Origin of the sequence: Pseudomonas sp. BE134 (genome assembly GCF_031456105.1) — a bacterium.
Classification (GTDB): domain Bacteria; phylum Pseudomonadota; class Gammaproteobacteria; order Pseudomonadales; family Pseudomonadaceae; genus Aquipseudomonas.
This window is the reverse complement of sequence record NZ_JAVDUA010000015.1, coordinates 113,957-155,627: the sequence shown is the minus strand read 5'-3', so window position 1 is coordinate 155,627 and position 41,671 is coordinate 113,957. Positions and strand designations below refer to the sequence as shown.

The 41,671-nt window shown below is 55.6% G+C and carries 44 protein-coding genes and 1 pseudogene (1 of these 45 only partly in view); 11 read left to right on the top strand and 34 right to left on the bottom strand.

Translation table 11 applies throughout. The annotated features are described in order from the left end of the window. Positions 1-42 precede the first annotated feature (42 nt). From J2Y56_RS14745 to J2Y56_RS14735, 3 genes are all read right to left on the bottom strand, one after another. Positions 43-816, bottom strand: coding sequence for a reverse transcriptase domain-containing protein (locus J2Y56_RS14745; protein ID WP_405046859.1), 774 nt, complete (start codon positions 814-816; stop codon positions 43-45). 239 nt (positions 817-1,055) lie between these two features. Then, the gene (ltrA, locus tag J2Y56_RS14740; RefSeq protein WP_191624804.1) at positions 1,056-2,324 is read right to left on the bottom strand and encodes a group II intron reverse transcriptase/maturase; all 1,269 of its coding nucleotides are present in this window, start codon (positions 2,322-2,324) and stop codon (positions 1,056-1,058) included. 839 nt (positions 2,325-3,163) lie between these two features. Then, positions 3,164-4,681, bottom strand: coding sequence for a nucleobase:cation symporter-2 family protein (locus J2Y56_RS14735; RefSeq protein WP_007943701.1), 1,518 nt, complete (start codon positions 4,679-4,681; stop codon positions 3,164-3,166). 254 nt (positions 4,682-4,935) lie between these two features. Here J2Y56_RS14735 and J2Y56_RS14730 point away from each other — a divergent pair, with 254 nt between their 5' ends. Next, positions 4,936-5,217: a BrnT family toxin gene (locus J2Y56_RS14730; protein ID WP_007943700.1), complete on the top strand. Its 282-nt coding sequence runs from the start codon at positions 4,936-4,938 to the stop codon at positions 5,215-5,217. A 3-nt stretch (positions 5,218-5,220) separates the two neighbouring features. Next, positions 5,221-5,553, top strand: coding sequence for a BrnA antitoxin family protein (locus tag J2Y56_RS14725; protein ID WP_310350959.1), 333 nt, complete (start codon positions 5,221-5,223; stop codon positions 5,551-5,553). 33 nt (positions 5,554-5,586) lie between these two features. Here J2Y56_RS14725 and J2Y56_RS14720 read toward each other — a convergent pair whose 3' ends face one another. Together J2Y56_RS14720 and xth are read right to left on the bottom strand one after the other, a co-directional pair. Continuing rightward, positions 5,587-6,414 (bottom strand): arylamine N-acetyltransferase, encoded by an 828-nt coding sequence (locus J2Y56_RS14720; protein ID WP_310350956.1) that lies wholly within the window; start codon positions 6,412-6,414, stop codon positions 5,587-5,589. Between the two features lie 112 nt (positions 6,415-6,526). Beyond that, on the bottom strand, positions 6,527-7,321 hold the full coding sequence (gene xth / locus J2Y56_RS14715; protein WP_007943697.1) for an exodeoxyribonuclease III: 795 nt from the start codon (positions 7,319-7,321) through the stop codon (positions 6,527-6,529). A 221-nt stretch (positions 7,322-7,542) separates the two neighbouring features. On the opposite strand from xth, the gene J2Y56_RS14710 reads away from it, so the two are divergent. Beyond that, positions 7,543-7,842, top strand: coding sequence for a hypothetical protein (locus J2Y56_RS14710; RefSeq protein ID WP_310350952.1), 300 nt, complete (start codon positions 7,543-7,545; stop codon positions 7,840-7,842). A gap of 54 nt (positions 7,843-7,896) precedes the next feature. Here J2Y56_RS14710 and J2Y56_RS14705 read toward each other — a convergent pair whose 3' ends face one another. Then, positions 7,897-9,300 (bottom strand): DUF1254 domain-containing protein, encoded by a 1,404-nt coding sequence (locus J2Y56_RS14705; protein ID WP_310350950.1) that lies wholly within the window; start codon positions 9,298-9,300, stop codon positions 7,897-7,899. A gap of 195 nt (positions 9,301-9,495) precedes the next feature. Here J2Y56_RS14705 and J2Y56_RS14700 point away from each other — a divergent pair, with 195 nt between their 5' ends. Further along, on the top strand, positions 9,496-9,969 hold the full coding sequence (locus J2Y56_RS14700) for a hypothetical protein (protein WP_007943693.1): 474 nt from the start codon (positions 9,496-9,498) through the stop codon (positions 9,967-9,969). Positions 9,970-10,020: 51 nt separating this feature from the next. Continuing rightward, a complete protein-coding gene (locus tag J2Y56_RS14695) occupies positions 10,021-10,995 on the top strand; it encodes an alpha/beta hydrolase (RefSeq protein ID WP_310335690.1) in 975 nt (324 codons plus the stop codon). Here the strand turns inward: J2Y56_RS14695 and J2Y56_RS14690 are convergent, their stop codons facing one another. Continuing rightward, the gene (locus J2Y56_RS14690) at positions 10,996-12,726 is read right to left on the bottom strand and encodes a L,D-transpeptidase family protein (RefSeq protein WP_310350946.1); all 1,731 of its coding nucleotides are present in this window, start codon (positions 12,724-12,726) and stop codon (positions 10,996-10,998) included. It lies immediately after the preceding gene. Between the two features lie 81 nt (positions 12,727-12,807). Between J2Y56_RS14690 and J2Y56_RS14685 the strand changes: the two genes are divergently transcribed. Together J2Y56_RS14685 and J2Y56_RS14680 are read left to right on the top strand one after the other, a co-directional pair. Next, the gene (locus J2Y56_RS14685; RefSeq protein ID WP_007943688.1) at positions 12,808-13,512 is read left to right on the top strand and encodes a murein L,D-transpeptidase catalytic domain family protein; all 705 of its coding nucleotides are present in this window, start codon (positions 12,808-12,810) and stop codon (positions 13,510-13,512) included. A 204-nt stretch (positions 13,513-13,716) separates the two neighbouring features. After that, positions 13,717-14,502 (top strand): transporter substrate-binding domain-containing protein, encoded by a 786-nt coding sequence (locus tag J2Y56_RS14680; protein WP_007943687.1) that lies wholly within the window; start codon positions 13,717-13,719, stop codon positions 14,500-14,502. Positions 14,503-14,607: 105 nt separating this feature from the next. Here the strand turns inward: J2Y56_RS14680 and J2Y56_RS14675 are convergent, their stop codons facing one another. Beyond that, positions 14,608-14,826: a hypothetical protein gene (locus J2Y56_RS14675; RefSeq protein WP_310335687.1), complete on the bottom strand. Its 219-nt coding sequence runs from the start codon at positions 14,824-14,826 to the stop codon at positions 14,608-14,610. Between the two features lie 1,646 nt (positions 14,827-16,472). Here J2Y56_RS14675 and J2Y56_RS14670 point away from each other — a divergent pair. The 4 genes from J2Y56_RS14670 to J2Y56_RS14655 all read left to right on the top strand — a co-directional run bounded on the left by J2Y56_RS14670 (position 16,473) and on the right by J2Y56_RS14655 (position 21,011). After that, on the top strand, positions 16,473-17,483 hold the full coding sequence (locus J2Y56_RS14670) for a glycosyltransferase family 2 protein (RefSeq protein ID WP_310350944.1): 1,011 nt from the start codon (positions 16,473-16,475) through the stop codon (positions 17,481-17,483). A 108-nt stretch (positions 17,484-17,591) separates the two neighbouring features. Beyond that, positions 17,592-17,933 carry a 4-amino-4-deoxy-L-arabinose-phospho-UDP flippase gene (locus J2Y56_RS14665; RefSeq protein WP_310350942.1) on the top strand — a complete coding sequence of 114 codons (342 nt, stop codon included), beginning with the start codon at positions 17,592-17,594 and terminating at the stop codon, positions 17,931-17,933. Between the two features lie 141 nt (positions 17,934-18,074). Then, the gene (locus tag J2Y56_RS14660) at positions 18,075-20,126 is read left to right on the top strand and encodes a DUF6077 domain-containing protein (protein WP_310350939.1); all 2,052 of its coding nucleotides are present in this window, start codon (positions 18,075-18,077) and stop codon (positions 20,124-20,126) included. A 30-nt stretch (positions 20,127-20,156) separates the two neighbouring features. Beyond that, on the top strand, positions 20,157-21,011 hold the full coding sequence (locus tag J2Y56_RS14655) for a class I SAM-dependent methyltransferase (RefSeq protein WP_310350936.1): 855 nt from the start codon (positions 20,157-20,159) through the stop codon (positions 21,009-21,011). Positions 21,012-21,369: 358 nt separating this feature from the next. Here the strand turns inward: J2Y56_RS14655 and J2Y56_RS14650 are convergent, their stop codons facing one another. From J2Y56_RS14650 to J2Y56_RS14525, 26 genes and pseudogenes are all read right to left on the bottom strand, one after another. Next, entirely contained in the window at positions 21,370-22,851 is a 1,482-nt protein-coding gene (locus J2Y56_RS14650) for a hypothetical protein (RefSeq protein ID WP_310350933.1), read from the bottom strand. Between the two features lie 82 nt (positions 22,852-22,933). Next, a complete protein-coding gene (locus tag J2Y56_RS28470) occupies positions 22,934-23,377 on the bottom strand; it encodes a hypothetical protein (RefSeq protein ID WP_405046858.1) in 444 nt (147 codons plus the stop codon). Positions 23,378-23,396: 19 nt separating this feature from the next. Continuing rightward, on the bottom strand, positions 23,397-23,939 hold the full coding sequence (locus J2Y56_RS14640) for a lysis protein (protein ID WP_310350931.1): 543 nt from the start codon (positions 23,937-23,939) through the stop codon (positions 23,397-23,399). Then, positions 23,921-24,484: a glycoside hydrolase family 19 protein gene (locus J2Y56_RS14635; RefSeq protein ID WP_310350928.1), complete on the bottom strand. Its 564-nt coding sequence runs from the start codon at positions 24,482-24,484 to the stop codon at positions 23,921-23,923. The genes J2Y56_RS14640 and J2Y56_RS14635 overlap by 19 nt, the downstream gene beginning before the upstream one ends. A 51-nt stretch (positions 24,485-24,535) precedes the next feature. Then, a complete protein-coding gene (locus tag J2Y56_RS14630) occupies positions 24,536-25,585 on the bottom strand; it encodes a contractile injection system protein, VgrG/Pvc8 family (RefSeq protein ID WP_310350927.1) in 1,050 nt (349 codons plus the stop codon). A gap of 57 nt (positions 25,586-25,642) precedes the next feature. Next, positions 25,643-25,849, bottom strand: a complete 207-nt coding sequence (locus J2Y56_RS14625) for a tail protein X (RefSeq protein ID WP_310350925.1) — start codon at positions 25,847-25,849, stop codon at positions 25,643-25,645. Continuing rightward, the gene (locus tag J2Y56_RS14620; protein ID WP_310350923.1) at positions 25,824-26,669 is read right to left on the bottom strand and encodes a phage tail protein; all 846 of its coding nucleotides are present in this window, start codon (positions 26,667-26,669) and stop codon (positions 25,824-25,826) included. The genes J2Y56_RS14625 and J2Y56_RS14620 overlap by 26 nt, the downstream gene beginning before the upstream one ends. Positions 26,670-26,681: 12 nt before the next feature. Beyond that, on the bottom strand, positions 26,682-29,546 hold the full coding sequence (locus tag J2Y56_RS14615; protein WP_310350921.1) for a phage tail tape measure protein: 2,865 nt from the start codon (positions 29,544-29,546) through the stop codon (positions 26,682-26,684). 151 nt (positions 29,547-29,697) lie between these two features. Beyond that, complete coding sequence (locus J2Y56_RS14610; RefSeq protein ID WP_310350966.1) at positions 29,698-30,009, bottom strand: phage tail assembly protein; 312 nt, start codon at positions 30,007-30,009, stop codon at positions 29,698-29,700. Next, positions 30,007-30,297: pseudogene (locus J2Y56_RS14605) on the bottom strand (phage tail assembly protein); the annotation flags it as partial. The gene J2Y56_RS14610 and the pseudogene J2Y56_RS14605, both read right to left, overlap by 3 nt. Positions 30,298-30,311: 14 nt before the next feature. Beyond that, positions 30,312-30,815 carry a phage major tail tube protein gene (locus J2Y56_RS14600; RefSeq protein WP_310350918.1) on the bottom strand — a complete coding sequence of 168 codons (504 nt, stop codon included), beginning with the start codon at positions 30,813-30,815 and terminating at the stop codon, positions 30,312-30,314. A gap of 10 nt (positions 30,816-30,825) precedes the next feature. Beyond that, entirely contained in the window at positions 30,826-31,986 is a 1,161-nt protein-coding gene (locus tag J2Y56_RS14595) for a phage tail sheath family protein (protein ID WP_310350917.1), read from the bottom strand. 103 nt (positions 31,987-32,089) lie between these two features. Further along, positions 32,090-32,515 (bottom strand): tail fiber assembly protein, encoded by a 426-nt coding sequence (locus J2Y56_RS14590; RefSeq protein ID WP_310350916.1) that lies wholly within the window; start codon positions 32,513-32,515, stop codon positions 32,090-32,092. An 18-nt stretch (positions 32,516-32,533) separates the two neighbouring features. After that, the gene (locus J2Y56_RS14585) at positions 32,534-34,474 is read right to left on the bottom strand and encodes a phage tail protein (RefSeq protein ID WP_310350913.1); all 1,941 of its coding nucleotides are present in this window, start codon (positions 34,472-34,474) and stop codon (positions 32,534-32,536) included. After that, positions 34,467-35,075 (bottom strand): phage tail protein I, encoded by a 609-nt coding sequence (locus tag J2Y56_RS14580; protein WP_310350911.1) that lies wholly within the window; start codon positions 35,073-35,075, stop codon positions 34,467-34,469. The genes J2Y56_RS14585 and J2Y56_RS14580 overlap by 8 nt, the downstream gene beginning before the upstream one ends. Before the next feature lies 1 nt (position 35,076). After that, on the bottom strand, positions 35,077-35,958 hold the full coding sequence (locus J2Y56_RS14575; protein ID WP_310350909.1) for a baseplate J/gp47 family protein: 882 nt from the start codon (positions 35,956-35,958) through the stop codon (positions 35,077-35,079). Further along, complete coding sequence (locus J2Y56_RS14570; RefSeq protein ID WP_310350908.1) at positions 35,955-36,281, bottom strand: GPW/gp25 family protein; 327 nt, start codon at positions 36,279-36,281, stop codon at positions 35,955-35,957. Before J2Y56_RS14570 ends, J2Y56_RS14575 begins: the two co-directional genes overlap by 4 nt. Before the next feature lie 5 nt (positions 36,282-36,286). After that, complete coding sequence (locus J2Y56_RS14565; RefSeq protein ID WP_310350906.1) at positions 36,287-36,535, bottom strand: hypothetical protein; 249 nt, start codon at positions 36,533-36,535, stop codon at positions 36,287-36,289. Positions 36,536-36,590: 55 nt separating this feature from the next. Then, the gene (locus J2Y56_RS14560) at positions 36,591-37,148 is read right to left on the bottom strand and encodes a phage baseplate assembly protein V (protein ID WP_310350905.1); all 558 of its coding nucleotides are present in this window, start codon (positions 37,146-37,148) and stop codon (positions 36,591-36,593) included. Further along, a complete protein-coding gene (locus J2Y56_RS14555; protein ID WP_310350903.1) occupies positions 37,145-37,663 on the bottom strand; it encodes a hypothetical protein in 519 nt (172 codons plus the stop codon). Before J2Y56_RS14555 ends, J2Y56_RS14560 begins: the two co-directional genes overlap by 4 nt. Before the next feature lies 1 nt (position 37,664). Continuing rightward, entirely contained in the window at positions 37,665-38,321 is a 657-nt protein-coding gene (locus J2Y56_RS14550; protein ID WP_310350901.1) for a hypothetical protein, read from the bottom strand. Beyond that, positions 38,318-38,638, bottom strand: coding sequence for a hypothetical protein (locus J2Y56_RS14545; RefSeq protein WP_310350898.1), 321 nt, complete (start codon positions 38,636-38,638; stop codon positions 38,318-38,320). Before J2Y56_RS14545 ends, J2Y56_RS14550 begins: the two co-directional genes overlap by 4 nt. A gap of 2 nt (positions 38,639-38,640) precedes the next feature. Next, complete coding sequence (locus tag J2Y56_RS14540; protein ID WP_310350897.1) at positions 38,641-39,636, bottom strand: major capsid protein; 996 nt, start codon at positions 39,634-39,636, stop codon at positions 38,641-38,643. Positions 39,637-39,697: 61 nt separating this feature from the next. Next, positions 39,698-40,042: a head decoration protein gene (locus J2Y56_RS14535; protein WP_310350894.1), complete on the bottom strand. Its 345-nt coding sequence runs from the start codon at positions 40,040-40,042 to the stop codon at positions 39,698-39,700. Further along, positions 40,039-41,193, bottom strand: coding sequence for a head maturation protease, ClpP-related (locus tag J2Y56_RS14530; RefSeq protein ID WP_310350890.1), 1,155 nt, complete (start codon positions 41,191-41,193; stop codon positions 40,039-40,041). Before J2Y56_RS14530 ends, J2Y56_RS14535 begins: the two co-directional genes overlap by 4 nt. After that, positions 41,190-41,671, bottom strand: partial view of a phage portal protein gene (locus J2Y56_RS14525; protein ID WP_310350887.1) — the end only. It continues 1,000 nt past the right edge of the window; 482 of the gene's 1,482 nt are visible here — the last part of the coding sequence; its start codon lies off the right edge, out of view; its stop codon occupies positions 41,190-41,192. The genes J2Y56_RS14530 and J2Y56_RS14525 overlap by 4 nt, the downstream gene beginning before the upstream one ends.

Sequence of the window (41,671 nt, the reverse complement as noted above, 5' to 3'; positions counted from 1 at the left end):
ACCTCGGAGCAAAACTCTCCCTGGCGATGCGCAGCCCCCATTTTATCTGAGAGTTTGCTCTGTTGTTGCCGGCGCTAGCGGGCCGCCTTGCGGCGTCCCCTCCTGCCGTCGACTGGCGATCCCGCCCGACATCACACCGGCCTCGAGATAACGGCGGATCAGTCTGAGCGCACGTTTGTTCTCGATTTGACGCGCTACGTACGCCATCAGTACATCGTGGTTGACCCGATCAAAGAACTTCTCCAAATCGAGTTCCACACACCAGCGGTGTCCCGCCGCCACATGGGCGCGGGCTGTTTCGATGGCTTGGTGAGCGCTTCTGCCCGGGCGGAAGCCGTAGCTGTAGTCCGAGAACAGAGGATCGAAGATCGGCGTGAGCTGTTGCAGCAGCGCTTGCTGGATCAAACGGTCCACGACGCTGGGGATACCCAGCTGTCTTGTCCCGCCTTTGGGCTTGGGAATGTCGACGGCGCGTACACCTTGCGGGTGATACTCGCCGGCCAGTAACCGAGTCTTGAGAATCGGCCAATACTGTTTCACGTAGCCCGCCAATTCGTCGACCGTCATGCCATCGGCACCTGGCGCGCCCTTGTTGCTGACTACGCGGTGATACGCACGCTTGAGGTTGGCGGGTGCAAGCACCCGCTCCATCAGCGTGTCCGGCTCCGCGTTCGTCCACGTCACAGACGCCGTCGATACCTGTGCGCTGTCAGCCGTCATCCTCGGATTCAGTCCGGGACTCGGAGTAACAGTCTTCTCTGGGAGAAATTTCTGCATTTCGGTATTCGACGAGACTCTGACGCCTACTGGCGGCATAACCTGTTCGGCCCTTGGTGGCAGAGTTACTTGCCACTTACTACGGCCTCGGCTGACTTCTGCACGCTCATCCCGTCGCCTCGCGGCGCTCGGTAGCACACTGGCAAACGTGCAGATCTCCCAGGGTAATTCGCGCGACCTTCCTGCTTATGCCTGTCGGATATACGTCGTAGCGTTCCGTGGTAAGTAGGCCGTAGGAGTTTCACCTTCAGCCTCTCGCAGAACCGTACGTGAGCCTCTCAACTCATACGGCTCCCGTTGCCCAGTCGAGACTCATCTCCATAGACATGCCAGTGCACGAACAACGATGGACATGCTTCCTTCATTCGGTTGAGCCAGTCAGCACTGCGGCGCTTGCGTCCCGCCAATGGCTTGTATTTCCGACGGGCCCAGCGTTGCAGCTTCAAATCAAAGTGATTGAAGACCTTGTGCATCACCGTTTTGTAGAAAGCTCCATAGTAATTCCACCATCCACGAAGAATGGCGTTGTACTGCGTTGACAGTTCAAAAAGGCTGGCTGGTGTTTGCCGCTGGATATTCCAGCTGCGAGTTCGTTGACGCATTCGTTTTAACGCCTCATTACTGGCTCCGGGCAGAAAGCTGGTAAACCGGCGTCCATTATTGCCCCATGCCTCCCGTGGCCGGAAGGTGAACCCCAGGAACGTAAACTGCGTCGTTGGGTACGCTGCCTTGCGGTTACTGTCCTTGCAATAAACGATCTTCGACTTTTCCGGGTGCATGGTCAGTAGGCACTCTTCCAGACGGGCCTTGATTGCCGCCATGACCTCACACGCCTGCTTTTCGCTACGGCAATGAACCACCGCGTCGTCGGCGTAGCGTGCAAATGGACAACTTGGAAAAGTCCGTTGTATCCAAGCATCGAACGCATAGTGCATGAACAGATTCATCAATAAGGGACTTACAATCCCACCTTGGGGCGTACCGCTTTCACGTGGTACCTGAACGCCGTCAGCAGTCTCAAACGGCGCTTTAAGCCACCGCTCGATATACAACAGAATCCAGACATCCTTCACATGATGCCTCACAGCTTTGAGCAGCAGCTCATGATCGATATGATCAAAAGCCCCCTTGATATCAAACTCCACCACCCAATTCATATTCCAGCAGCGCCTGCGAGTGATCTCGACCGCCTGTTTGGCTGATTTTCCCGGCCGGTATCCATAGGAATCCGAATGAAAAAGACAGTCCAGACGCGGCTCTATAAGCAGCTTGACGGCGGTCTGAGCCACCCGATCGGCTACTGTCGGAATACCCAGCTTGCGTTTGCCTCCTGATTGCTTCGGAATTTCCACCTGCCGAACCGGTGGCGGAAAATAGGAACCCGACGACATGCGGTTCCAAACCTTGTACAGGTTCCGTTGCAGCTTCTGCTCGAACTGGGCAATAGATTGTTCATCTATCCCAGCGGCTCCTCGATTGGCTTTCACTCGCTGGAAGGCCTCCCAAACTATCAGTTTGGAAATGCTGTACGACTTTGCTGCGCTCATGCCGCTCTTCCCCGCCGAAGCCGGTTGACGACATAAGCGAGCTGGGCAACGCCATCCCTTCGCTCCATTCTCATTACAAGAACTTCATCACTACTACGAATGGCTCCGCCCCTCGGCCTTTGCATCGGTATTCTTTCTTGCGGTGATAGCCGCTTGTCATTTCCCTTGGCATCAAAGGCGAGGTTCTCACGTTCCATATCAAAGCCTGTATTGAGCTCATGCCGCCTATACACCGGCTGCCATCTGGACGGTAAGCAGGTGTCCTCCAGACTTGCTCCCAAGGCTACTTGCCAGCCTCGGTTCTGACAGCGCTTGAGCCCTTAACGATGCGTCTTCGGACGGTTTGCTTTCGCTCATCTGCTCAATACGTACCTGACGCCTTTATTGACGCCTTTTCCACGGTCGCTCACCACCACGCCTTTTGAACGCAGCAGCACCGGGCGGTTTGAAGCCAGCTCCGGCAAGCGGACTTCGGGAGGCCTACTCCCATCTTCGATACAGCATCGCTGGCTTACGCCAGCGTTCGTGACACACGCAAGTATTGGGCTTTGATGATTATGGCCATCTCACCCCGCTACGCCGCCTCATCCGCTTCCTGTTCGTCAGGCCAGCATTTTGCCTAAGGCTTCCTTCAGATTCGCAGTCGCCCGCGACACCCTTGCCTTCGGCTAACACTTCCCCTTGCCGGGTGTGTAGAGGACTTCCACCTCCAAGTCATCCAACTCATCACCATAATGAGCTGAACAGCGCCAGTCACGGCGCTACGCGCCATGCCTGGCGCACCATAAAAAAGGCGTCCCGAAGGACGCCTTGTTTATATTTCCATGCCTTGAATGTGGTCAGACATGCTCACTGCTTTTCGCATGCGCCGCACGCGGCTCTCCATGCCCGTGGTCCACCTCAACCACCGGGATTTCTTTCCCGTCGCAGTCATGCAGCTTGCCTTCGCTGAAGTAATCCCCTTCACGCAACGCTGCCAGATCCTGATAACGCAACACACGCTCAGTACCGGCCGCGAACACCGACTGCTGATCCGAGTTACCGGCCGTGAGGTGGTTGAAGGTCAGGTTGAGCACGATGGCCATGATCGCCGACGAGCTGATACCCGAGTGGAAGATGGTCGCGAACCAGCTTGGGAAGTGGTCGTAGAAGTTCGGTGCAGCGATAGGGATCATGCCGAAACCGATGGAGGTGGCGACGATGATCAGGTTGACGTTGTTGCGGTAGTCAACCTTGGACAGCGTACGAATACCACTGGCCGCCACGGTGCCGAACAGCACGATCCCGGCACCACCAAGGACCGACGTCGGCACCGCCGCGATGACCCGGCCCATGAAGGGCAGCAAGCCGAGAATCACCAGAAACAAACCACCCGTGGCGACCACAAAGCGACTCTTGATCCCGGTCACCGCCACCAGCCCGACGTTCTGGGCGAAGGCGCTTTGGGTAAACGAGCCGAAGATTGGCGCAATCATGCTCGACAGCATATCGGCGCGCAGGCCGTTGCCCAAGCGTTTGGAGTCGACTTTGGTGTCGATGATTTCACCGACGGCGAGGATGTCCGCCGAGGTTTCCACCAGCGTCACCATGACCACGATGCACATCGACAGGATGGCGGCGAAGTGGAAGGTCGGCATGCCGAAATGGAACGGCGTCGGGAAGCCGAACATCGGGCCCTCGGTAACAGACGAAAAGTCCGCCATGCCAAGGAACACTGCGATGACCGTACCGATGACCATCGCCAGCAGAATCGACAACCGGGAAATGGTCGCGCTGCCTATCTTGCTCAGCAGCAGCACCAACACCAACGTCACTGCCGCCAGACCAATGTTCGCCATGCTGCCGAAGTCCGGAGCATGGCTATTACCGCCCATGGCCCAGCGCGCAGCCACCGGCATCAGCGTCAGGCCGATGGTGGTGATCACAATGCCCGTGACCAGCGGCGGGAAGAACTTGGTGATGCGCGAGAATACCGGCGTGATCAACAAGCCAATCAACGATGCGGCAATCACCGCCCCGAGAATCGACTGAAACCCGCCCTCCCCGCCACTGCTGACAATCGCCACCATGGTCGCGACGCCCGAGAACGATACGCCCTGTACCAGCGGCAACTGACAACCGAAAAACGGTAAACCAAGGGTCTGGAGTAACGTCGCCAGCCCCCCTGCAAACAATGAAGCAGCAATCAACAAACCGATGTCCGCCGGCGAGAGTCCGGCGGCCTGACCGATGATCAAAGGCACCGCGACGATGCCGCCGTACATGGTCAGAACATGTTGCAGGCCGTAAGCCATATTCGCGCCGATCCCAAGGTTTTCATCCTCAGGCCGTTGGTGTGAAACATGGGGCGTTTTCATGTTAGGGGGTTCCCTGGTTTTTGTTATGCGCACACTGTATTCAAGATCACGGACAAATGTCTATAGAGTTGTATACAACTTATCGTCCGGATTATGACCACCCGTTCATTTCCTCCCTGTTTGTGCGGCTTGCCGCCCTTCAAAACTTTTGAAATACATCATGACGCGGCCCTTGCGCATTCCCCACTAGCCTTTGGTAGTCCAAGTGACCGCCGGTACGGTCGCCTCTCGCTTATACATATAAAGTATGCATAATGAAGCCATTCGAAATTCAGTTTCACAAGGCAAAAAACGCAGCCAACAAATTAAAGCACCAGGGCATCAGCCTTTCAGAAACAGAGCCGGTTTTCTACGACGAGCGAGCGCTTACGCTTCAAGACCACCGCCATGATGAACAACGGTGGATCATCATGGGGATGGACGCCAAAGGTCGCTTGCTGGTCGTTGCGTACACCTATAGAGATCCGAACTTCGTTCGAATAATTTCCGCGCGGATCGCTACCAAAAACGAGCGCCGCCGGTACATGGAGGATTGACCGATGAAAGACGAATACGACTTCAGCAACGCCAAGCGTGGGGCTGTTGCCTCCAGCAGAGGCAAAACCAGAATCACCATCATGCTCGATGATGCCGTCATAGAGGCGGCTCGCGCACTCGCCGAGAGCGAGGGATTTGGCTATCAGACAGTGATCAATAACACCTTGCGTCAGGCGCTGCTCAACCTCAGGGAAACAACCGCCGAGTTCGATCAGCGCACGGCTATTGCGAATGCCGGACATTTCAAGGAAGGGATAACCGCACGCGAATTGAAGAACCTCGAGAAAAAATTAACCGAGGTTCTCAGTGAAATTCATCGGGTAATGACGCCTTGAGCCCACTCCTATGAAGCCTCAAAAAACACTGGCTCAGCCAGGGCGGACCAACCGCTCAAGCACTCGCCTCAACCCCTCGTGTTCCGGCACCCGGATCCCGAACTCATCCTTCAGCAACCCGATCAACTCATCCACATCCACCACCTGGCGCCGCTCACTTTCGCGGTCGACCCGGTGTACTGCAAAACTGCCGTTGTTCAGCGTACGGCGCCAGCCCTCCCCGGTCCGGGCAACCATCAGTTGCCGGGCAAACGACGACTCGGGATGGGTCGACACATACCAGTTGCCGACGGCGTAATCGATGTCTTCCTGGCGTTGCAGATCGAAGATGTACATCGCCCGCCACTCGCCGCCGACGTTGGCGCGTAGGGTGTAGCCGTCTTCATGCCGTTCAATGCGATACGGTTCATGGGGTGTGAGTTGTTCGGCTGCGGTATCGAGCAGCAGCGGTGCGGTGGGGACCATGCCGCCGAAGCCGACGTCGGTGATGTAACGCACGCCGTTCAGCTTAACAAGGCTCAAACGGTGAGTGCGAGCGGTCCACGCGCCTTCGGGCTGCCCCATCACGACGCGGCCGGTGATGCCGCGGGCATCGAAGCCTAATGCCTGGAGCAATGCCAGGAACAGGTTGTTGAGCTCATAGCAGTAACCACCTCGACCGTCGTACAGGACTTTTTGCTCGATGGACGGCAAGTCGACCAGCACCGGTTCGCCCGACAACGTGGTGAGGTTTTCGAACGGGAAAGCGCTGGTGTGGCGCAATTGAAGCTGACGCAGGGTTTCCAGGGTCGGCGCAGGGGGTGCGTCGAAACCCATACGCTGCAGATACAACGCAAGATGGGTCAGGCGTGGCTCGCTCATTGCTCAATCCTTATGCATGGGGCCGCGGATCTCTCCGCCGATGGCCGCCATGTATAAGGGATAAAGCGGTGCAACTGACAATTGATTTCCCCAATCACCGCACTCATCAATGTCAATGTCGCTTGCGCGAGCTCACACGAATCCACGTCGGCGCATGATCACTGGCATGTGCTTCATTGCGCACCCAGGCATCGACACCCGCTTCTTGCAGGTAGGGGCTGAGCGCCGGGTTCAGTAACAAGTGATCAATGCGCAGCCCTGAGTTTTTCTGCCAGTGCTGGCGAAAATAATCCCAGAAGGTGTAAAGCCTATCCTGCGGGTACAGATGACGCAGGGAATCAGTCCAGCCCTGATCCAGCAAGCGTTGATAACACTCGCGGCTTTGCGGTTGCAGCAACGCATCCTTGAGCCAGGAGCGTGGGTTGTAGATGTCCAGATCGGTGGGCACTACGTTGTAGTCGCCGGCCAGCACCACCGGATGTTCGCTGCTTTGCAGATCCCTGGCATAGGCGATCAGTCGCTCGAACCACGCCAGTTTGTAATCGAACTTCGGTCCCGGCTGCGGGTTGCCATTGGGCAAGTACAGGCACCCCACCAGCACGCCGTGCACCGCCGCTTCCAGATAGCGACTGTGGGTATCCGTGTCGTCACCCGGCAATCCGCGTCGACTCTCCAAAGGTTGCGCATCTCGCGCCAGAATCGCCACCCCATTCCAGGACGACTGGCCCTGCCAGATGGCGCCGTAACCGGCCGCGTCAAGCTCGGCGGCTGGAAAAGCCGTATCGACCGACTTGAGCTCCTGCAAACAGGCGATGTCCGGTTTTTCCCGTTCCAGCCACGCCAGTAGATTGGAAAGACGTGCTCGCAGGCCGTTGACATTGAAGGTGGCGATTTTCAGGTTCTTCATGGTCCGACGCTCGCAGCGGATTGGCGGTATCCAGTTCTGACCCAAGCGAGCGACGACAGTTGCTGTGGTAAACGCAGCAGGCGATTAAAGGAGTTGGAGAGAGCCCCACCATCGAATGGGGCCATTGTTTGAAGTCACTGACCACTTGTCATCCAGATGGCACCAACCGCTCTGCTCTTGGCACCAACATCAGGTAACGACTCATCTTTTGGAGACGGGCCATGATGACCATAAAACTCACTTCGCTGTTACTGGCCGGCTTGCTATGCGCTGCCTCGGCGACCACGTTTGCAATGTCCAACGATGGAGCGGACACGAAAGGCACCCAGTCCGGTGCAACCAGTGCGCCAACCCCACCACCCGACAACACTCCCGGCACGCCTTCAGCCGGTAACAATTCTGACTCGGGTGGCGGAACCGGCACCAATGGTGGGGTCAATAGTTCGGGCTCCGGCACGGGCGGCGGCACCGGGCCGGCCGGCGGAGGAACGGGAAGTGCCGGGGGTGGTACCGGTAGCTGAACGAATCAAAGCAGGCCATGAAACAGTTCATGGCCTGCCTTCGCTACCCGATCATCACAGTCGTTTGACCGCGGGCGGGCTCCACTTACCGGTCAACGCCTCAGATTTCGGACCGTATAAACGCATGGTCAAGTTGAACGCACCTTTGGGTGCGGGAAGCCAATTGGCCTCAAGGTCTTTGCCGGGGCTTTCATTCTGGAAATAAATATCCAGCGAGCCGTCGGCATTTGTCTTGAAGGGCATCCAGCTGCTCACCGCAAAGCGGTTGAGTGTATTGCCTACCTGGAACCCTTCCGGATCGTACAACGTGATCGACCAGAAAGCGTTCACCGGCGGCGCTTTGCCCTTATCGAAATGCAGTACGTACTTGTTGGCCCCATCGAGCGGCTTGCCTTGGTCATCACCCATGTTCAGCGGATAAATGGCATCCTCGGGCAAGTTAGCGCCCAACCCGACCTGCGCCACGATCGCGCGCTTGAGGTAGTAGTTGCCATAGACGCCCATGGTGTCGGTGTTCATCGACCAGCCGTTGACCACTGGAGCGAGCGTGGCGACCTTCCATTTCATCAGCGTTTGCGCTTCATCCGGCACGGTCTGCAGCGCGGCTTTAATCGCCGGATCCAGCGTCTCGATGCTGAACGATTTGCCCACCTCGATACCGATGCGTTGAATCTGCGCCAGAATCGGCTGGTCGGTGAGATGAGGCGGATTCGTTTTGAGCAACTCGGCGGCATAGGCAAAGTAATTGGCCGCCGACATCGTATCGACCTGAATCTTCGGCGGCGTTTTCATGTCCACCGTCGGGTCGATTTTCACCGTGACCGGCTCAGCTTTTTTACCCAGCAGCGATAACGGCGTCACGGTGTAACCCGCCTGAATGGCGTGCACTGCCGCGTAGTCGGCCTCCCCGTCAGTCTTGGTCCGACCGATGATCCAGACAAAAGGCGTCGGTGCCGGCAAATGGCTTAATCCAGCTGGCACTGTTCCGGTCCAGCCCGGTGGTGTCACCAGAAACTGACTGGCTTGGGTGCCGGTTGTGCGCCAACCGGGCGACGCGAAAACGTCGCTCCACATGTCGAGCATCGGCAACAGATAAAAGCGTCCAGCCGTGTCCGGCGCGGAGATCACCAAGGGTTCCTTGGTCAAGTCGAGCCAGGCGATGGAATACAACGTATCGAAGTTGGACCGCACCACTCCTCTGAAACTCGCGGGTGGGTACTGCGGCACACTCACAAACATGTTCATCGGGCCCTTACCGAACTCCTTGCCGGGTTCGATATTGGTGAACTGCTTGCGGGTGATGTCCATGGTCAATAGCGGGTAAAAATACAGGTAAGCCTCAACGCCGATGGCATGCGCCTCTTCGGGCGTGACTTTCGGCTGAGCCTGGCTGGCCAGGGGAAAAACGGCGGCGGCAAGAGTTAGAGCAACGGCTGTCAATGCTTGAGTAATCAACATTTAGGCGATCGTCCTTGCGATGGGGAGCGCTGCCGGGGCCGGCAGAGCTAACGGAACTCTAGACGATCGATTCAGTAAGAACTGACAGGCGCCCGACCGTTTGTCGGGGTGGTGCAGGGTTGTATATGACGCAAGGCAAAACCCGATAACGCTGAAGGAGCTAACATTACTCTTACATCATGATAAGGAATCGACATGAGTAAGGCAGACGAGCTCGCCACGAAGCTGAAACACACAGGGGTTACCCGCGCCGAACAGGCGATCGACAGCTGGCCGAGCCAGGTTTACGAACTGTATCGCCAGATCGAGCACTGGCTGTTGCCGATGACGCAGGTCGGTCTTGTAGTGCGGCACAATCCCACCCACGTATTCGAGAGCGATCCGGAGGGGGAAACGTTCGACTATGCCATTGACCAGCTGGTGATCGAAGGCAATCTCAACACCCTGACTTTCGACCCGGTCGCGCGTTTCACTGCGGATGGCGAGGGACGTATAGAGATTCATTCCAAAGGCCAAGAGCTCGCATTACTGCGTACTGTCGGCGAGCATGGCGAAACGCATTGGTGGTTACAGGTCATTGAGCAAGCCGAACAACAACTGGATGCGGTTGCGCTGACGGAGAACAATCTGCTTTCGGTGGTGCAGGAAGGTTTGAAGCTTGAAGACTAACGTTCTATTCGAACTTTGACTGTACTCGACCGACAGCACAGGACAACAAGCATGGACAGTTTTGTTTTGGGCACGCGCGCCAAGGTTGCTGGTCAGAACAGATTTGGTAATCGCACCGGCGCCGTTTCATATTTGAAAGTGCCCAGTAGCGCCGCCGAACCCACCCCTTCAGATCAGGTAAGCACCGTCAAACAGTGGTTGGACCTGATCGTCCAACAAGCCAATCCTCCGGGCACCAAACCCGGAAAAGAACTGGATATTGTTTTTTTCGTTCATGGCTACAACACCGATTCAAAAGAAGCACTCAAGCGCCAGCGACTGGTCGAGAGCGAACTGAAAAAACGCAAATACAACTGCATGGTGATCGGCTTCGACTGGCCCAGTGCAGGCAGCGCTGAACTGTATCTGTATGACCGCTCCGAAGCCCAGGAAGCCGCCACGCTGTTAGTCACCGGCGGCATCATCCCGTTTGCCAACTACACGCTAAAAGACTGCCCCATAAACATCCACATCATGGCCCATTCCATGGGCGCCTTCGTGGTGCGAGAGGCGGTGCGCTCGGTCGATAAAACCCGCAATGCGGAGCTGGCCAATGACTGGCGCATCGGTCAGCTGGTGTTGTTTGCGGCGGATATCTCCTCCGAGTGCTTTGAGCTCAACAACTCGGACATGATTCCAATCTTCAATCACTGCGGCCGACTGACCAACTATTTCAGTGGTTACGATGAAGCGCTGGCCGTTTCAAATGTCAAAAACATAGACATCAGCTCACGCGTCGGACGCGTTGGTATGCCAGTTGAAACGCCGGCGCACGAAAAGGCCGTCGACGTCGATTGCGGACCGCGTTACAAGACTGTCCCCAAAAGAAAATTCAAGATCATCGACGGCATGATTTCCCACTCCTGGTACCTGGAGGATCCGGTCTGGTACGACGATCTCGCCTATACCCTGCAAGGCCAAATAGACCGCGACTCCATCCCTACCCGGATCTGGGTCAGTAAAAATGACTTCATCTTGAAAACCTGACTACCCGCCCGCCCGCAACGCCGCATGAAGGTCCAGCACCGGCAATGGCGAAGGCCGGTTCAGCGCCCGCAACACGGGCGCATCGTAGCCATAAACATCCGGCTTGAATGCCACTCGCCCGTCACTCTCCAGATCCACTGTCCAGTACGCCAACAGCACCGGCACTTTTACTGGAAGCGAGATGTTCTGGGTCTTGCCGTTGGCCAATTGTTTTTGAATGCCGGCGCTGTTCCATTTGACCGGGTCGTTGAACAACAACTCCACCAGTTGCAGAGGGTTCTCTACGCGGATGCAGCCCGAACTGGTCGCGCGCACAGTTTTGGCAAATAACTCGCGGTGCGGTGTGTCGTGGAGGTAAATCGCATAGTCGTTAGGGAAACGGATCACCACCTGACCCAACGAGCTGTCAGGCCCGGCATCCTGGCGCAGGGTGAGCCCGCGCGGATTGCTCCAGTCAACGGATGACGGGTCGAGCACATTGCCTTCGCGATCAAGTACGCGTATCCGGTTGTTGGCCAGGTAGCCTGGATTCGCTCGAACTTTTGGCAGCACGTCTTCCTTGAGGATCGTCGGCGGTACAGTCCAGGTCGGGTTAAACGTGATGTAGGTGATCTGCGCCTGAAAAATCGGTGTATTGCGCGCCGCTTTACCCACCTGCACCCGAGATCGCCAGATCCGTTGGCCATCGCGGTACATCGCCACCTTATAGCCGGCGATATCGACGATAACGAAAGTGCCCTGCAGTTTATAAAGCAGCCAGCGCGCCCGCTCCATGTTAACCCGCACCTGGTCGATGCGCGCCTCAACAGGCACATTCAGTGCCGCCAATGTCGTCGCCCCCGCCACACCATCCGCGCCCAGATATTGCTCAGTCTGATACTTCTTCACCGCAGCTGTGACAGCGCCGTCGTACTTCGTGCCGCGGCCCAATCGCGGATCAAGAAAACCTGCCGCGACCATCCTCGCGCGCAACTGTGCGACCGCAGGTTCGTCCATGCCGGGTTTGAGCGAATAATCCACACCGACTTTCGGCCAACCGCCTCTGTCCCGAACTGCGCGCAGTTGCGCCAATGCCTGACGCAAACTGACGTACACCGCTTCTTGCGGCGGCGCCTGAGCAAAAGCGCTTGCCACGTCGTGATTATCGAGTGCCGCGAAGAAGGCATTGAAGTCATCACGGGGATCGACGCCGTTCGAATCAAAGTTCCAGTGGTTGTCGAGCCGAGAAGGATCGACCTTGCCGCGCCGCAAGTGTTGCAACGCGGTAAGAAACGTATGGGTGGTTGCGATATCAAACGCTGCCCGCTGCTCAGTCGTGGCGTTCAAGGCCAGTACCGAAGGCTGTGTCCGGACAATTTCTTCAATATGGAAATCCGCCGGGTTCAAACCGTCGGCCTGCGTAGCGTTCAAGCTTTTGATCAACTGCTCGACATCACTGTCATTCGTCCACGCGGCGCGATAGGCACGATGGGTATAAAAATCCATGACCAGTCGGCTGACATCCACCCGCCGATTGCGCTTTGCAGTGAGCAATGGTGGAAACGCGGTTTTCATCGGCGCGAGCGTGGCCTGAATCGTTTGAGCGACGTTGTCGTCCGGTGCGGCGTCCATAACGGTGCTCGGCGCAGTTACCGGCTCAATCGGCGAAGTTTCGGCGATCGCTACACCGCTGATCAGAAAGCCCATAAAAAATATGCGGCTTATGACGAATAACCTTGTTAATTGCACCATAGATAATCCTTAATCCCCCGCATTGACCAGCTAGCTTCCCATGCACTGCTAGACTCGAACTTAACATGATGAGACATCTATATGGCGTTACTACGTTTTGGCCTACCCATCGCGGCCCTGTTACTGACTGCAATGTCCGTACCATCAGCTTACGCCGATTCGCTTGCCGCCGCCCTCGTCAAAGCAGCGCCCACTGCCGACGCCAAGGTCATTGACCTGGCGGTCCGCGCTTCCAAATGCAGCATCGCTCAAGGCAAAGCCCCTGTCCAAAGGCTTGCGGTCATCGACTATTCCCTGCCTTCGACCGAACAACGGTTGTGGGTGTTCGATCTGAAGAAACGCAAGTTACTGTTCCATGAACTGGTGGCGCACGGGCGCAACACCGGCGAGAACATGGCCGTGAACTTCTCCAATAAAAACGAAAGCTTCGCCACCAGTCTTGGCTTGTACCGCACGCAGTCAAGTTATGTCGGGCAAAACGGCTATTCGCTGCGCATGGAAGGCCTGGAACCGGGTTTCAACGACAATGCATTTGACCGGGCGATCGTGATTCACGGCGCACCGTATGTCAGCCCGATGCTGGCCCGTGTGAATGGTCGGATCGGCAGAAGCCTCGGTTGCCCGGCAGTCAGGCCGGCGATTGCGCATCGGCTGATTGACTCGATGAAAGATGGGCAGCTGTTATTTTCCTACTACCCGGATCAGCGTTGGTTGAAGACTTCTTCTTACATCAATTGCGGAAGTGAGACCGTCGCATCGGCGTCCAAACCAACTATCCGCAAGTAAATACCACGTCCCCTCCCAGTCTTCGATAAGGCTGCGGTCATTACTTTCGCCGTCAACGCCATGTTGACGGGCCGGGTACAACGGCATGCACTCCAACACTTCATTGTTCCACCCCTCGAACGCGTATTAGTGTTTATTATCCGTTCTTGGACGGCTCTGCATTACTGCTTAGCCGATGAGATTCCATCAAAAAGTCCGAGAACAATGAAGAATATAAAAAGCACAATGATGCTCGGTGGTTTGCTCGTTCTATCGTCTGGCGTACAGGCAGAACCCTCGCATCTGGATAGCGTCGTTCAGCAAGGCCAACTTCGCGTGTGCACCACAGGCGACTACAAACCCTACACTTACAAAGCCGAGAACGGTGAATACTCAGGCATCGACATCGCCATGGCCCAGTCACTGGCGGACAGCCTGGGCGTCAAGACTGAATGGGTACAGACCACCTGGAAAACCCTGATGCCCGACATGCTGGCGGGTAAGTGCGACATCGGCATGGGAGGGATTTCGGTCACACTGGAACGCCAGAAAAAAGCCTTCTTCAGCACCACCCTGGACGTCGATGGCAAGGTCCCGCTGGTGCGCTGCGAAGATCAGGCGCTGTACCAAACCGTCGATCAAATTAACCAGCCCTTAGTGCGCCTGGTTGAACCGGCGGGTGGTACGAACGAGGCATTTGTCCACGCCTTCCTGCCCAAGGCGCAACTGAGCCTTCACGACAATGTGACCATCTTTCAGGAACTGCTGGACAAGAAGGCTGACGTGATGATTACCGATGCGTCGGAAGCGCTGTACCAGCAGAAACTCAAACCCGGCTTGTGTGCGGTGAACCCAAGTCAGTTTATGCAGTATGGAGAAAAGGCGTACCTGCTACCGCGCGATGACATCACCTGGAAATTGTATGTCGATCAGTGGCTGCACCTGGCCAAGGTGACGGGAAAATATCAAAAAGTACTGAGCCAATGGATAGCGACGCCCGAGGCTAAATAGCCCATGTAGCAACTGGCGAAGCCTGCGTCCGACTGCGCAGCAGTCGCCACCCCGAACCACTAGGCACTTCAGGCAAAACGCAAAGCGGCGGAAACACTTCCGCCGTTAATCGCCGTGCAACAAACCCGAACTGTACTCGCCTAAGCTGTTGCCGAGCGCACTGCCATGGAAATTCATCTTACTGGGGTTGTTGGTGGGGACTGGGCCAAAGCCGGCAGACGGGAGGGTGGCTTCCGAGTAATCGCTATGGGGGCTCACACCCGAACAGGCGCTCAACAGCAACGCACCACCGATTAGCACGACTTTGATGAGTTTCGAGATCATTTTTCAGTTCCCTGTGGGATTGAAGTGCGGTGATACGAGATTGAGTCGTCATCCTAGGCTGCAGATACGACGGGCATCATGAAACGTTGCGAGGCGACAGCGATGGTTCAGCTACTGAGGTTTTTGGAGGTAAAAAAAGGCGCTCAACATACCGCTTTGCAGGCTGATGATTCGACGTGAGGGAGCAAAGCGCAATATATCCCTACTTGGCTGCCCAATTGATCCGTAGTCATTCGGCTCGCCTCAACCCAACAGACCCATTCCTGATAAACTCCCACCTTTCGCCCCACCGATTCCAGACCCCTAATGCCCCCAATCACCGCCACACCCGCCCCGCTCTCCCGCCGCTTTTCCGTCGCACCGATGATGGATTGGGCGTAGCACTGCCCCAACGCCCCAGTCAGACTGGCTGATCTGCTAAAACCTCTTCACTTTGTAGCAATTTTTAAGCAAGCCGTAATAACTGTCTGACAGGGGCACTACCGGTACTGTGCTTGTACTTTTTCTCGAAAGGAGTCGAAACCATGTCAGGTGAATATTCTCTGTCGGATGTGCTGCAGAGGATCTATCAAAACCGGCTTGCTTTGGAGGCGGTCGTGATGGAGCTGACGCTTCAAGTTGAATAGCAGGGTTGGGCTGAGGAGGGAAAAAATATCTGGGCGCTCCTACTAGCCTACCGCCGAGGGCTGTTCACTGGCGTGAAGAACAGAGTTCATGGCTCTACTGAGTCATAAACATTCGAAATTCGGCGACGTCGTCGCGATACCAATTTCCAACTTCGGATCAGATGCTTTTTGCCGGACGCTTACGGAAATTTTGCGCAGGAGCGCAATTTTCGTTCCAGTCCTGACTGTCAAACCCGGTCCAGTACGTTTTCCACACAGTCTGGGTCGATTGTGGTCTATCTGTATGACATTGGTAAGGATAGGAATTCAAACCCCTTCAGGTGTCTCTGGGGTCCGCTCTACGCCATCAAATACAACGATTTCTTCCACGCATGTGGCGTGCCCAGGCCTACCGCGGCGCCTTGAGTTTGCCCCAAACCTTTTACACCTAAGTAGAGCTAACAGATAGACGAAGATTTACCCTGGCAGTCGGTTAATGCCTTGCCCCTTTGACCGATGAATGGTCACGGGGATCTCAAAATCGCGCTCCCACGTCACTGGCGAACAGTTCCACGCCAGAAAAGATTCGAAGTCTTTTTACAGACGCGGCTTGCGGTAGGTGTTCAAGTACCTGGCTCAACCACGTATAGTGTTTTTGGCCATTGGCATTGGCAGTTTTGGCCAAAGCTTTCGACCTACGCTCTGGCAGCGTGCCCCCCTAGGCGTGTCGCTGAAGAGCCAGCTTTTTTGCAACCGTAAAGCGGCTTGGGCTTGGCTTCAACTGGTAATATCCAATCAACCAAAAACGCTTGGAGCCTGTGTTATTTTTCACACAATTGATCACCTGTTGAAGGTTTAACCTATCAATACCAATGCTGTTTACCAGGGTCGGCCCACTACTTTCATCAGCAGTATACGAGAACCAGAACTCATGGAGAAGAGCCCCAACTGCCATGATTGACCACTAGAAACCACCTTATTATTACAATATAAAATACTAGAAAGAAGCCACTAAAAAATTAGCCACCATGGTAAGCCCGAATGTACTTTAACTCTAAAGTCGCAGTTGTGATTCCTAGTTACAAGGTAAGAAACCACATTTTAAGCGTAATTGAGGCGATCGGTGCAGAAGTTAGCCTAATTTATGTGATTGATGATTGTTGTCCAGACGGAACGGGGGATTTCGTAGAAAGCAATTGTCATGACGAGCGCCTTATAGTGATTCGTCACAATGAAAATCAAGGCGTTGGTGGCGCTGTAATGACGGGATACCGAGCGGCAATAGATGAAGATGCAGACATCATCGTCAAAGTGGACGGTGACGGCCAGATGGATCCACGACTGATACCTAGTCTAATCTCTCCGATCATTGATGGCAGAGCTGACTACACTAAGGGAAATCGTTTTTTTGATCTAGAAGAAATTCGGGCAATGCCTAAATTGCGTTTATTCGGTAATGCGGCTCTATCCTTTATCACCAAGCTATCATCTGGATACTGGAATTTATTCGATCCAACCAATGGTTTTACTGCAATCCACAAAGATGTAGCGAAAAGCTTGCCATTTAACAAAATAAGTCATCGATATTTTTTCGAAACAGACATGCTGTTTCGATTAAACACACTACGCGCTGTAGTTGTAGACATTCCGATGGATGCGAAATATGGAGAAGAGATAAGCAACCTTAAAATATCTAAAATAATAGGTGAATTTGCTATTAAACACACTCGAAATTTTGCCAAAAGAATATTTTACAACTATTACTTGAGAGACATGTCTCTTGCCTCTATTGAACTTCCGCTTGGTTTGAGCTTTTTTGTGTTCGGACTCATATTCGGTAGTTATCAATGGATAAACTCTATAAGCACAGGCCTACCTTCATCGGCGGGGACAGTAATGCTATCAGCTTTGCCCATTATTATTGGACTACAACTTACACTGGCATTTTTGGGGTACGACATAAGCTCCGTTCCAAATAGCCCACTGCAACAACTCAGAAGAAACCCTAACCCTAACCCTAAGAAAAATAATGGAGCGCAAAATGCACAATAAACATAAGACGTGTCTTGAACATAGGAAAAGAATTTTTGAAGTTTATGACGAGCCATACTATTTGAGCCGACTCCAGTCATTTGTCACGCATAAAAAAGAGACAACAAAATGACTGCCTATCTGGTTGCACTTTTATGCGTTTTAGGCCTGGCCACTGGGCAGTTTCTATTTAAACTTACATCAATAGCACTTGCTTCAACCGGGACTTTATTCTCAGTAAAATCTGCTCTGCCATTCATTTCCGCCATGGCTATTTATGGCGTCACATCCATTGCATGGGTTTGGGTATTACAGAAGATTGAGCTTGGCCGAGTATACCCAATGATGGCATTGGCCTTCGTCTTTGTGCCGCTGGGCAGCCATTTTATTTTTGGCGAGCGTTTTCAGGCACAGTATTTTATTGGATTAGTAATGATCGTAGTGGGCATCATTATTACCATTAGAGGCTAGACCAATTGAATATCAAAACACTCAAATATAATTGAGCACAGATTTTATCTTCAAAATCCATAGTTCATATGCTGCTAGCCACAAACTATTCCCACAAGCTTTTTTTCACTTATGGACAATACTTCTAACTGGACACCCCCTATGGCCAATGAAGCTTACAAAGTTAATAGCACCAGCCTCGATGCAAAAGAAAGCAACTCAGACACACAGCCCACACTTTTCAATGATCCCGGCGAGATGATTCTACGAAAAATAATTTCTACTTTCCTGATTGCTTTTGCTGGATGGACCATCTCAGCGCAAGCTTGTGTTTTGCTTGGCTGGAATTTAAAAAATCTTCTGACCCTCGCGCCCCTGGCAATTCTCACGTTATTTTTAGCATACTTTTTTTTACCGAGAACCCACCAAACCAATTCACCAAATACAACTACCGAACTTAAGCAATACAACCCCTACCAAAAATACCTCCCCCAACTTACAACAATAATTCTTCTTATATTGCCAGCAGTCCTATACTGGTCATGGTCAGCATTTTGGACTCTTGCTATATCTTTATTAACAATTACTCTCATTTCACCAGAATCAAAAACACAATCAAAACTTCTAATCACAACTAAAACAGAGAGCAAATACTCCCCCCTAATAATCCTACTAATTTCAATTACGGCAATCATACTTTCTTACGCAGTTTCGAGAAACGACTTGGATGACTCATTTTATGTTGCTATCGCAGCTTTTTCATCGTCAAATCCAGAGCAAAGCCTTCTTGCAGGTGACCCGATGCTCGGAGAACCTGGACTACCATTAATACTCCCAAGTTACCGCTTCTCTTCATTTGAATTACTTTCTGGCGCTTTTTCCTATTTATTTTCAATCCCTTCAATGGATGCTTACTATATTTACCTATTACCTATATGGGTTATTGTAAGCATAGCTGCAACCTTTCTTTTAACAAGAGAGCTAATCCCTGGTAGTTGGATTTTAGCCGGCCTCATAACATTTCTACTTACTTTACTACTCGGAGAAATGCATCGTAGCGCAGCAAATTTTTCATACGTCCGCCTTTTTCAAGGAAAATCTGTTTTTCTATCAGTTATTGTTCCAGCTATTTTCTACCTTACGGCGCGTTTTTTTTCAAAACGAGGAACTACTACTGATTTGTTTTTACTGGCGTGCTGTCAAGTAGCAGCGATCGGGTTAACTAACTTTGGAATGCTCGCTGGTCCAATTGCAGGATTTGGAGCTTTAGCGTCTAACATTCCACTGGCGCTAAAAAGCGCAAAGAGTAAATCTTACTACGTACTAGCTATTTTATTTATTCCTTTTCCTTATTTGATCAATATTGCCCTGCAACTTAAGGGCTCGCCAGTTATGAATTTGGGGACTGAGACAGCAGAGGGTGTATGGACTTCTGTATTTGGAGCCCACCAGCAATACTTGGTAGGAATTCTGCTTTTGGCCGGCCCAGTTTTGGCTAAAGACACGATAACAAAATGGAGATTAGCTGTTCCTCCTTTTATATTTTTTACAATCTACCTTAATCCGTGGTTATCCGATTTCATATCGCGATACGTAACAACCCCTCCAGTTTATTGGCGAGTTGTTTGGTCTTTTCCAATCTTGGTTTTTTCTGCAGTATCTTTCTGCATGATTGCAACCGAGCTATTTAAACAAAAGCCTTACCGATTGCTTGTTGCACCACTATCTGTAATTGTACTGTTCTTGACATTTTACTCAATCCCATTCAATACACTTCGCTCGGACAACATCGGAAAAATTGACAGCTTTGCAGCATGGAAAATTTCAAGCCCCGATCTTCTAGTTGCCCAGAAAGCCGTTGCTATGGATCAAGGAAATGGAATGTTGCTCGCACCAGATGAAATAGCTGGTATCATTTCAAGATTTGAAAAGCATCCACGACTCGTGAGTACACGAGGGCCATATTTAGATCTTTTGAGGCCAGCTATTGGAGATGAAAACTATGAGAGAAGGCGCGTCTTGTATGATTTTGTGACAGGTAAAATCGAAGGGGATGGTGGACGTGTACGAGCCACACTCCAATCAATAAAAATTTCATCAATCATACTAAATTCAAACAATGAAAACACATTAACTATTGATCTTTTAAGCAAAGAAAAATTCAAGAAGCAAGATGCGATTAATGGCTATTCTTTTTGGATAAAACAAAATTAGTTGATAGCCAATAGTGCTATAAGGGCGCACATGAACAACAACTGTCCAGTCTGCAATGGAATTCTTGCGTCAGGGATCCAACCCTGGCATTTCGAGTGCGTAACTTGTTGTTACGAGAAAGCTGACCTTCAACCGACAATTAATGACTCGTCGTCGCACGAGCTTATTAACGAGACAGAAAGAGAAACAGGTCTTCGTGAGGTTAGGATTAGCAACTTCAACAAGTTACTACGTATCATCTCCAAGCTTAAACCTACAGGGGGAACCCTAGTGGATGTTGGCTGTGCACATGGCTGGTTTGTAGAAGCCGCCATGAAGAAGTTTGATGTGCTTGGCGTCGAGCCAGACGAAGTGGTATTTAAATCTACCGCTGCGAAAGGTCTTCCAGTGCGCAGAGGTTACTTTCCTGACGCGCTTGAAGCTTCTGAAACTTTCGATGTGGTTGTATTCAATGATGTGATTGAGCACATACCAAGTATAGACAACGTGCTGACGGCATGTCATGCGCGCTTGAATGAAGGCGGCCTGTTAGTCCTTAACTTGCCAAGCAGCGACGGGATTTTTTACAAGCTATCTAGGCTTTTTTGTAGGATAGGTAAGTTCGGGTTCTTCGAAAGGCTCTGGCAGAAGGATCTTCCCTCGCCACACGTTCACTATTTTAACAATAAAAATCTTTCGGACCTACTGAAAAAGCAAAACTTCGCTGTGATCAAGTCCGGAATGCTCCCTACTCTTGGACTACAAGGTCTTTACACTAGAATTTCCTATACCGGGAAGCAGGGAATGATCTCCAGGGTTTTCATTTATTGCGCGATCGCCATTTCTTTGCCGATTTTGCGGCTCCTGCCCAGTGACATCATCTATATCGTCGCCAAAAAGACTTAGGCTAGGTTGTAGCTACGCTACTTATAGTTCTGAGATCTTTGTTTCCGAAAGGAAGATACGACGCTGGGTCGCGGTAGGAATGGCAGTCACCTTACCCATCAGGATAGCTATCGCACTTAAGAGTTATCTGAAAAACTTATCGTGGAGGGAAGCAAAAAAAGATTGCCGCGGAGAACTAATCTAATGAAAATCCCCATTACTTAAAATTCTGCGTATGCAATCCATAACCCCACTCTCTAAGAAGCGAATTTTATGGATTGCATACAGCTAACCGAGTCAACGTCGTAAGCGAATCGGCAGGCCACTTACTCCACCCAATGGTGAAGAAATAGACTTGGAATAATATTAGCTTGGCACTTCACTGAAGATTTTCATGATGCGTAGGCTGAATGCTTTTCTGTGCTGCCTCCATTGGAGCATGTGACTCCCTACCAGGGGCGAGTCGATACATTGCAAGCATTGCTGATGACGCAAGTAGTATTTGAATTATTGTATAAGTAGGAATGGCATATCGTATATGTGCATGCATCCCGGAACTTAATGCGAAAAGGGCAGAGTTTGTGAAAATCGTCGACAATATGATTAATACTGTCAAATAATTCTCTTTACATAATTTATAGATACTAACTTGCGTACTGAAAAACCATACAACAAGCAATCCAACCGCTATAAATTGAATCAGCCCAATAATGAGGTATATTTTTGTAGTCAGTGGACGAAGCATCTCCATTCGCTCAATGGTCCACGATGTTCCGGCTGATTTCGGAAGAATATTATATGCTTCAAGTGGAAACTGCAGATTTGGCAGAGAGTATTTTGTAAAATCGAAGAGCGTATTCGTCGCCACTTGCAATGGAAAATATTTAATTGTCGCTAGGGTTACCGCATCTATCGTTTTCTTGCCATCTGCCTTAGCTAGTTCGCGTGTTAGCAGTGGAAACACATAATTATTGTGAGAATCGAACAACTCCGCATCAGCCATCGTAATGTGGGACTTAACTGCATCAGACAGATATGGGTATACTTCTGTCAAGCGCGGCCATACAACCCTATTGAAAGCCATGCTAGAAAAATCTAGGGGTGGCCGCTGGGAGTTATAAACAGTGGTGGTATTCTTGATAGCTATTGCTGACCCAACAGAAACAACTAGCAATAACAAACCGACCAATAATTTGTAGATACTTGATTTGTTTTTTCTCGAAAGGCACAGAGCACAAAGCGCAAGTAAAAAAACCGCTATAGATAGATAAAGTTTATCTACCCGCAGAGTAGACAATAGAGTGAGTGTCAATGCTGCAATTAAGGAGTTAATAAAAAACCTCTTTACTGTTGCCTCCTTGGCGCACGCCCGGATAAGCGCGGCGGAAAATATTACGGTGAATGAGGCTGCTAAGGAATCTGTTAGCACAGACATGCAAAAATGAGCGATCAATGGATTTAAAGTTACCGATATCGCTACTACAAGTGATACCACCTTAGCGAAAGGCCTGTTACGCAATATAAGAGTACACAAAGAAAAAGCAGCTATCAACGCTAAAAATAACTGCATTGCGTATATCAACACCTGAGGGGTTGTTGCAAAGATCTCAGACAATATTGAGGCGACTCTTATTATTGCCGGATAAAAAACCCCACGATATTGATCGACAACCAGGGTTTTTGAAAGCGCAAAATATTCTGGTGTATCCCCATATACCGGAATAAAGTTGAAGTTCCGACATATCCAAAGAACTCCAATTACGGCGTTAGCGAGTAGCGAAAAAACAACTAGTACCGATAACGTAATGCCTAGCTTATTTTTCAATGACCGAGACTCAGTAGGAATTACTGATAAAATCATTGGGATGCTCCATTTTTTTTGATCGTATATTAAATCATGTTAGGCCCCTTAGAAGTAAGCCCTTGCTTAGAGACAACACCAATCACCGCGCAGCAACTGCTTCAGATCCTTCCAAACGCTGGAGAATCAGCCGGCGGTCGAAAAGATCTGCGTTAGTTTGCATGGCGGCGGTAAAGAACTCCCCCGTCCCGACGCGACGGCGGCCGGTCGCTTTGATTGGCTGTAATTTCAGTAGGTAAGCCGACCTCAATTCGGCAGTCAGCACATGAAGAACAGCAGCGGCACCGTCAGCAAAAACTTCAACATAGCACATGAGGTGGGAAGAGCAGAATGGGGCGATCGGCGCCAGGCGGCGTTTGCAGCTCATCCAAGGGAAGATGGGTGTAGACATAAATAGCAAGAGCTTTACTTTATTTATATATAAACAAAATCTAGGCTTGCCGCGCTTTGTGCACGGAGCAAGAGCCTTGGCTGGACTTGCAGTGCCAATCTGCAGGGATGGCGGTTGGGTTTGATGTTTACGCATCCATCCCGACCGCTCTTTTTCACTTTGGTGTTGAAACTTCTTTGGCATAGGCCTGGCAGGCCGCCAAGGCGATCAGTCCTTGGTCGCCTACATCGGTGATGCCGATAATTCGTTGAGCATGCGCTGGGTCAAGTTCTGCTCTTGTGGCGCCATGAACCACGCCGCCGGTGGCGGTGGGGGTTGGCACTGTACTGCTGCCGCCGGCAGCGGTGGCGTCGAGAAGGACTGACAGGCGCAGATCAGCAGTGGCAAGACGGTCGCGCAGGCGACCTTGATCACGTAGGGCATCGCTCAGGGCTCGGTAATGGGTTTGTTCACTGGTTGAAAGCCGCTGCTCCAGGGCCAGACGTTTGCTCTGCTCTGCACGCAGTTGCTCGGCCGAGGCCAAGGTCATCTGGTTGAGGGTGTCGGTCTGCAGGCGGGACTGTTCGGCGAGTTGTTGGCCGCAGCGCCAGTCCTGGACCTGCCAAGCCAGCGCGGCAGCACCAGCAGCGACTGCGGCCAGCGACCCACCAACAGCCAACATTCGATACGGTGCCGGGATCAGTTCGACAAGACGCATAACACCGCCCTCGCCCGCTCCCACAGCTGCAGCCGATCCGCCAGGCCATTCAGCCCGCCATTAATCTTGCGGGTGATCGCCTCGAATTCGCTCCGATCCGCCAGCGCGTTCAGTTCACGTATCCACCAGAACCATGCGGCTGACTCGGCAGCCCATTGCGGTTGCTCGAGCAATTCAGGCGTGCGCAGCAGGCGCTCGTCACCGAACAGCGCCAGGCTACAGCGCAGGTAGTTGCTGTGACCGGTGATCTGAATCAGGCCCCGTCCGCGATAACGCTGACCATCACCATCCGCTTCCGGAGTATTACCCAGCTTCGCCGCCAGATTGCCGGTGTCATATTTGCTCAGGTACTGATCGCCGCCCAGTTCACGTACGTACTGCAGTTGACCCGATTCGTGCCCGACCTGCGCGAGGAACGCCGCTTGGCGTTTGGGCGTGTTTATTTGTCGGTGGATCATCGCTGCGTTTAACGCGGATACAAAAACACCCGCTTGGCGGCGGGCGTTTGGCATGATGCGCAGTAGCTGTTGTTCGGTTAACGGCATGGGTCAATCTCCTGTTCTGTCTGCCGGTGGCACTCTGATGACGGTTGTGCCTTATGGATTCAGCGCCACCACCTTCAGGTCTTGCGGTTGTTTTTTCTTCTTGCCTTTGGCCTTGGCTTTGCCCTGCTTGCCGCCATTGCACTCCACAGTGGTCGACCATCCGGACTGGGTGAAAATCTGTTCGACCGAGTCGGACAGGTACTCACCGTCGAGACCTTCCTTGAAGCCCTGGGCATTGATCGGTCGCTCGGCGAAAATATCCGTGCGCCCGGGCATCTCCAGACGCACGTCGGCGCCGGAACGATTGAACGCTGCCAGCCGCGCCTTGGCCGCCGCCTCGGCGGCGGTTTTGTTGGGGTAGATATGTCGGTCGGTATGCACCGCCGGCAGACCGTCGGGCACGTCATCGTTGTCCAGGGAGACCACCACCAGCTTCCCGTTTTTCTTATCCTGATGTTTGGTCGCCACGGCCTTGTGGGCATTGCGATCCCCGAGCCGAAACTGCCAACGACTGACATCGCTGCGCGTCAGGGTGACAGCACCAAAGGTCTTGCCGCTTGCGCTCTGACCGCCTTGGCGCGGCATTACCAACAGCTTGCCTTCGGCCACCTTAGCCATGCAGTCGTACTGCTTGGCCAGCCGGGTTAGGAAATTGAAGTCGGACTCGTTGAGCTGGTCTGCCCGGAGCACCTTAGTCGCCAACGAACAGCCCGGTTGCCAGCCGTTGCGCGTGGCAATATCCGCCACAATGGTCGACAGCGGCACGTTTTCCCAACTGCCACTGCGAATGGTCTTGCCCGTGCCGCGCATATCACTGGCCTTCCCCTTGATCACCAATGTGTCCGGTGGTCCCGAGACCTCGATCTCATCCACCACGTACCGTCCCATGCGGGTCAGCGACGTTTCGGCGTAACCGAGATAGACCTCGATGGCACTGCCGCGTGACGGCAAACTCACCTGGCCATCGCGATCATCGATGCGTAACTCAAACTCATCGGACTCCATCCCGGGCTTGTCCAGGGTGCGTAACTGGATCAGCCGATCATTGATCAGCACTGTGATATCAGCGCCATTGGCGACGATGCGAAAAATTGGGGTCATGGAGTGTGCTCAAAAGAAAACCCGCACAAGGCGGGTTTAAGTTGGTCGTGGTCTGTCTCAGTCCCACAGGGTGATCCCCTCCTCAGAAGGGCGTAGCAGATCCGGCAGCGTGATTACCACACCAGCCCGATAGGGTTGCGGCTCATCGGCCAATCCCTGGTTGGCATCCAGCACGGCCTCGACACTGCCCGTCAGGTGGCCATAAAAGTTATGGCAAATGGTGTCCAGCAGATCTCCGTTAGATGTTCTGCATGTCGTCGCCATAGCGCACAAACTCCAGAGTGAATCCTTGTTTACGTGGAATACCGCCGTGCATCAGCGCGCCCTGCTCCTCCGCGATATTCTTCAGACACCAAGTGCCCAACACCTCGCCATAACCCGTGGTTAGGGTTAACGGTTTCAGCTGAGCACCGATGCTGCGCAGGGTATTAAGTTGCTTAAGCCCACCTTTGAAGCCGGGGTAGATCGCGCCTTTCAGGGTTATTTTCTCTTCGCCGATACCAACCGCCTGCTGCGCTGGCCGGCGCGACAGGCGCTCTTGCGAAGCCCAGCGAAACTCGGTCGAACGCGTCAGTTCATCGAAAGCAGCGGTGTCCAGGTTGAAGTAGTACGGTTGGGCTTTGGGGACTTGCGGCTGAATGATCAGCAGGTGCGGGAACGGCTTCACCGCTTCCGGCGCCGGCGTAGCATCGGTGGCAAAAGTGCTGGTGGGCACGATGTTGGATAACGATGGGCTGACCTGGCCGGCGATTTTGTTGATCGCCGTCGACGCTTTACCCGCCTGTTCCTTCAGCGTGCCCATGCGTTCCTGCACCTCGGCAGCGGCTCGAGTGGCCCGCCCGTAGGTAGCCACCACCTGCCCGACCTTAGCCTGCGCCGCACCTACGCCCCGCATCACCCGCTGCAGCTTGGCGCCGATTTCCGGCCCAACGAAGGGGATGTTTTCCAGCTCGGACGCGGCTCCGGTGATTTCGCTGATCGCACCGTTGACCGGGCCCAGCATGCCGTCCGCACTCCGACGTCCCGCCTCCCCGGCTTCGACCAGGTACTTGAGACCGGCCTCCAGCTGTTCCATGTAGGTCATGGGTTCTCCTTCTTACAAATGGGGCTCATCGAACAAACGGTTCGACGCGTTCTGTTTCGCGGCGTCAGCCATCATCCGCTGCATGTGCGGCATCAAGTCCTGGGCCAGGCGTTGTGGATCTTTCACATCCCCTTGCACCGTGACCGGCATACTCAAGGAGTACTGAAACTGCTGATCCACTTTGGTCGGCGCCGGTTTTTCTGGCCCTTTGGGCTGGATCACCATCGCCGGTTTAACCGGTGCCGGAGTGGCCAACGCACGTGCGACATCGCCTAAGGCTGGGTTAGATGGCGCGGCGGCGGTCGCCATCAGCAACGCGCCGGACTCGTTCGTCCCGTTGAAGGAACGCCCCATGCTGGCCAAGCTGGGGACCACCGGCCCCGGCCGAGGCGCCTTCAGTAACGGTGTAGCTGGCGTCGCTGGCTTTTCGCCCTCGCCACCAAACCACGACTTGCCCGCCACTCCACCCAATGCAGTCCCGCCCATGCTGCCCAGGTACGCACCGACCATGCCGCCAATTGCGGTACCAATGATGGGCACCACCGAACCGATAGCCGCCCCGGCAGCAGCACCGGCCATGGTGCCTGCCAGCGAACCCGCTGCCGCACCGTAGCCTTCGGCCTTTTCATCCTGGTTTTTGGCATTTTTGTAGGTGTCAAATGCCATGCTACCGGCTTCCAGCAGCGATCCGCCCGGGATCACCTTGCCCAGTTTGCCGACCTTCCCTATTGTTCCCGCCAAGCCCCCAACCTTGGCCAACACACCGCCGGTTGGCGGCAGTGGCACGGCTGGACGCAGCGCTGGAACCGGCGACTTTGGCGCGGGGACCGCTGGACGTGATGGACCTCCCGGTCGTGGCGGCACGGCAGACCGACGCCGCCGCAATGAATTACGGGCGGCACCGCGACCACGTCGCCGATTCTCGACAGGTCCACCGCCGCCTATGGCCACGGAGTTCACCACAAACACTTTCCTGACGGCGCCGTCTTCAAGGCCAGCTTGCACATCACCGTCGACGGTGGCTTCTTTGGCGAGCGACACCACCTTGAGGCCAGTCGACACCAAGTCAAATCCGCCGGCTTTCTTTCCCGCCTGTCCATCAGCCGCATCATTGGCCTCGGGCATGCCCTTGATGGCCGCCACCGCCTTCAACCCAGTCTCGACCAGGGATAAGGCCTTACCCGTTTTGCTTTTGGGTTCGGCAACCTGGCCGGTGACGTCGCCCTCCAACGAGTTGGTGACGAAGCCTTTCTGCACCTCGCCGGACTTGCCTTTGCCCTGCGTCCCGCGCGCCAGGTTGAGCAATCCTTTACCGATCTTGAACGAGCTGAAAGCTGTCTGCAGCGCGAGTAAACCGCCCCCTACCGCCGCAATGCCGGTGACCACGCCCGGCGAGCTGTCCGCCAGCACGGTGATGCCTTTGGTCAATTTGCTCAGGCCTTCGGCCACGGAATCCGTCACCGGCCGCAAGGCATCGCCAACGCTGCGCATGGCATCGTCCATCGACTGTGCCATTTCGGCCCACTTCTGCGCCGACGACTCACGCCGCTCGCTGAGGTTTTTATCGAGGATGCCCGACGCTTCGCGCGAGTCGCTTTTCAACTGGCTGTACAGCGCCTTGTTCTGCAGGAACGCCGAGAGCGCGGCCTTGACCTGCATGTCGGCGAACAGGTCGCCGGTACGCAAGGCCTCCTCTAGCGAAGCCATCATCGCTTTGGCTTTTTCCGGATCCGCTTCCTGGCTGATTTTCGAGGTGGCTTCGGCCATCAGTAACGCCCGTTTCGGGTCGGTGGTCTGAATGTACTTCTGCGCCAACGCCATGCTCGATTCCAGCGTCGACAGGCCGCTCTGCAAACCGGTTTGCATCGAGCCCTTGTAGTCGATGCCAGCCTTTTTGTAGGCCTCCACCGTGTCGGTTGAGCCGATCTTGCCCATCCAGTTTTTCAGATTGTTCGCCGCCTCATCGGCGCCGCCGGCGGTTTTCATCTGCACCTGCAGCATCGCGCCCAATTGCGTCACCGCGGCGATGCCAGTTATGTTGAGGTTGCCCATGTTCGACAGCAGCTCAGGAAACCAGCGGGCCATGTCGACCGCCTCGAAGCTGCCGGCCTGCCCCTGAAAGGCAATCGCTTCGAGTGCCTGCTGCATCTGTTTGGCATCAGTGATCTTGGCGTTTTGCCCCAGCGCATTGATCATCTTCGCCGTGTCGGCGCCGTTCGAGCCCTGGCCCACGGCAAACTTGGCCGCCACCGGCGCATACTCCAACGCCTTGGCCAGGTCCATCCCGGCCCCCACCAACTGGTTGACCACGTCGGCGACTTCATTACGTGCCATGCCGGTGTCGCGCGAAGTCTCGATGATCTTCTGCGACATCTGCTTTTCTTTCGGATCGTTGGCAATGCCAGCCTTGATTGCGATGTCGCGAACGATGGCCCCGAAGTCCGCGCTGACCTTTGTCGCAATACCCACCGTTGCCACACCGGCCACGGCCTGCCCCACCGTGCTTTTCATCCCGGCCTTGCCGGCATCGACTTGCTGATAGCCCTTGGCTTTGAATTCAGCCTTGTTCGCTGCTTGGCCCAGGGACCGGTATGCCTTATCCAGACGACCGACTTCGACACCCTGCTTTTTCAGGCTGTCGAGGTTGGAGTTCAAGCGACCCAACAGCTTGGACGCCCCGGCGGCGCCGCTGTCGTGGGCTTTTTTCCATTCATCGCGCAGGCGGATAGTGTCGCCAATCGTGCGCTGCAGCACGCGCGCCTTATTGCCTTCCGCTTCTAGGCGCTTGATACGCCCCGTCACCTCATTGAACGCTGTGCCGACCGTAGGACTGACGGCACCACCGATCACCAACCCGAGGGAGAGTTTGTTTGCCATGTCATGGCTCCCCTGTGCAGAGCATTACCGGAAAGCGGCTCAATCCGTGAGCCACCAAACCATCTCGGAAAACGGCATCGACTGAATCTCGGCGGCGGAAAAACCCGTGTCCGCCGCGAGGCGTTTCGCCACCATCTTCATCACCCCCGGATCAAACCCCGTCGTCTTGCTCCAGACGAAAATAGCCGGCCTGCAGACGGTTGTAGTCCACCACTTTCAGGCCCTCCAGATCGGAGATAGCAGCGCCGGCCAGCTCGGCGAACAACATCAGCTCGCGCTGCTCATCATCACCACCTGCCGCACGATCAGCCGCCCGCACGTCGCGCACGGTCGGCGAGCGCAGGGTCAGCTTGTCGATCAGCACACTGTTGATCTCGCTCGGGCGTGACAAGCTAACGACGGCGTTTTCGGCGGTGACCGACAGCCACGCTGGGAGCGATTTCGAATAGTCGGCGTGCGGCACCAGCTGGGAATAGGCCGCTTGGAGGCGGCGGTAGTCCACCACTTTCAAGCCCTCCAGATCCTTGAGGCCCGCCTCGGCCAAGCTGGCGAACAGCTGCAGCTCGCGCAGTTCATCGTCGTCACCGGCCGCCCGATCGGCGGCACGGACCTCGCGCACCAGTGGCGCGCGCAGCCTCAACGTATCGACCTTCACGCCGTTGACCTCGCTCGGTCGCGAGAGGGCAATCAACGCGCTGTCGGTGTTGATCGCCAGCCAGCCCGGCAGCTTTTTGTCAGTTCCCGTGGTCATCCTGATTTATTCCCTTAGAGGCCGAGTGCGGAGCGCACTTCGGCGAGCTGGTCATTGCCATCGATCACCTGAACACCGGCGATCATGTCGATTTCGTACATCAGACGGCCGTCGATTTCGAGCTTGTAGTAAACCGGCGCAATGGCGTGTTTGATCTCCGCCGGATCACCGGCTTTCCAGTCACCCAAGTCGACCTCTTTCAGCAGCCCGCGCAAGGTGGCCACGACTGCCGTGACCGTGCCTTTATGGCCGCGGAACGCACCACGGAAAGACGCGTTGAAGGCCGAGCCATCGGCCAGACCGAAGTGCTTGAGCGACTCACGGCGCACGCCTTTGGTGACAAACGACGCTTCCATCTTTTCCAGACCCTGGGACATTTCGATGGCACCGGCCATGCCACCGCCTCGATATTCGTCGGTTTTGGTGGTCAGCTTGGGCAAGGTCAAACTCGGCACGTCGCCAGCAAAGTTGATACCGTCGACGAACAGGTTGGTGTTGTACAAAGTTTGAGGAATCATCTAGCGCTCCTTAAGCGTCGAGGACTTCGGTCAACCACTGGTTGGTGACTTCGATCAGGAAGTTCGGGTTTTCCGCTGGCGGCACGTCGGTGAAGCGAATGCGCCAATACACCTTGCCTTGCTCGATTTGGCTGGCGGTGTTCATTTCGGTGTCCGCGAACACTTCAAAATTGATGATCGCGCCGGCGTTCTTCTGATCACGCATGAACGCCTGAAGGCCTTCGGTCACGTCGGTGACATAGGTCTTGGTGATCGACCGGTCGACCGCCCACTTGTGCCCCGCCTGGATCGCATCCATGAGGATGTCGCAGGTACGCACGCGGGTGACGAACGACCATTTCGCGTCACTGGACAGCGTGCGGTTGCCCCATAGGCGATAGCCACCATCACGAATGATCGTGGTGACATTGGCGTTGTTGAGCAGGTTGGCCCGGCAGGTGTCGTCGCCGTCGAGATATTCGATCGGGCGCTTAGTGCCGGTGATGCCGACAAATTCCTTGTTCGACGGCGAGGCCCAATAGCCATAAGTCGCATCGGTCCAGGCAAACAGACCGGCGACCCAGGCCGAGCCCGGCGCGTCAGCCGTCTTGCTCTCGACCGTGTCCCAGTACTGCACACCCGGATCGACCAGAAACACCCGCTTGCTGCCGAAGTTTTCGGCATAGGCCAGCGCGTCCTCGTCGGTGGTGTTCGACCCGTCGATAATGGCGATCGCGCGCAACTTGCCGGCCAGGGCATCCATGGCGGTTGCCACGGCTTGCGTCGAGGAATGCCCCGGGGCAATCAGCAGCTTGGGTTGGGCGTTGTGCTTGCTCTTGCCGTCCAGCAGCGCTTGCAGGCCGGTACGCTCGCCCGAGGCCAGCACGCCACCGATGATGGCTGAGGTTTGCAGCGCCTCGTCTTCCAGCTTGGCCACACCCACCGCGACGATCACCGCCTTGGCGCGAACATAGATCGCCTGGGCGGCACGGGTGATCGCCGAGTCAGCGCCAAAGGCGGCAGTCGCCTCGCGCTCGGAGGTGATCAGTACCAGCTCGCCGACCTTGGCCGTGACCAGAGGGCCCGGGGTGAAGGTGTCGCACAAACCAATGATCGAGGACGACGGCAAGGAAATGGTGCGCGCGCCGGTGTCGATCAGCGACGTGGTGACGCCGTGAAAAAAGCCAGTCATAGAGGTCTATCTCCAGAAACGAAAAAACCCCGCGTGAACGAGGCTGTGAGGGTGTCGGTGTTACGCGTAACGGAAAAGAAAACGCCCCGTCAGTGCGGGGCGTTTATTGGGTTTGCTCGGCCAGCCAAGGAACCGTCGGCGGGCGATGATCGATCAGCGGAAATTCGTCATTTTCCGGCCAGTTGCGCAGCGCCTGGCGGTATTGCTGCAACGCGCTGTATTGCTCAGGCGTCAGGGTAGTGGCGGCGCCACCTTCCAGCTCGTCGCGATGCCGCGACACCACGCCATCGGTCGCCAGCAAACACCCATCACGCCATTGCCGCTCAATGGCGGCCAACGCCTCAGACGACGGCGGCGGCGGGTCGATCAGCACCGGGTAACCATCATCCACCCAACCAACAACCTTGCCTTTACTTTGGCCATCCATCAGCGCGGCATGCAACTCGGCGGTAATTTCCACTACGTCATCCGGCATTGATGTATGGATTCTTTCATCGTAAAAACCGCGCTCAGCTTTTGAAGCGAACATAGATATTTCCCTTAGCAGTTAATAGCCGATGGCAACCCAATACCATGTTGCTGGCATAGCAGGGGTGCTGCCACCACCAAGCTGTGCGCGCCATGTAAATGAATTAGCATTAGCTATGTAGGCCGACACAATGACATTGTCGTCCCCGGACTTTGCATCGCTTGCCAGTACGACGGCAAAGGTATTAAAGGCTATCGGCAACGTAATACTTCCACTCGTGGCGCTAGACTCTACCCGTACGCCCCACTGAATAATCAGGCCGCTAGGTAGCTTCTGGTAACCGGTGGGGGAAAGCGCAGAGACGCCTGAACCACCGACCGCAATCCAGCCAGTGCCCGATGAGATGAACTCTGACGCAACGCCTTCGCTAAGCACAAAATTGGGCGAACCAACCACGGAGCCGTTAGGCCCGCTAAAGTTGCCATTTACGGAGGTTACGGTGACTTTGTTGCTCGACGCCGATGCCTGAATGTAAAGCCTGCTCCCAGCAGGCAGCAGTGTCAGGTCAGGCAATGTCAGGGTAATGGACACCCCGTTTGCATAGATGTACTTGCCAACATCGGCAGCTGTCAAAACAGTGTTTACCCCGTAGGCAACGTACCCGGCCAGATTGCCCGACGCCCGCTGAACAAACTCCGTTGTAGCAAAAGCCTTTGTGTTGTCGAACTGCGGCCGAGTGATCCAGTTTGGGCCAGACATAACGGCAGCATATTTGAGCGCAACAGAGCCGCCACGCAAACGCCATTCGCCCGTTACTTTGATGAAATAGGCGCTATCCCCTGCCCCTAGGACGATCGGCACAACGACGCCGTTTTGCGCAGACAGCACATCACTGCCAGAAGCCAAAACAGTGACAGTACCACCGCCACCAGCATTGGCCACCTCAAGTGTCGCCCCGTGCGGGACACCCGCCGTGGGTGGCAACGTCACATTGATCGGCGTTGCCGAGGACGCACTAACCACACTGCCTATACTTGAGTTGGTTAGAACCGTATTGACCCCAACCAAGTTCAGGTTTGAATATTCGACCCCCACCCGCTTCAGAAACGCCGAGTTGATCAGCAACTGAGAGCTGTCGAACTGAGCCGGCGTGTTCGCCGTTGGACTGATCATGGCCGGCGAGTTGATTGGAGCAAAGCCCTGCGTCACGTTCTGGAATGTCAGCGGCGTGGTGCCCAGGACAATCACCCCATCCGTGACCAGTTGCCAACGAGAGTCGGCCAGCGTAGCGCCTTGCTCAACCGATACCAGCAGCGCTGAGCTCACCTCGGTATTGGTTTCGGCATCCGGCGCACGCACCCAGGCAGGGGCAGCTGCAATGTAAATGCCGTTGTCCTTGGCCACAGCCTGATTTTTCACCAGCACCCGAGCGCCCGCCGGCACCGACACGCCGTCGATCACCTGAAGGCCTGCCAGCGCGATGTTGGCCGTGCTGGCCACCAACACCGATTGCTTGCTGTCGAGTTTGTACAGCTCTTCCAGAACTTTGTTATCGACATACTCGCGGGTCGCCAGCACCACCGACGGGTCAATCTTCAGCGTGATATTGCCGGTACTGGCGACGATGAAATTCATCCGTACCACTTGCGTGCGCCCGGAGCCTTGCGACAGCACCGGCTTGAAGCTCGGCGCGCAGTTGGCCACCGCCACCAGATCTCCGTCCGCGTCATACAGACCGATTTCGCGAATCCAATGCCCGCCCTCATCGGCAGGGATAATCTGCTCGGCGATAATCACCGCAGGGTTGACCGTGTCGACCCGTACCTGATTCAACGGCCGGCGGCGCCATTCGTTGATCAAGCTGGTTTGCGCCGCACTGGGCACCGGATCGGTGTTGTTGGCATCCCCCACGCCCATGTGGGTAAACTTCCAGGGCACGCCGAGCGCGTCGGCGTTCGCCTGCTTGGCCATCCCCACGTTCGTGAGGATCGCAAAAAATTGCGAATTCGCATCAATCATAATAAACGTCCAGGGTGTCTATGGAGTGTTCACGGCCAACCACACCGAGGGTGCCGCTGACCTCGATGTCACGCATCACCGGCGGGTAAACGTCGATTTCGTCGCCTTCGTAGACGCTGACCGCGATGTTCAAAACGCCTTGGGTTTCCAGGCAGATCGCCAGTCCCGTCAGGTGTCGGGTGACCGGCTTGGCGTCATCGATCAGGCGCTCAAGCTCCTGATACATTTCCTCGGTGATACCGGTATCCAGCACGCCCACCTTGAGCGCGAAGGTGCCCGGCACTCCTTCGGGCACCGTGTTGAACCACTCGATAATTTCAATCAGGTAACCCAGGGGCTCGACCACCCGGCGCAAGGCGCCGATGGTCCCCTTGTGGGCATGGATGTAGTAAGACGCCTTGATGGCGGCGCGCTTGGTCGCCTCGCTCCACCGGTAATCCCAGCGATCGACCGACCAGGCCCACGCAAGGTGCGGCAGCAAATGCACGGGGCAAGTCTCTGCGTTGTACAGCGTGCGCAGCGGGACAATCGTTTTGTCGTAGAACGCCGCCTCTAGGGCGCGCTCCAGTGGCGTGCTATTGACCGGTAGGAGACTGTTCATGTCAGTCCGCCGCGATCACGGTGAAGCCGGTACAGAACGCCGCTTGCGCCTTGGTCGGCGCCAAGTCGACCCAGCCGGTCAGCTCGACCCGGGACACACCGGCAATGTGCAACTGGGCATCCACCGCCGAACGCGCCACCTCCACCCCCAGGCGCTTGCGAGGATTGATCCATTTGGCGAGCCGGCTTTGCGCCTCGGCCAAACTGGCATCCGCCTCCGGGCCGGCGCCAGTCATGTGCAAAATGGCGTCAATGCGAAAATTGATAATCTGCGCACTCTGCACCGTCACGCGATCGGCAACCGGTCTGACGTCCTCGTCATTCAGCGCCGCCTTGACCGTGGCCAACAGCTCAGGCCCCGCATGGCCGTCCCCTTCGGTGCTCAACACCGTGACCGTGACGTGACACGGTGCCGGGCTTTCCGCCGTGGCGTCGGCCACCAGGCCCGAGGCATTGCGCGCATGCAAGATGTAGCTGGCACGCGGCCCGGCCGTGGTCAGGCCTTCGTAGGTCAACTGAATGCGTTCGCGGTATGGGTCGTCCTGTTCCTTGATTTCCGCCAGTGGCGGCACCGCCAACAGATCCTCGGCTTGAATGATCAGGCGCGGACAATTGACGTTACCCCCTAGGTGATCAAGATCGGAGCCCATGGCGTACGCCAATAGCTGCGCCTTGGCCGCATCGTTGACCCGGGCACGGTTGCCAATCTTGTTATAGGCCGCCACTTCCAGCAGCTTGACCACCGGATCACTTTCCAGCGGCGCGCTCCAGTTGTCGCCCATGTGCCCGCGAAAGACCCCCAGACCTTCCTCATACGCCGCTTCGAAATTCAGTGGTTCCAGCACGTTTGGCGCGGGAAGCGATGACAGATCCACGATGCTCATATGCCCACCTCCAACATGATGCCGTCGCCTTGGTACTTGCCGACTATTTTCAGATTGATTTGCCCGCCGATCACCGAAATGACCCGCACCTGGTCCAGCTTCAAGCGCGGTTCCCAACGACCCAAGGCCCTGGCAGCCTCCGCTTGTACGGAGCTTTTCCAGCCCTCATTGACAGGCAGGTCGACAAAGCGCCGCAGCGTGCTGCCGAACTCCGGCCGATGCCGACGACTGCCCAATGGCGTGCCCAAAATGTCGCCGATGCACTGCCGTAAATGCGCGATGCCGGAAATGGGCTGGCCGGTCTGGCGATCCATTCCGATCATCTGGATTACTCCCTCAGCAGTTCGAATTCGTCATGGGCCTTCAGGAACTTGATGGCGTCGGTGTCGGAGGTCGGCACCTCGACCACGCCCCCGATCACCGGCAGACCGCGCTGGGTTTCAGGCAGGATCAGCTGGCGTGAGGTGTAGAGCTTGTCGCGAAATTTCATCTGCGTTGAAACGAGTGCCGAGACATGTAACTGCACCGGCTCGTGGCTCGTTTGCGGGTCATTTATAGGCGCATCGATCTTGGCCATATGTTTGCTCCAGGCGTAAAAAAGCCCGCACATGGCGGGCCGTTGGCAAAGTGAATTAATGCGTGTGGTGGTTGCTGTTACCCGCAACGTCGAGGATCGCGCCAGCACTGGTAATGCCCTTCGTGACGTGTAATGCGCCCTCGATCATCACCGCCGCCGTCAACGTGATGTTTCCGGCCGTCACGTTAACGGCGCTGTCATTCACCACGGCTTCGGTCGCGCCGACCTTAATGGTCACCGTCCCGGTGGGCAGCGTGATGCTGTAGCTCTTGGCCGCCCAGTCGTAGACCAGCGAACCGCCATCCTCGAAACGCCAGACCTCCACATGATCGCGGTTATCCGGCTGGCCACCCGCATCACCGTAGAGCCCAGGAATGAACGTGCCCATGCCGGCTTGACCACTAGGGTTGAACAGCACCCCTTGTTCGTTCAGGCTCGGAGCCCGCCAGTGACGGGCCTTGCCTGCGGCCAGACTGTGCCAGCGCACCCATGCGCTGACCCAATCACCGGACTGCACCCGAACAGCGGCTGCCGCCAAATCCACACCCACCACCACGCAAGGCATCAACATGGCGGCAATCATGCGGTCATGCTCGGCACTGGCATAACTCATGGCACGTCATCCGCAGGGAAAAACTGCTCTTTGGTATCTTGGTTGAAACCGAACCACAGTGAGCCCGGTTGCTCATCTGGCCATGGCCATTGCTGCGGGCCGAGATAAATCTGCTGGTTCCACTCCACCAACCAAATGGTGTAACCATCCAGCTCTGGGCGAGTCCAGTCCTGCCCCGCCTGTATGAACTCAGCCGGTTCGACTTCCAAACCCCAAGTCTGCGCACGCAAAATCACCGCCAACTGGGTGGCCAGTTGGACCGCTTGCTGATGATGCTGCTTCGTGATTGGATCAACGACGATGCGCGCTTCGAACCTGCACACCAGGCTCGTTTCCCCGGTGCCGATGTCGACGCCCGGCTCAATCTCGGCCACTTCCAGAAACACCGCCGGCAGCGCCACACGCTCTTCAATTTTCGGCCAGGCTGTCACCGCACGCAGACCCGGCAACCCCACCAGCAATTGTTGCTCAATGGCTCGATAAAGTTGATCCAGGCTAAAAGGCTCTTCCGGCACGTCACTTACCCCTCAGGTACTTTTGCAACTCAAAATTGAATTCCTGCTGCAGGATCTGCAGCAGGCGCTCATCCGCTTTGCGTACCCAGCTTTCGAAATGGGGTCGCGCCTGCTCTAGGGACACCTTGGCCTTCGCAAGTGGAAACCGGCTGCCATTTTCAGCGACCCAACCTGAGCTCGGCCCGCGTGCTGATGACACCGTCGTGTCCGGATAGTCGCCGGCATCGAAATGCTTGCTCGCCGTGCGGATCCAGATATCAGGTTTATTGCCGTAGACCTGCTTGAGGAACGCGCCTTGGTAACGACGCCCAGCCACTGACACACCACTAGTAGTCTGCCGCGCTCCGCCGATCCGGCTGGACTCGATCGCGTTCAAGCCAAACCACAACTTGCCACTCATGGCCCCACCGGTGACCGGGTAGCTGCGCAAACGCTGCCGCACCGCCGCGACAGCGATGCGCTCCTGTCGACTGACCGCTCGGGCGATGTGCGTGCGCAACCAGCCGAGTGTCTTATTGATCGCTCGACGATGTGCGGCGGCCGCCGCTTTGGGCACGACCTTGGCAAAGTCCTGAAACGCTTGCAGATCCGCCGACGAAGACTGGATGGTGACCATCCCACCACTGGCTGAGGACTTGTAATAGCTACCCACGCTCATGCACGCATCCTCAGGATCAAAGCGACCAAACCGTCACCGCCGGGCTCCAGCTGCAGCAGGTCATAATCGCCCCCGCCATCCAGGGCAGGTAGATCGACGCTGACCAACATGCCCTGCTTCAGGCCGTGGGAATCGCTGACCCGGATCTCAAAACGAGGCTCGCGCAACCCGGTGTTGAGCTTGCCGAATTTCGGCTGTAGCCAGGGGGCAGCGAACATACCGAGGACGGGCTCCTCGCGTCCTTCGATGCGAGCGCTATCGCCCAGCGTTTCGAATACAACTTCGTCGACCTCGGTGATCAGGTCGCGAAAGGCCATGGTCAGAGTTCCAGCAGGATCTGCGCACGAGGTCGCGTGCACAGGTGCAACGGGTTGGACTGCGCTTCACCGGCCATGCCTTTGTTGAACGGCAGTGGCTCGATCATGCTGTAGTAAGGAATGCCCTGGGTGTTGACCGTTTCCATGTAGTCGGCCGGGGCGAACACCGAGATGTACAGATCGGGCACACCTTCGGGGATCAGCAGCGCCTTGTCGTCGTGGACAAACGAAACGCCGGCCACCTTGCCACGGTAGCGCTCCCAGATAATGCCGCCGAACTCGAAGCTTTCACGGGCATCACCGCGCAACGCCGCCGCTTGTTGGCTGTTCAGGTAGGTTTCCTTGACCGACTTATGAACGATGAGCTTGTTCCAGAAATTTTTGCCGCAGAAGGCACGGGAACTGGTGCTGGTCACACTGCCGAGCGCATCTTCTTGCATGTCCAATGCTTCGCCGCATTTAACCCGCAGTTCGGTGCTCGGATCCGCCAAGCCCATGGGCAACTTTTGACGCTGCACACCGAAGCGATCGTAAAGGTCCAACAGCACGGTCGAACCATCGGCATCGAGGATCAAACCGTTGAGCGCGCCCAAGCGTTGGAATTCATGCGTCGCATCCAACTGACGGCGCGCTTTGGCCAGGCGGGCATTGACCACGTCCTGCACCGCCTGCAGCTCGGTTCGAGTACCGAAGGCACGAATGCCCTGGATCTCGTCGGCCTTGATGGTGAAGCGCTCTGGCAGGTGAACAGTGTTGAACGGGATCAGGTTGCGCTTGCTGGCCGCGACGACCAGACCAGAACCACCCCGTTCACCAGCAGGCACGAGTGCCAGGGTGTCGCCGTCCTTTTCGATCTGTACGGTCAGGGTGGTGATGCCTTCCTCGCGGAACAGGCCCAAAGCACTGATGCGACCCGGCAGGTAGGGTTGATCATTGAGTGCAGCGGTGAGTGCGGTAACGGTAAATGCTTCGTCGTCAAAAATGGCGATCTCGGCCATGGGTTATCTCCAGAAATGAAAAACCCCGCATAAGCGGGGTGCATGAACTTGGGTGATCGACTTAGCGAACGATCAGAAAACGAGTGGCCAGCGTTTTTTCAGCGTCCAGATCCAACCCGGTCAGATGCGCTTCGCTGACTTCCGCCAAGCGCACAACCGCACGCCCTCGACGTACTACATCCGACTCACCCAGCGGACCGAAGAGAATGGCGACGGCCGTCTCGCTGCCGTCTTCGGCGGCAGGAGCGTACGGTGCGAACTCACCCGTGGCCGTTACCAGGCCGAGGATCTGACCCGGGTCCAACGCAGGACCGGCGGCGACGTTGATCGCTTCACGCGAGATGTTCCCCGCCCCTTCGGACAGCAGAAACTCACCGGCGTGGATCGGTTCTTTTTTGATGGTCATGCTCTTGCTCCTTTCGCGCCATGCGCAGTTCCAGATTGAGCAGCTTGTCGAGCGGCCCAGATCGAAGTTGGATCAGGTTGTTTGGCCTGCACCTGTGGTGCGGGGTCATCGTTCAGCGGCAAGCTGTTATCAATTTCGAAACCTTTGCCGCTGGTGACGATCTTGTCGAACAACCGCGCCCGCACCGCCGCGACGTCCAGCCCAGCGGATACATACTCAGCACTGAACTCCGGCAGCCGTGCAGCAACACAAAGGTCATTCACGGCCTTGGCACGGGTCAGACCGGCTTGAACGATCGCTTCGCTTTCCAGCTTCGTGGAGCTGAGCAGCGGCTCGATCAGGTTGTTGATGCCGGCCTCGGCACAGCGCTGAGTGATCATCAGGGCCAGCTTGGCCGAATCGATCACAGGTGGTGTAGGGGGCGGATCATTGGCCGGCAGATCCGGATCAGGTTCTGGCGGTTCGTCGAGCTGAGCCAGCAATTCGGCCGGTGCGTGCTGGTAACGCTGCAACACGGCACCATGACCGAGACAAGCCTTCACCGTGACACCGTCACCGATTTCATCAGCCAATCCCAAGGCCACCGCTTCACTGGCGGTCAACCAGGTTTCAGCGGCAACCAGACGTCGCAACTCCTCCTCATCGATGTCCGGCGCCTTGGCCTTGTAGGCCGCAATGATCGCTTCCATCGTCTGATCGAGGACGTCGGCCACCTTGCGGAAGTCTTCGGCATCCCCCGCCGCGTAGGTCCAAGGGTTGTGAATCATCAGCATGGCATTGGACGCGATCACCACCCGGTGCGCGCCGCACACCGCCACGCTGGCCGCGCTCGCCGCCAGCGCATCAACTCGACCGGTACAGCGCTCACCCAACCGCGACAATGCGTTGTGCATGGCCAACCCGTCGAACAGGTCACCGCCGATGCTGTTGAAGGCGGCGATCACGGGCGAAACGCCGTCGTCCAGCGCGTGCAGATCCTGCACGAACTGATTGGCAGTGATACCCCAACCGCCAATCTCGCCATAGACGAAGACCTCGATCACTCGCTCAGCAGCGTCACCGCTGGCTTGCACCGTGTACCAGGTATCGTCCTGCACCGGCACGCGCTTGCCCGCCCGGTTATAAACGCGTGGTCGCGTTTTCTTGCTCATGGTTGCTCCTTGTCGTCGAGGGGGACGAACGCGTCGAGGGTGGTGTAATTCAGACCAAGGGCTGTGGCCCGGGCCAAGTCGGCGGCGTTTTCCGCATCGACCGTTTCGGCGTCATAGCCGGTGCGCAGGACCATCTCGCTACGCGAGGCGAAACCGGCCTGCACTTCCATGCGACGCGCCTGAACGTCCTGCACAGGCTGAATGTAGGCCCAGCCTTGCGGAACCCAACGGGTACGCAGGTAATGACGGCGTCGCTGGGCGTAGTCGTCCAGCACCAGCACACCGGACAACACTGCCATGTCCATCCAGGCCGCCCGCACTGGGCGGCAGAATTGGTGCACGTAAACGCTGAATTGCAGTTGTTCCAGGCGGCGGCGAAACTCGTTGAGAACGACCCGCAGTGCTCGATCGTTGACCTCGCGCATGTCGCCGGTGAGGATTTCGTACGGCGTACCCGTACCCGCTGCGGCCGCCATCA

Excerpts from the sequence above, each read along its gene's own strand:
- J2Y56_RS14745 (WP_405046859.1), bottom strand. The coding sequence starts at position 816 with ATGCCGCCAGTAGGCGTCAGAGTCTCGTCGAATACCGAAATGCAGAAA.
- ltrA (WP_191624804.1), bottom strand. The coding sequence starts at position 2,324 with ATGAGCGCAGCAAAGTCGTACAGCATTTCCAAACTGATAGTTTGGGAG.
- J2Y56_RS14735 (WP_007943701.1), bottom strand. The coding sequence starts at position 4,681 with ATGAAAACGCCCCATGTTTCACACCAACGGCCTGAGGATGAAAACCTT.
- J2Y56_RS14730 (WP_007943700.1), top strand. The coding sequence starts at position 4,936 with ATGAAGCCATTCGAAATTCAGTTTCACAAGGCAAAAAACGCAGCCAAC.
- J2Y56_RS14725 (WP_310350959.1), top strand. The coding sequence starts at position 5,221 with ATGAAAGACGAATACGACTTCAGCAACGCCAAGCGTGGGGCTGTTGCC.
- J2Y56_RS14720 (WP_310350956.1), bottom strand. The coding sequence starts at position 6,414 with ATGAGCGAGCCACGCCTGACCCATCTTGCGTTGTATCTGCAGCGTATG.
- xth (WP_007943697.1), bottom strand. The coding sequence starts at position 7,321 with ATGAAGAACCTGAAAATCGCCACCTTCAATGTCAACGGCCTGCGAGCA.
- J2Y56_RS14710 (WP_310350952.1), top strand. The coding sequence starts at position 7,543 with ATGATGACCATAAAACTCACTTCGCTGTTACTGGCCGGCTTGCTATGC.
- J2Y56_RS14705 (WP_310350950.1), bottom strand. The coding sequence starts at position 9,300 with ATGTTGATTACTCAAGCATTGACAGCCGTTGCTCTAACTCTTGCCGCC.
- J2Y56_RS14700 (WP_007943693.1), top strand. The coding sequence starts at position 9,496 with ATGAGTAAGGCAGACGAGCTCGCCACGAAGCTGAAACACACAGGGGTT.
- J2Y56_RS14695 (WP_310335690.1), top strand. The coding sequence starts at position 10,021 with ATGGACAGTTTTGTTTTGGGCACGCGCGCCAAGGTTGCTGGTCAGAAC.
- J2Y56_RS14690 (WP_310350946.1), bottom strand. The coding sequence starts at position 12,726 with ATGGTGCAATTAACAAGGTTATTCGTCATAAGCCGCATATTTTTTATG.
- J2Y56_RS14685 (WP_007943688.1), top strand. The coding sequence starts at position 12,808 with ATGGCGTTACTACGTTTTGGCCTACCCATCGCGGCCCTGTTACTGACT.
- J2Y56_RS14680 (WP_007943687.1), top strand. The coding sequence starts at position 13,717 with ATGAAGAATATAAAAAGCACAATGATGCTCGGTGGTTTGCTCGTTCTA.
- J2Y56_RS14675 (WP_310335687.1), bottom strand. The coding sequence starts at position 14,826 with ATGATCTCGAAACTCATCAAAGTCGTGCTAATCGGTGGTGCGTTGCTG.
- J2Y56_RS14670 (WP_310350944.1), top strand. The coding sequence starts at position 16,473 with ATGTACTTTAACTCTAAAGTCGCAGTTGTGATTCCTAGTTACAAGGTA.
- J2Y56_RS14665 (WP_310350942.1), top strand. The coding sequence starts at position 17,592 with ATGACTGCCTATCTGGTTGCACTTTTATGCGTTTTAGGCCTGGCCACT.
- J2Y56_RS14660 (WP_310350939.1), top strand. The coding sequence starts at position 18,075 with ATGGCCAATGAAGCTTACAAAGTTAATAGCACCAGCCTCGATGCAAAA.
- J2Y56_RS14655 (WP_310350936.1), top strand. The coding sequence starts at position 20,157 with ATGAACAACAACTGTCCAGTCTGCAATGGAATTCTTGCGTCAGGGATC.
- J2Y56_RS14650 (WP_310350933.1), bottom strand. The coding sequence starts at position 22,851 with ATGATTTTATCAGTAATTCCTACTGAGTCTCGGTCATTGAAAAATAAG.
- J2Y56_RS28470 (WP_405046858.1), bottom strand. The coding sequence starts at position 23,377 with ATGCGTAAACATCAAACCCAACCGCCATCCCTGCAGATTGGCACTGCA.
- J2Y56_RS14640 (WP_310350931.1), bottom strand. The coding sequence starts at position 23,939 with ATGCGTCTTGTCGAACTGATCCCGGCACCGTATCGAATGTTGGCTGTT.
- J2Y56_RS14635 (WP_310350928.1), bottom strand. The coding sequence starts at position 24,484 with ATGCCGTTAACCGAACAACAGCTACTGCGCATCATGCCAAACGCCCGC.
- J2Y56_RS14630 (WP_310350927.1), bottom strand. The coding sequence starts at position 25,585 with ATGACCCCAATTTTTCGCATCGTCGCCAATGGCGCTGATATCACAGTG.
- J2Y56_RS14625 (WP_310350925.1), bottom strand. The coding sequence starts at position 25,849 with ATGGCGACGACATGCAGAACATCTAACGGAGATCTGCTGGACACCATT.
- J2Y56_RS14620 (WP_310350923.1), bottom strand. The coding sequence starts at position 26,669 with ATGACCTACATGGAACAGCTGGAGGCCGGTCTCAAGTACCTGGTCGAA.
- J2Y56_RS14615 (WP_310350921.1), bottom strand. The coding sequence starts at position 29,546 with ATGGCAAACAAACTCTCCCTCGGGTTGGTGATCGGTGGTGCCGTCAGT.
- J2Y56_RS14600 (WP_310350918.1), bottom strand. The coding sequence starts at position 30,815 with ATGATTCCTCAAACTTTGTACAACACCAACCTGTTCGTCGACGGTATC.
- J2Y56_RS14595 (WP_310350917.1), bottom strand. The coding sequence starts at position 31,986 with ATGACTGGCTTTTTTCACGGCGTCACCACGTCGCTGATCGACACCGGC.
- J2Y56_RS14590 (WP_310350916.1), bottom strand. The coding sequence starts at position 32,515 with ATGTTCGCTTCAAAAGCTGAGCGCGGTTTTTACGATGAAAGAATCCAT.
- J2Y56_RS14585 (WP_310350913.1), bottom strand. The coding sequence starts at position 34,474 with ATGATTGATGCGAATTCGCAATTTTTTGCGATCCTCACGAACGTGGGG.
- J2Y56_RS14580 (WP_310350911.1), bottom strand. The coding sequence starts at position 35,075 with ATGAACAGTCTCCTACCGGTCAATAGCACGCCACTGGAGCGCGCCCTA.
- J2Y56_RS14575 (WP_310350909.1), bottom strand. The coding sequence starts at position 35,958 with ATGAGCATCGTGGATCTGTCATCGCTTCCCGCGCCAAACGTGCTGGAA.
- J2Y56_RS14570 (WP_310350908.1), bottom strand. The coding sequence starts at position 36,281 with ATGATCGGAATGGATCGCCAGACCGGCCAGCCCATTTCCGGCATCGCG.
- J2Y56_RS14565 (WP_310350906.1), bottom strand. The coding sequence starts at position 36,535 with ATGGCCAAGATCGATGCGCCTATAAATGACCCGCAAACGAGCCACGAG.
- J2Y56_RS14560 (WP_310350905.1), bottom strand. The coding sequence starts at position 37,148 with ATGAGTTATGCCAGTGCCGAGCATGACCGCATGATTGCCGCCATGTTG.
- J2Y56_RS14550 (WP_310350901.1), bottom strand. The coding sequence starts at position 38,321 with ATGAGCGTGGGTAGCTATTACAAGTCCTCAGCCAGTGGTGGGATGGTC.
- J2Y56_RS14545 (WP_310350898.1), bottom strand. The coding sequence starts at position 38,638 with ATGGCCTTTCGCGACCTGATCACCGAGGTCGACGAAGTTGTATTCGAA.
- J2Y56_RS14540 (WP_310350897.1), bottom strand. The coding sequence starts at position 39,636 with ATGGCCGAGATCGCCATTTTTGACGACGAAGCATTTACCGTTACCGCA.
- J2Y56_RS14535 (WP_310350894.1), bottom strand. The coding sequence starts at position 40,042 with ATGACCATCAAAAAAGAACCGATCCACGCCGGTGAGTTTCTGCTGTCC.
- J2Y56_RS14530 (WP_310350890.1), bottom strand. The coding sequence starts at position 41,193 with ATGAGCAAGAAAACGCGACCACGCGTTTATAACCGGGCGGGCAAGCGC.